This window comes from Candidatus Nitrosotalea sp. TS (assembly GCF_011319465.1).
GTDB lineage: Archaea > Thermoproteota > Nitrososphaeria > Nitrososphaerales > Nitrosopumilaceae > Nitrosotalea.
This window is the reverse complement of record NZ_RCMB01000016.1, coordinates 1-56,042: the sequence shown is the minus strand read 5'-3', so window position 1 is coordinate 56,042 and position 56,042 is coordinate 1. Positions and strand designations below refer to the sequence as shown.

Here is a 56,042-nt window from a genome sequence, read left to right as displayed (position 1 = left end):
TACAGGGAGGAGATCACAATTCCATAAACGGCTCGCGAGATACTTGGGGAATGGGAGATGCTGGATATACAATACCTCCAGAGTTCAGTGACCTGAACTTTACTACATATACGGTTGGCATGGCACGCGGCCAGGATGTCAACAGCGGAAGCTCGCAATTTTTCATTACAGTGGGAGATGCAAGTTTCCTAAATGGCAAGTATACACTATTTGGACAGGTAATTTCAGGACAAGATGTAGTGGACAAAATTGCAGCACTGCCGACAGACTCTAACAGCCAGCCAGTCAATGCAGACGACGCTAGAGTAACAACAATTAAGATTTTAACTAACAGTACAGGCTAATTCTTGTATCTGTCAGATATTCTGTATCTTGCGTACTTGTCATCAGGAGAATATTTTCCTGGATGAACGCTTGCCGTGTTGCTTCCGCACTTGGGGCACTCGTCTTTTAGTGTATATCTTTTGCAGTTGGTGCACTTGCGCATTAGGAATTTCATGTCTAGCCCTCTCGAGTCTTCTTTGACTCTTCTCTTGTAAACTTGAATGTGCCGCCACTTTTCTCAATGGCCTTCTCAATTGCTTCAAGGGTTGGCTTGAGCTCTTTTTCCGCATCCTTGAAATTTTGGGCAGTGATGTTGAGACGATATTTTGGTGCGCCGATGTAAGTTATGGATACTACTACCTTCTTGTTTTCAGTAGCTGCATTCAAGGCTCGCTTTATAATGTCAATCCCGTCGGGCTTGGTACATGTAAGGTCAAGCACTCCCCTAATCTCGACGTGGGGAATTTGCATCTTTGAGCTCAACTCGTTTATTACGGCAACTGTTTTTTCTGCAATGTCAAGGCCGTTCAAAACTGTTGAGCCCTTTGCAGTTACCTCGCTGAAAGCGTTATACACTGAATCAAATTTTTCTACTAGAATATTTTCAATTTTTTCTGCCTCTGCTGCTGACAGGTTGGCTTTTGCCTTGAGGTTTTCAATGAGGGCAGTCTCTTTTTCTCCTCGCTTTATTTCGAGAAGTTTTTTCTTCTTCTGGTCTGTGGAAATTTGTTTTAGCGACAAGTCAATCTCGGATCTTCTTGGATCGACACGCTTTACCAAAAGGACTTTCTTTTCGCCAACCTTGAGAAACTTTTCTACATTTCTAATCCAACCGGTGGCAATCTCTGATACATGCAAGAACCCCTGGATGTTGTTGTATTCATCAAGAGTAACGTAAGCACCTTGAGCCATGATTCTAGTTATTGATGCAATTACAATCTCTCCAACTTCGGGAAATTCTTGTATGGCAGTTGTCATAATTTTCAAGTTTTCTGTGCGTAATTTAATGTTGCTGCTCAGAAATCAATTCCTTTTTTTGCTCTTATGCCAGACTTGAATGGATGTTTTATCTCTCTCATCTCTGTCACTAAATCTGCCAATTCGATTATCTCAGCTTTGACGTGATTTCCTGTAAGTACCACATTGACGTTTGCAGGTTTTGTCTGTATCAGTTTTATCACGTCATCAATCTTTACCAATCCCAAGTTTACTGCATAGTTTATCTCGTCTAGGATAACGATATTGTATTTCTCTGAAGCTATTCTTTCTTGCGCTATGGCAAGAGCTTCGTCTGCAATTTTTTTGTGGTCCTCAATCGGGCTCTTGTCATCCATTATGCCAACAAATCCCTTGCCTACTGCAGTGAGCTCAAACTCTGGCTCTAGCCTTTTTGATGACGTCATCTCGCCGTAGTGCCACGATCCCTTGATGAACTGAATCATGCAAACCTTGTAATCATAACCTACTGCGCGAAGTGCCATCCCAAGTGCAGCTGTTGTCTTTCCCTTTCCCTTGCCTGTGTAAACAATTACCAGCCCGTCTTTTCCCATAAAAGATAGTTTCACTGTGACTAGTAAAAATCTGACGCTTTGGGGATTGCTCTAGAAAAAAGGATTATTATGTTAAATCAAAGACGAAATAGACAATCAATGACAAGAAATTATGAATACGATATTGTTGTGGTAGGCGGTGGACCTGCTGGTCTGTCCGCTGGATGGAGTGCTGCAAAAAAGGGAGCCAAGGTAGCAGTACTTGAAAGAGACGAGGCAATAGGGCAGAGTGTCAGGACAAGCGGAGTCACATGGATAAAGGAGGCCAAGTCATTTGGAATTCCTCCGGAATATTACAACCCGATACAAAATTATGCCTTTTACTCGCCAAATAATGTGATACTAAAAAAAAGCAAGGAACCTGAAGTAGCAGTACTTGATGTTAGAAAGACATACCAGTTTCTTGCATATCAGGCAGCAGGTGCTGGTGCAGACATTTTTTTGCGAACAGGCGTCACCGATGTCATATTAGAAGAGAAAAAATTGCGTGGAGTAAAGGCAACGTCACTAAAAGAAGATCTCGTCTTTCGCTCCAAAATAGTAATTGATGCAAGTGGATTTTATTCTGTTGTGGGAAAATCTACTGGGCTTGTATCACAGTGGAAGAGGTTTGGTGCTGGGGCAGAGTATGAGGCCTATGTGGAAAAGATAGACCAGCAGACATGGTATCTTATGGTTGGGCAAAATTATTCTCCTGCAGGATACGCCTGGATATTTCCGCTTGGAGGAAACAAGGTTCGAATAGGGGTAGGTGTAGGCAAGCCAGAATCGCAGGCAGATGCAACACAGCGACTCTTGGAAATGATCGAGAAAAGACCCAAGCCACTAGACCAACTTGGCAGAATAGTTCCAGTTGAGTTTCATTATGGACTGATTCCAAACGAGGGACTGCGATCCTCTACCGTTGATGACAATCTAATACTTGTGGGGGACTCTGCAGGTCAGGCAAACCCACTTGTTCTTGAGGGAATACGATATGCAATAGAGTATGGAAGAAAGGCAGGAGAAGTTGCTGCAAATGCGGTATCATCTGGGGACACATCCAAAAAATCTTTGAAACCCTATGAGGATTCCATGAAAAAAGCAATTGGCTCCAAGATCGCCTCTGCAATAAAGGTGCAGTATAGATGGCTTGGACTAAGTGACGAGGAATGGGACCGTGAGATTGGAATAATTGACGATCTCTCTGCAGAAGAATTCCTAGACTTTGTAAAAGCAGAGTTTGGGCTTGCAAACATGATAAAGCTTGCAGCAAGCCATCCAAAACTTGCAATACGTCAGCTATTTGGTTTGCTAAAAGATAGCGGTATTCCATCACAAGAAAATTGAATACTGGCATCAATGAAGGCAAGCAGGGAATAGAGATTGAAGATACCTAGAATAGTTCTTTCTGGCACCAGCAGCGGAGTTGGCAAGACATCAATTACTGCAGCAATTATTCATGGAATGAGAAAACGTGGATACTTAGTGCAGCCATTCAAGGTGGGGCCTGACTTTATTGACCCGACATATCTTTCTACAGTAGCAAAGAGGCCTGCACGAAATCTTGACGCATGGCTAATGGGGGAGCGCGGAGTGCTAAAGGATTTTGTGCAAAACTCGCGCAGCGACATATCTGTAATAGAAGGCGTTATGGGGTATTATGATGGGTTTGGCGGCGGCTCTAATTTTGCAAGCACGCACCATGTGAGCAAATATTGTAAAAGCTCCTGTTGTTTTGGTACTTGACGCAAGCAAGGCTGCACGCTCCATTGCGGCAACTGCACTGGGATTTGTGAAATTCCACAAAAATTCTGGGATTGCGGGATTCATACTAAACAAGATTGGAAGCCGCAAGCACGAGGATCTCTGCAGGCAGGCGTTGTCAAAACTTGGGATTCCAATTGTTGGTGTGATTCCACGAGATGCCAGCATGACTATGGAGTCAAGACATCTTGGATTGATTCCGGTAAATGAGATGAAATCGTTACAGCAAAAGATAATCTCCATTGCAAAAACATATTCTGATTATATCGATATTGAAAAAATTATTGAGATTGGCAGCAAAGCACCAAGCTTGCCATCTGTACCAAAAGATGTTACCATCAAACAAAGGGCAAAGATTGCAGTAGCACTAGACGAGTCGTTCAATTTTTACTATCAGGAAAACATTGATTCTCTGCGCAGGGCGGGGGCATCAATTGAGTTTTTCAGCCCAATCCGTGACAAAAAGATTCCATCATGTGACGGACTCTATATCGGAGGGGGATTTCCAGAAGTAAAGGGAGAACTACTTGAGAGAAACAATTCCATGAAAAAAGAGATAAAGGAAAAAGCAGAGGACGGCCTGCCAATATACGCAGAGTGTGGGGGATTGATGTATCTGACAAAATCTATCAGATACAAGGAGAAAAAATTCAAGATGGTTGGGCTATACGAGGCAGACACTGTGATGCAGAAAAAACTAAAGCTAAACTATACGAAGGCAACTGTATCAAATCCCTGTATCGTATCTGGGAGAAACTCTACCCTGAGAGGCCACGAGTTTCATTTCTCTGAACTTGAATCAATATCAAGTGACTCCAAGTTTGCATATGAGATGGACATTGGAATAGGCATTAGAAAAGGCAAGGACGGCATGGTACAATACAATACGCTTGCATCATACATGCACATGCACTTTGCCATGCCGCAAGTTGCAAAGACATTTGTTGAAAATTGTATTATGTCATCAAGAAGATAATTTTTGTTTTAGGACAATATACAGTGCATTTAGGATTGCAGACGCACATGGGCTGCCTCCCTTGCGGCCAAGATTTGTGATGTATACGATATCGGAATTGTACAGCTCTTCTTTTGATTCTGCGGCGCAGACAAACCCAACAGGTATGCCAACAACCAGTGCAGGCCTTGTCACTCCCTCCTTTACCATCTGTATCACTTCTTGGAGTGCTGTGGGTGCATTTCCTATTGCTACTATTCCTCCATCCATCTCTTTTGCAGCCATTCGCATCGCAGTCTGGGCCCGGGTCTTGTTGAGTTTTTTTGCCTCTTCTACCACTGCAGGATCTGATATGCCGCAGATTACCTTGTTTGAAAACTTGCCAAGATTATCCTTGTTTAACAGTCCTACCACTCCATTGACATCTACTATAACATTGCATCCACGCTTGAGTGCGGCAGTTCCATTCTCTATTGCCTGCTTGTGAAAAATTATCTTGTTATCTTTTGCAAAGTCAAAGTCTGCCGTAGAGTGTATGACTCGCTTCACTATTGTCCATTCGTCAGGACTGTAAGGATGTGCCCCAAGCTCAGATTCTATTATTTCCATGCTCTTGTCCTCTATTGACTGGCCCTTTGGCGTGATCATCTCTCTACCTCCTTTGCCCTCTCAAGCACCAAGTCAACCATTTTATCGTCTGTTCCAAGATGATCGGAGAGAAATATTTTTTTTATGCCAGAGCTTGCGATTGCGGGATTGAGGTCTTCGTAAATGTCGCGCTTTACATGTGCTCCCTTGTGCAAAAAGTATGGCACCACGACAAGAACTTCTGGATTGTTTTTTGCACATGTGTCTATTCCCTGCTGTATGTTGGGCTCTTCTATTTCCAGAAAACAATAGTTGACGTTTCTGTACAGTGGCTCTAATCCATCTGCTACATATTTTAGGGACGATCTTGCGTCTGGATCCTTGCTTCCATGTCCAATTATCAGTATGTCTGTGCCATTTCTTGCAGCTGTAACCTTGTTTTTTTCAAGTATGGTCTGTATCTTTTCGTCTACTAGTTTTATCAGTGACTTGTGCAAGCTCATGGGCTTTGATATGGCTAGCTTCACTTTGGTCTTTGATTGGAACTTTATGGCAGTGTCAACAGCTGCCTTCACCTTTCTCCCGGGGTACAGAAAATATGGAACTATGGTAAGCGAATCAATCTCTGTGGACAGGCATGTGTTGATGCCTTCCTCGATATATGGCGGGACCACTTCAAGAAAACAATAATCTGAGAAGTGATAGTTTCCTTTTTGCTTTACTTTATCGCATATGTATTGGAGCTCATGTTTTACATCATCTTCGTGGCTACCCCTGTCAATTATCAGCAGTCCTCGTTTCATTTTGATATCCTCGCAATTGCAATGGTAAGATTTGGGGGAAATTTCTGCTTTTCAACCACCAGTGTGCCGCCTGAGCTCTTGATTGCAGAAGCCTCCGACACGCTTGGGGTTCCCTCAAAGTTTTTGACAACATCTGAAGGGTTTGGTATTGCAATTCCTGCCAGGTCTTGCTTTTCATAATAATCCACTGAAACCTGCATCTCTTCTGCAATCTCGCGCAGCCCTGCTACTTGGGCTTCCTTTTTGATTGATGAAAACCTGGCAACTGACTTGGGGCTGAGGCTGTACTTTGAGAGGCAAAACTCTAGGCCCTCTTTGATAGTATCCTTGCTTGTATCCCAGTGTAGGCCTACACCTACCACCAGAGTCTTTGGTCTGTATATCACTGAGCGCTCTAGTATCTGTGGGTATGGTATTGTCTTGTCTGAGATTATCAAAAATCCCTTGCAGTCTGACTTGGACATATCATCCAAGCTTGCATATTGGTGGACATTTTTTGGAAGCTCTTTTTTTGGCGCCCACCAATCTTTTTCTCCTGGCATCTTGGAAGAGACCGATTTTTTCTTCGTTTACCATAAATGCGCTAATCTTTGTTACCGTTGAATCATCGTCAATCTTCCAGCCAAACTCCTTTCCTACCAAGTCTACTGCAATTGTCTTGTTGACATCAGCAGCCGTTGTAATGACAGGAGTTGCGCCAAGAATTCCTGCAATGTCTTCTGACAACTTGTTTGCCCCTCCAAGATGTCCTGATAACGTGCTTATCACAAACTTGGCCGTATCATCGACTACGACCACTGCAGGATCTGTCTTTTTGTCCTTCATGTGGGGGGCAACCAGGCGTATTACGGCACCAAGCGAGAAGATGCAGACAAGCGCATTATATTTTTTGAACAGCTCTCCTATTTTTTCCGTGGTGGAATCCTCAAACCAGTTGATGTTGGAATCATTGTTTGAAAACTTGGAAGGGACAAAGACCTGCCAGTCTGAAAACTTGCTCTTCAAGTTTTTAGCTATCTCGATTCCATTTTTTGTAATGGCAATAATTGCTACGGTATCCACAAATTGCCTCTTTTCCAAGTGAACATATCTGTTACTATCTTGGATACTTGCCTATTGTGTTTCCGTCAAAGTCAAACATGATTACGTCGATATCGAATTTTTCCTCGGAATGTTTTCGTAGTTGGTTGTACACTTGGGCGCAGACAAGATCGAAATACCCCTTGAGGTCTTTGCCTGACACTATCTCAAAGACATGTCTTGCCGTGTTTGCTTTTTTTATTTCCTGTATGGTATCATCTGATGCATTGCATTTTTGCGCAAGATCTGCAAGAAACTCCATGTCTACCTTAGAGCCCTTGACATGGGTCTGCTTTACGCCCATGCCCATCTTGGTTAATTTTCCAATAAAGCCTGCGACATATGCCTTTTTGATTCCCTTTTTTGCGCATTGCTGTACAGTATATCCTGAAAAGTCTCCCATCTGGACAAAGCAGTGGTCTGGTAAAGTGATTATACTTCTTGCGTAATCTTCGCTTCTACCTCCTGTTGTCAACACTACCGTATCATTTCCCATTGCAATTGTAACGTCGATGCTTTGTCTAATTGATGCTGCAAACGAGGCAGTGGAATATGGAACAACAATTCCGCTTGTGCCAAGAATTGAGATGCCACCCAAGATGCCAAGCCTTGGGTTATCAGTCTTTGGCGCAAGCTCCTTTCCCTTTGGCACTGATATGAGAACCTTGATCCCATTTTTTTTGAGAAGGTCTTGTGCTATTTCGGTAATGTTTTCTGTGATCATTTTTTTCGGTGTTGGGTTTATTGCAGCAGAGCCAACCTCTAGGCCAAGGCCTGGCTTTGTCACCCTGCCCACCCCATCACCCCCGTCTATCTCTATTTTTCCTACATTGGCTGTAAGTGAAACATTGGTGTGTATCTCTGCACCGTGGGTAACATCTGGATCGTCTCCCCCGTCTTTTATCACGTAACAGTGAGCAGACTGGTTGTCAAATTCACATTTTTCAACCTTTATTTGGATCTTGGATTTTTTTGGTAGTGTAATATCGATGAGGCCTATCTTTTCTTGATTTAAAATTGCAAGTACTCCTGCCTTTGCCCCTGCAGTTGCCGAAGTTCCGGTGGTGTATCCTGTTCGCATCTTTCCCTTTGGAACAGAGTCAGATTCCATGTGGGTGATTATTTTTTTCTGTATTAATCCTTATGTGATATCACTTGAATATGGTAGCCATTATTATCCACTAGCGCAATAAGGCCAAGGCCGCCGTAAAGTATGATGTGTGTACTCTTAAAGGAAGATGCCTTTTCCCGAAAATGGCTGTACTCTTCTTGTACGCTTGCACCAAATGGATTTTTGAATCCTGTAAAGTTGGGCCCAAAATTAAAGTTGTCATTCATCTTGCTGCCGTCATACTTTGTCCAAAACTGTGTATAGTTTGCCTCAACGTCTTTCTCAGAGACCTTTGTCTTTGACTTTTCCTCGCGCCGAAGCAACTGATATGCCTCTGTAATCTGCTTGAATTTTTCTCCACTTGCATCTGTCTTGTTCCTGTCTGGGTGGTACTTGAGCGAGAGTTGCCTGTATGCATTCTTGATCTCCTTCTGTGATGCTCCTTTTTGTACGCCCAAAATCTGATAGCAGTCAGACAGGTTCTTCAAGTATCTAGAGATTAGAGCAGCACCAAAATTAATTTGTCGGATGTATTGTGGGTGTATATGGATACAATAGCCATCTCTGGACGCCAATGGGTTTGTGGGAAAAAACGTTGGTAGGTTTCTTGCAAAAAATGGGTTTGAGGTTGTACCAATAGTACGAAAGGGCGGAAAAAAGACAGTTGATTTTGGACAGGTTGTTATATCAGAAAACCTTGCCGAGTCTTCCCTTACGGGTTCCGTCAAGGGATCTGTGGCACTTTTGCATTTTATTGGAAAGGGAAGACAAACAGCAGATTCTAGCTATGATGCTGTAAATGTCAACCTTACAAGAAATGCTGTTGCGTTATGCAAAAAGGCTGGAATCAAAAAAATAATTTATCTAAGCGGTCTTGGTGTTGACAAAAAATCTACGCTTGGATATTTTATATCAAAATTCAAAGCAGAACAAGAGATTGTAAAGTCAGGACTTGATTACACGATATTTCGGCCATCATATATCATGGGCAAAAATGATCCGCTCTCGCAGATACTTGCAGGCCAGATGCGTAAAGGCTCTGTTGTAATAGCAGGATCTGGGAAATATAGGCTGCAACCTGTCTTGGTATCAGACGTGGCACAAGTTGTAACAAAAGCCATATCTGCAAAGCAGTTCTCCAAAAAAATAATTGACCTTGTAGGCCCGCAGGTTGTAACGTACAATAAATTTGTAAAAGACTTGGTAGGTGCCAAGGCACAGATACGGCATGTTGACTTTGAGCAGGCATACCATGATGCGCTTTCCTCAAGTGACTCGCAGTTTGGAGTAGATGATCTTAGCATCTTGGTGGGCGACTATATTGGGAATCACAAAAAACTAGTTGATATTTCAGGAATTGAATTCACAAAATATGGAGATATGCTACAGGCCTGCCGCCTTTCTTAGAGTATCTGCCTTGTCTGTTTTTTCCCAGGTAAACTCTGCCTCGTTTCTTCCAAAGTGTCCATATGCTGCAGTCTTTCTGTAGATTGGGCTTTTTAATTTCAGTTGAGATATGATTGCAGCAGGTCTCATGTCAAAGTGTTTTCTGACTAGGTTCTCAATCTGCTCTTCTGGGATCTTGCTTGTGCCAAATGTGCTGACCATGAGCGAAACTGGTTGTGCCACGCCTATTGCATATGCAACTTGGACCTCGCAGCGCTCTGCAAGTCCTGCAGCTACAATATTTTTTGCAATGTATCTGCACATGTAACATGCTGATCTATCTACCTTTGATGGATCTTTTCCGGAAAATGCTCCTCCGCCATGTCTTCCCATACCGCCATAAGTGTCCACAATTATTTTTCTTCCAGTAAGCCCAGCATCTCCTGGAGGTCCGCCGATTACGAATCTTCCAGTTGGGTTGACGTGAATCTTTATCTTGTCATTCCATAGGTTGCCGCAGACTGGCTTGATCACTTTATCGATAATTTCTTTTTTTATCTCTTCATTTGTAACATCGGGGGAATGCTGTGTTGAAACAACAATTGCCTCTATTCTTTTTGGCTTGCCATCTTCGTACTCTACTGTAACCTGCGATTTTCCGTCAGGCCTTGCCCATGGTAGTTCCTTTTTCTTTCTTGCCTCTGCAAGACGCTGGGTAAGCTTGTGGGCAAGCATTATCGGCATTGGCATAAATTCTGAAGTCTCGTTTGTCGCATATCCGAACATCAATCCCTGGTCTCCTGCTCCCTGCTCCTTGTTGTCATTTGCAGAGATTCCCATTGAGATGTCAGGACTTTGTGAATGAATAGAAACTAGGACACTGCACGAGTCTGCATCAAAACCATACAGGGGATCGTTATACCCTATCTCCTTGATTGTTTTTCTGACCACATCTTGAATGTCAAATCTTGCCTTTGATGTAACCTCTCCTGCAACAACAACGATTCCTGTAGTTGTCATGGTCTCAACTGCAACTCTGGAATCTGGGTCTTGTTTTAGAAACTCGTCTAAAATTGCATCTGAGACTTGATCGCACACCTTGTCTGGATGACCTTCGGTAACCGATTCTGAAGTAAAGAGATAGTTCCTACCTGCTTCTTTCATTGTCAGGGTCATTACAGCTCATTTTCTAGTTTGATAAAAAGTACATTGTTGCCTCTTACGATAACTCTACCATAATTTGCAACCACTTTACCCCCGCTGAGCTCTTCTGCATCTGTCATGATTAAATTCATGTATGAATCAACATTGTTCATCTTTCCTTTGTATTCTATATCGCTTTTCAGTCTGACTGTAACCTTTTTGTTAACACCTTTTTGCAGCGTTGTCAGAGGTCGTTTTTGCGTCGGTGGTTGCGACAATCAATAATTCACTTGTCACCAGTGCTTGAAATCGTAAATAAAAGCCTTCCCGATCATCACTTATACCATTTAATTTCCAGTATTTTCTAGACAATCGATTTGATCTCAACCGGTCTGACAGGACTTGACAGTCTATTGGGTGGGGGAATAGCTGGTGGCATCATAACAGACATCTTTGGACCAGGTGGAAGCGGAAAGACGCAGCTTGCAATGCAGATTTGCACCAACGCAATTCATGAAAAAATAATTTATCAGGATACAACTGGTGGCTTTCAGCCTAAAAGAATGATTGAACTAATGCGAGCAAAAGATCTTGAACACAAACTTTTGGATAACCTGATGATTGCAAGGGTCACACATGTTGCAGATCAGATTGCAAACTTGGAAAAAATATCTGACATGCATCCCTCTCTTGTTGTAATTGATAGCATAAGCGACTTGTTCTCGTTTGAATACTCTAAAGAATCAAAATCACTTGAAAAACATGTAAAATTCATGGAATACATGCACTCGCTTAGCTTGCTTTGCATACAACACAAGATCCCAGTTGTCATAACCAACGTAGTTCGAAGATCAGGCGAGCAGGATGTTGAGAACCTTGACAAGTCAATTAGCATCTTTACCCACAAAAAGATCAAGCTGACAAAGGAGGGCAACAAGTTTTCTGCGCAGGTGTTGCCTGCATTTGGCGCAAAAAAGGAGATATCATATGGTATTACTGAGCAGGGCTTGGTAGAAACACCTTAAGCTATTTATCACTGTGGTTGTAACGTGGTTCATGGCAGGAATTTTCGATCAAATACCGATTATCACAGTTATCTTATTTGGTGCTGGTATAGTTGGTGCAATGGTATACGAACGATCTAGAACAAGACAGGCAAAAGAATCAGAATCATCCGCCTCATCTACCGCTTGAGTTAGAGAACAAGTTTCGCAATCTTGGTTTTGAGCACCTAACTGAGATTCAGAAAAAAGCTGTTCCTGTAATATCTCAAAAGATTGATTCTCTGGTTATTGCGCCGACAGGCTCTGGCAAGACAGAGACTGCGGTAATTCCAATCTTTGACAGAGTTGCCAAGTCAAAAAAACATGGAAAGATTAAGACATTATACATCACTCCGCTTCGTGCACTAAACCGAGATGTCTTTCGTAGAGTAATCGGGTATGCGGAAAACGAGGGACTGACAATTCAGATTCGTCATGGGGACACGTCACAGTCAGTTCGAAAAAAGATTGCACTTGATCCGCCAGATGTATTGATAACAACTCCCGAGACTATCATAATTTTGCTGACGCAACCGGGAATGCTGCAGGCGCTAGACGAGCTAGAGTGGATTGTAATAGATGAAGTGCACGAATTGCTTGGAAACGAGCGCGGCGCACAGCTGTCGCTGAGCCTTGAGCGGCTGCAGGTAAACACAAAATTTTCCGTAACTCGGGTTGGCTTGTCTGCAACAGTAGGAAATACTTCAGAGGCTGCCAAGTTTGTGGTAGGGACAAAAAGAAGATGCAAGATAATTGAGGATCGCTCAATTAGAAAGTATGACGTTGAGGTAAGATACATTGATGGCACCATTACAGATGTTGTTGATTCCATCATAGATTATGTTTCAAAGAACTATGCTGACTCACCAGTACTCTTGTTTACAAATACGCGAGGCGAGTCGGAATATCTCGCATCTGTTCTAAAGGAGAGGTCTAGTCTGCGAATAGACATGCACCACGGATCTCTCTCACAGCAGGTTCGGGAAGAGACAGAAGAGACACTGCGGGAGGGAAAACCCGGAATCGTTGTTTGCACATCGTCGCTTGAGCTGGGACTTGACATTGGGTCTGTGGAGCTTGTGATACACTATGGCTCTCCAAGGCAGGTCTCAAAACTTGTGCAAAGAATTGGAAGAAGCAAGCACAGCAGGGGCATGTCTGCAAAGGGATTGATTGTAACCAACAATGCCGACGACGAGTTTGAGGCGCTTGCAATACTTGAGCGCGTTAGGGAAAAATCAATCGAGGACCAGATAGTCCATGACGGCGCGCTAGATGTTCTTGCACATCACTTGGTTGGCATGACAATGCAGTTTGGAACAGTTCCAGTTGACTTTGCGCTAAAGATGATAAACCAGGCGTACTCGTTCCGGGAAACAACACTTGATGAGCTCTTCGGCGTGCTCGATATATTGCACAATGGTTCCATTGTATTTTTTGACAAAGACGAGATGGTGTTTAAAAAAAGGGGGCGCTCGTTTAGGTACTATTTTGAAAACCTGTCCACAATTCCTGACATTTTAAAATTCAAGGTACACGATACAGTCTCCAAAAAAATAATCGGAAGCCTTGACCAGAGGTTTGTTGGCGACAACGGGGATCCGGGAAACGTCTTTGTGTTGCGCGGGATGCAGTGGAGAATCTTAAACGTTGATGACAGCTCGCTTAAGATAAACGTCGAACCTGTCCAGTCTGCCGGAATAAATGTTCCATACTGGGAGGGGGAGAATATTCCAGTTGATTTTGCCACTGCAAGAAAGGTTGGTTTGTATCGCACCAAGACAAAGCTGGAGCCACTTGCAAACAAGATAATTGAGAGCCTCAAGATGGATGCAATTCCAGACGAGAAAACAATTGTTGTGGAATCGCAGCGTGCAAGAAATACCATAGTAATGCATGCGTGCTTTGGGACTAGGATAAACGCAACAATTGCCACGCTTCTTTCTGCAATGCTTTCTGCAAAGAGCGGATACCTTGTGGACTCAAGGTCTGATGCGTACCGCATCATGATATCGTCAAACGGGAGAATCGGCGAGGAGTCTGTACTTGCTGTACTAAAAGACAAGTATGAGCTGCAATCAATTGTTCGCGCATCGTTATCTGGTACACACAACGTAAACTGGAGAACTTGGTGTGTTGCAAAAAAATTTGGAATCGTGGGAAGAGAGGCGGTATACGACAGAAAGTCTGCAAGGTTTCTCTATGAGAGATATTCTAGCACGGTGCTTGCAAAGGAGGCGCTACGGGAACTCTTCCACGACAAGTATGATCTGGAGGGAACTGCTCGGACACTTGAGAAGATACGGGACGGCAGTATCGCATCACGGTGGTATGAAGTTGACAGTTTCTCAAAACTTGCAGAGCCAATACTTGATCACACCACAAAATACTATTCTTCTCCTGCCAATCTTGACAAGGGGGTGCTTGACTTGGTAAAAGCCAGGCTTGTAAAAACAAAACACAGGCTTGTATGCATGCGCTGCGGCAAGTGGGAAAAACTTGTGGAGACCCATGAGGTAAAGGGGGTGCTTGCGTGTCCGCACTGCAAGTCAAGGCAGATTGCTGCCACGTTCTACTCTGACTATGACCTTCCAAAGATAGTGCAGAAAAAAGCGGCAGGAAAAAAAATTACTGCAGAGGAGAACCACAAGTTCAACCGCGCATGGAAAGTCTCATCGTTGATTGAAAACTTTGGAAGCACTGCACTAGTTGTGCTGTCAGGATATGGCGTCGGTGCAGACACTGGGGCAAGAATACTGCGAAACATGATAGGCGAAGAGGAACTCTATCGGCAGATATACGAGGCAGAAAGGCAGTATGTTACCACGCGGGGGTTCTGGGACTAGTACTGTCATGGCAAGCTGCACAAGTTTCTTTTTTTCTATATTAGTATAATTGCCATTTTTATCTATGAGAATGGCAGCTAGGCAATTAAATGCAGAATCATAACCAAAGTCATGAAAAGATCTGCACAACAGTTTATCCTAGTTGCAACAGTTCTTGCACTTGCAAATAGCGGGATCTATTTTGTTACGGCATATTCTCAAATGCAGGAATCCAATGATGCTGCAAGCCTAATGCAAACAATGCTCTTTGCTACTGCAGGCATTGTATATCTGCCTCTTGGAATATGGATGATAAAAAATAGATTCCATAGCAGGGCGCCATATGTGATAGCAAGCATTATCTCAGTTGCGCTAATTGGGCTGTATGTGTTATCAAGAACAGTCAGCCTTCCAGTAGTAGGAATACAGGGAGATGTTGGGGTAATAGACATCGCGTGCAAAGTCACTCAGGTAGCCATAATAGTGGTGTCTCTGTTGCTTTTGAGAGGCTGGAATAAAACAAAGATTGAGGCAAAGTAGAGGATCTATTTTTCTGAAAACTTTTCCCAGAGTCTTTGTATCTTTTTGTCCATGGTGAACCTTTCAATCTTGCAAAAGACTTTTCCATCCTTGAACTTGACATCGATTCCTGAGACCATGCTTTTGTAGTAGCTTTCGTCTAGACCCTCAAGGGTACGGATAACCTTTGTCTTTTTTACAAGCTCAAGACCTTCCAAGTTTTTTATCTTCCTGTATGTGGTTGAGGCGGGAATGCCGAGGTTTTCTGAGATCTCTTGTGCGTTAAGCTCTTTGTCGGTTAGTATGGACAGTATCTTTCTACTGTACTCATCAGCAAGCACTGAGAGGAGATCATCGTTTGTCATCTCTAGCTTTTCTTTACAGATATGATCAGCACGATGAATCCTGCTATTTCAAATCCTTCTTCAATTATTTTTTGGAGGCCTTCATTTTCAAGAAAGGCAAAGCCATATTCAACTACAGTCTCGCCTAACACCAGCAACGTAAAGCCTATGACTAGGAGCGCCATGGGGGGATACTTTGTTCTCTTAAATGCCTTGGCTGCAAAAAATACCAGCGTAAACCCGACCATCAGATGGGCTGCAAGAAGTATGTAATTAGTAAAAGAAGGGTCTTCCATTTTTTAAATCATCAATAGGTGCGTGGTGGATTGCTTTTAACCCATCTGACCATTCCCATCAGTAAGAATGGCTTGGCAGAAAAAATCTAAACGTCTTTTTCTAATCTAGTTCTTTTTTGTAACAACTGAATATGCTGTAAGGAACATCTCTGTTCTTCCCTCAAGGCCTGGCTTTGCGGTAACTCCTGTAACGCTGATTATCTCGCCTTGGGTGAACTGCTCCAGCAACCTTGCCTGCACACGCCAACCCTTGAGCCATATCTGGCCTGTATCATCTTCTACAAATGTTTCAGAGAGCAGGATGGATTCGCCTGTCTTTGTCTGCACCTCGCGCTTTTGTGGTGCCTTTAAAATTATGGCCTCGATACAATAGATTCCATCTGATGGCTTGACATCTCTTATCTTTGTCCTGACATCTGATAATGTAGGTATTTTTTGATCATCAATTTTTTTAACAGAAGAACTTTGTTCAATTGTTACAGAATTTCCATATATCTTCGATGGTAATAGTTCAATTACATCTCCTGCATGGAGATCTGATGTGATTGATGATGCATCAACAATGTTTACCAATTTTTTGTCTTGTGATGTTGCTACAAGCAACCTGCTTCCAGACTCGCTCTTTGTGTCAGACAGTATTCTCACAGCCATCGGCTCGATCTCTTTTGCGCCTTCTATTTCTAGTACTGTTCCCTCGTCGCCGTGGAGCTCAAGACCCATCTGACCCATCTTTGTGTTAACCCCAATCAATCTTGCCTTTGCGCCAGAAGAGACTACCTTTGGAACTGAATTTTCATCCTTGTTCCACAATACTGCGCGAATTATTGTACCGTCGTTTCCCTTTAGTCGAAGCTGGAGTGCCTTGCTTGGCTCTCCCTTGAAATTGGTAAATTCTGTAGTACGGATGTTTCCATCCAAAATTCCTGATACCACCAAGTTCTGTTGGTTCTCCTTTACGTTTGATACGTTGTCTGTTATTGCATCAAGATTTGGAATCTTACTTTGCATGTTGTTTGGCTCTACAGTGGAACCTGAGCCAACATTGATTATCGGGTTTCCCTTCATATCGGATTTTACATAAGCCTTGATTATCTTGACCAAGTCTCCTGGCTTTAAATTCTCTATGCCTGGGAGGTTTGCCTTTTCATCCCACAGCTTTACCTTTGCTCTAGAGTCTCCGTCATATACTGTCATGTTGCGCAAGAGAAACTGGGTGCCATCCTTTCTTGAAAACTGCCTTGCTGGATAGACGTTCATCACGCGTGTCTCAAGTGTAATCTCCTTTGCGCCAACATAGAGGTCCTTGAGGCCCATCTCGACCTTCAATGGTTCACTCAGTGATACGCCAAGATCTGACGCAATAAGAAAGAGGGCGCCCTGGTCTGTGAGATAACCTGCACCGATCTTTTCCTTCTTTTTTTGGATCATATCTTCAATATCTTTTCTTGAGATCTCTGGCTTTTGCTCAAGAAGTTTATTCATCAATGAATCAAATTCGGACAAATCAAACTCAGTTAAGATCTGTGTATTAATAAGAATTTTTAGTTGATGCGATCAAATTCTGATCGCACAAGATCGCAAATTTTCATTTGCATAGATAGATTAGAGGGAAAAAGAGAAAATCATTCAATGCTTTGCATCGAGGCAAAATCTATTTTCAGATCGTATGGCAATGTAACGGCAGTTGACGGCATTGACTTGTCCGTAGAATCAGGCAAGATATTTGGATTTTTGGGGCCAAACGGTGCCGGAAAGACCACTACAATGAAACTTTTGACCACGCTGATTCCCCCAAGCAGCGGCAGTATCACCATTCTTGGGATTGACGCATCAAAGCATCCGCTTGATGTGCGAAAAAAGATTGGTGTTGTGTTGCAGCAGCCAAGCTACGAGCCTACACTTACGGTAGAAAAATCCCTTGAGAAATATGGTATGATGTGGGACGTTGACACCAATACACGACGCAAAAGAGTGGAGGATCTCCTCACTGCCTTTGACTTGCAGGATATTAGAAAAAAGAAGAACGATGACATCTCAATTGGGCAAAGAAGGCGTGTTCAGGTGGCGCGGGAATTTATGCATGACATGGACTTGTTGTTTTTAGACGAGCCAACGGCAGGACTTGACCCGTCTGCGCGAAGGGGGCTGCTTGATTATATCAAGGGAAAGGTACGCGACGGGCTGACGATATTTTTTACAACACACATACTTGAGGAGGCAGAATATCTCTGCGACGAGATTGCCATCATAAACCACGGAAAAATCATAGCTGTTGATACGCCAGACGAGCTCAAAAACAAGTTTGGAAGGGAAAAGACAATCAAGATTCGTATAGGGGAGACACAGCAAGATCTCTTAGGTATATTGCAAGGGGTTGGAAACTATGATATCTTACACGATGAGGGAACTGTAATCACGATACACTCTGCCGACTCGGAGCAGGTTTTGGTAAAAATATTGCAGGTATTACAATCAAACAATATCACAATAGAGGACTTGAGCGTTGTTCCAACAAGCCTCGAAGAGATATTTCTTACAGTGGTGAAAAATTCAAATGAATCCAATATTTCGTCTGGTAAATAGAAATCTTACCATATCGCTCAACATGGGCTTTGTGATATGGCAAGTGATATTTCCCTGTCATCTATATTTTCGTAGCAGGATTTGCATATACTGCGCTGATTCACAACGTTCCGTTTGGATCAAAGAGTTTGAACTATCCTGCATTTATTGCGTCAGGCATGATTGGGTTCAATATTATGAACAGCACTCTGATCTCTGGTATCATAATATGGAATGACAGAAGACATGGAATGTTCGAGCAGATTCTGGTAGGCCCTTTTACCCGCGCACAATACATCCTGTCAAATGTGTATACCATTGGAATCATTGGATTGGTATCTGCAGGATTGATAACGGCAATTGGGTATCCAATATTTTTCACGTCGGTACAGTTTAGCGTGCTTACCATACCTCTTGTTGTCTTTGCTTCAATGACTGGCGCCATACTGTTTGGATCCATTGCATCCATCATATCTACCAGGTTGAAATCAAGCGAAGGGTTCAACGTGGTGATAAATACTGTATTTTTGTTCTTTGCATTTGTAAGTACGGCATTTTATCCTGCACAGGGCGCCCCTCCAATTCTTGCAACCGCGTTTTATCTCAATCCGCTTACATATCTTGTCGACGTGGTACGCGCTGGAATATTTGGAAACTTTACTGGTACAGTTGGATATGAGATGGTTGTTCTAACTGTTCTTGCCGTGGTGTTTTTTGGCATAGCAACAAAGCTACTGTCAAGACTTGAGATCTAACAAAACCTAGCTCTTGGCTTTGTGTCGCTTCTCGCCTTTAGAGTCCCATGTCTGCAAAAAGTCCTTGACAATATCCACAATTATCTGGTTTCGGCTGGTATAGCCCATCTTGTAGGAATCCTCTGTCTTGAGAAACTCGTCGAGTCTTTCTGCCAGCCCCAAAGGAATGTTTGCGCTGACCCAGTCCTTTCTTGCCATACGGTAAAGTTACCGTATTTGTTCATTTAAGATTAACTTTGGGTATTTGTACAGTAAAGTTACTGTAGATTTTTATATCTGAATATACAGTAACGTTACTGTATGGGTAAGAAGGCCAAGGGATTCACAACTGCCACGCTCAAGGAAGCAGTATTTAAGAAATTAAGGCAGCTGTCTAATCTTGAAAAAAGAACAATCTCAAATGAACTTGATATTATCGTTGATTTCTACGTATCAAAAAATAATCTAAAGCTGGCGGAGGTTTCACTTGTATAATCTTGCAAGCTGGAAACTGGTAACACTGGCTGCTCTGTCTGCCATGATTTTGTTTTCTGCAAGTACGTATGTCATGCCACCAATTACTGCTCATGCACAGGTGTCACAAAAGACGATCTGTGTCCTGCAACCAATAGACCAATCAATTCCATCAAAAGTGGTAAACATGACAGAGAAGGTACTGACACAACACAATGATACATTCACATACATTGGTCTTGTGCAGGAACTAACTGACAAGAACAACACTGGATGCAACTATGTGATACAATTCCAAAGAGCTGTCAATAGCAATTACGTCTGGGTAGACAAGAATGCACATTATACAATATCGGGAACTACATTGACGCTTTATACAGACAAGACTCCAGTAGAACTACCTGACAGTATATCAGTCTGCCATGAGCTCGCCGGTGCCTTGAATGCTGGGGACCTCAGGAAGTAAAGCTACTAGTGGAGGAGATGTCATTGCTCCAGTAATGACAAATCTCAGTTGCTTTGCAGAAGCAATAGCTACATTCCATCTAAGACTCAACGGATTTACCGGATATGAAACATGCAATCCATATTCTGGAACACAGACTGAAAGTGACAAGATACCATTCTATGTGACTACACAAGTCACTAGAGCATGCATTAACAAAGATGCATCTCTAAATTAAACAGGCTGCAGAATATAGTTTAAATGTAAAAAATGCGTTATGATACTGTGCAGATTAGAAGAAGAAGCAGCCTGTGGTTCCTGCTACCTGTCGTGTTTAACGTACTGGGAGGAATAGTTGCATATTTTGTTATTCGTGATGATGATCCTAGAAAAGCCCGGAGCTGTCTCTTGCTTGGAATAATTCTTGCTGCAATACCTATACTCTTGTTTGCTGTATACCAATTCTGGTTGGCATTACCATACTGCCTCACTTTATGCCTCCAGTCAATGTGCCTCACATGAACTACATGTGATGGTATAGGTATGCCAAAGAAGAACTAGGCAATTTTTTTACAAATGAAAGTTTGCACCCTTCCAATCTTGGAAATGCCAATCTGGAGTGGCCATCTCCCTGTAAAGTCTATTCTGCGGTGTTTGTTAATTATTTTTAGCATAATGTTTATTGCCTTAAAGTGAAAATGAGTACTGGATGGAGAAGAAGGCATACCTAGTTGTGCTAATAGCCGTATCAGTACTTGCAAGTGGACTTGCGGGTTATCTCGTAATATCTGGTCATCAAGGACAGCAAACTGCATCCACTACACTTGCAACTGGTGGACTAGTTGATGCTCCAGTTCCAAAAGATGTTGTTACAGTAATGATTCATGACAAGGAAGGAAACTTGATTGTCAAACAGACAACAAATAACATAATTACAACAGCGGGTGCTGCATACTTTTGCATTCAGGCAGGTTTTTGCGCAGGAAGTGCTACTGGCGCAATAGAAAACCCAACGATAGCTATTGTAGCAGCAACTCCAACATATTGGGTTCAATTTGTAAACGGCTCTGCAGCAAATGCAAATGAACCAACTCCTGCAGACTGTTCTGTATCAAGTAGCAATCAATTGGTTGGGCAAACATTAGGATCTGGTGCTGCAACTAAATGTGTAATTAACTTTGGCTCTGCACCAGCGCAGTATCCGTCTGGTGGAGCAAATAATGCTGTTGCATCACTTTGTGTCAGTGCGACAACTTGCAGCGGAGATCTTAGAGCTTCTTCTGGAATAGTAGATAGTAGTGTTACAAGCACATATGCATTGGCTACACAATTGTTTGCAGGCTGCAGTCCAAACAGCAATGGAACATCCTCTGTATCTGGAACATGTCTTAATTCGCAACAGACAAGTGTGTTTTCAAATAACAGCAACGGAAAAATGGTCATTACAGGATTGGGACTGTATGGTGGAAATAACAAAGCCGTTGTAACAGGTCCTGCAGGCCCTATACTTGTTGCAGAAGCAAGCTTGTCACCTGTGGTGACACTCAACCCCGGTGACACGATTCAGGTCACCTGGCAGATCACAATCTAGTCATTTTTTGCCCATACCAGTGTGGAAATCCATACCATAGTATTTTCCAGTCTGGATCGGTGTTTGTACCGTTTTTTCCGCTCCCCTAATGATTTGTTCGCCCTAAACCATACATATGAAGAAATGGGCAAAAATTTGCCTTGTCGCAATGTTGGTTTTAGCTATTCCCCCATTGGCAAATCTTGGCGTTTCTTTGCCCAGCCATTCTGACTTGTCAAGCAAGCCACATGATGTCAACACATATTCCAAGGGTGATAGCATCCAGGTTTCTGAAAGTGTATCAGTTGCTGTAAATGGAAAACCATATGAAACGCCGAGCAGCTCAAGCAATCCTCCGCCTGGAAATTTTGATCAGCTAAACACCATCACTGTAAAAGAAAATTCTAACTCTGTTACAACAATGGATAAAATATTCAACTCTGAAAGACTTCGATTCAACGGCAGAACTTTGGTAAAATATAATCCAGTGCAGGACTATACTTATGGCGAAAAATTATCTGCGATAGGAAACATCATGGTACAAGAATCTGACAAAAATTCTGGACTTGCCAACGGAAAAATTTCTGACATGTCGCCTGTCATATTTTCTGATCTGCATTCTGGGATGATCTTTTCTGGACAAGGAGAAGACTTGCCTGAACAATTGCTAAAACTTGTACAAGATCAAGATTATACAAAATATTCTGCACTTTTGGTAATCATACCCATCACGGGTTCTGTTTTGATCTGTGCTACAAATCCAAAAATAGCTGCAAGATCAAAATCCATCTGCTCTTTTGTTTTTATGATAATACTTGTATCATCTATCGTTACAACGCCAATGTCGATATCTGGAAATTATGTAAGACAGGCGTTTGCAGAACAAGAAAACAATACAAATGGATCCAACAGTACACAACCACTCAGCTTCAACAACTTTTCAAACTCGACACAGCCAAACTTTGCAGGATTTTCAAACTCGACACAACCACTCAGCTTCAACACTTTTCAAACTCGACACAATCGCACAATCTTGAACAGCTCTTCAAACTCTACGTCATACCTGAATCTTCAACCAACTTTTCAAACTCGACACAGCCAAACTTTGCAGGATTTTCAAACTCTACACAAGTGGCAACAATTCCAAATGCCACCAAGTCTTGGGACTTTGGCTCTGCCAACAACGGCACCACATCTGTCGGTGAGGTTGGCCTACAAAATGTTGCAAACAGTTCTGCGTTATCATTGCAAGGAAATGGATATCTGACCGAAAATGTAAGTTCCACAAAATCTCTGAACCAGCTCACGCTATTGGCATGGGTCAAGCCAGACTATACTCAAGGGTCTCCGCAATTTACCATAATGAGCGCAGAAAAGCAGTTTGTACTCTCAATTAACAACCTAGATCCTCCTGCAAAACTTGCTACATTTTCAATATTTGATGGAATAAAGTGGGATACGGTAAACTCGACTGTTCCAATAGGGGGCAACTGGACAAACATTGCTGCAACCTTCAACGGCTCATCGATGAGTCTCTATGTCAATGGCACACTCCAGTCGTCCCTTGAGCCTCAACAATGTCTTGACAATACAGGTGGATGGCAAGATTGGGACAAAGACAGTAGGAAACGTAACCTCAAACGGCAACATAGTCATAGGTGCGTACTATGACACCACAAGGCAAGAGAGCATAAACAAGTTCTCAGGCCTTATCAGCGGTGTTAATCTCTATGATTATCTATTGACACCGGCTCAAATCTCACAGCTATACAGCCAGAGCATGCCTTCATTCTATCCAGCACTTGCAAGTGCATCCAATTCTACATCACTTAACATGACATCAATGATAAACCCGTCAATAGACCAGAACCAGAGCAGCTATTTGATAACACAGGCCCGCAGTTCCAGTTCCAGTATATCTCAGATGGCAACTTTACAAGAATGGCTCATCACTTCAGGCACGGCAACATGACACAATACAACGGATGGCATGATTCCAATACCACAATCAACGTGCAGGTAATGGGTCCAGATGGTACTCCTTTGTGACAAAATCTACATTCAAGGAAATAAGGGAAGGAAAGTTTGACATACATGCTCTCTCCAGCAAAGGCTGCCAAACCAGGATTGTACAAGGTAAAGCTTACCATGGTAAAAAACGGTAAGACGTACACCACTCAGGAGCAGTACCAGTGGGGCCTGGTCTCTGTCAACACGCAAAAAAGCATCTACAGGCCAGGTGAGACTGCCAACTTTATCATAGCAGTGCTAGATAACGGAGGACAATCTGTATGCAACGCAAACATTGTCATGAGGATAACAGACCCTCTTGGAATCTCCACCAAGCTAACATCTGGAAGAGGCATAACGCCAGAATTGCAGTGCGGACTGTATGATGCCCAGTATACGACAGACTCGGCAGGAAACTATACTGTAAACATTAAAGCACAAAACCCGTCAGGTGTAGCATACTTTGACACGTCATTTGTTGCACAAAATTCCTATCCATTTGACATCACAAGGACTGCAGCAAGCAAGATAGACCCAATTGACAATCCAAACTCGTTTAACGTACAACTTGACTTTGGCTCTTACACCAATGCAACACAGGTATCAATCCAGGAGTCTGTGCCATCATCATTTAACGTAACAACTAATGGAGCAGTGCAGACTGTAGGAGATTCTAAGATATTGACATGGAACAAGGACCTGATTGAAAACAAGACCTCAGTCCAGTATACTTATTCTGTGCCGTTGCAGTATCCTCAACTCTATGCATTAGGTCCTGCGCAGATAACATATGGAAATGGCCAGACCTTCACTGAGGCAAGGCCGTGGTTTGTGGCAGTAGATCCATCACGGGAGATATCAGTCAATTCCGGTACTGCCACAACAAGTCCGCTCAATTTTGCAATAACTGTGCCTTCTTCTGCAACCACACACGGTGGGAGTGGTAAGCGTGATAGTAGACAGTGTCAATTCAATTTCTGGAATTAGTGTAGCAGCAGGAACCAACTCTGCTTGTTCAACAGGCACACAAACATTCACGTTAATATCTGGTTCTCAGGCAACACGAGACAGTAATCAGATTGGATTGTGGAGCTTTACTGCACCGTCCACAAGCGATACCAACATCTGTGTATCATGGACTGGCACTGCAACTCGTGTTGATGCGGGCTTTATAGCAGTAAACGGTACTACTCTTGCAGGAACTATCAGACAAGCCAACGCCGCCAGTGGCACAGGCACTGCAATAACAACAGTAACACTACCATCAAGCGTTTCTGGTGGAGACCTAATCATTGATGCTGCAGCAAATCTTAACAGACACAAGTGCAATCAGTCCTTCTGATACAGGTCACACAAAACTATGGGGCCAGACCACGACTTTTTCAGCCGGAGGGAGGAAGCAAGAACGCAACAGGTGCAGATGTTCTGCAATGGTCTGGTAACATTGTAATGCTACAGACGTATGGCTTGCATCTGCAGTAGCAATTGAAAGAGCCACTTAGCAGCAGTACCCCAAGTGATACCATTACAGTAAGTGACAAACCATCTACTGGACAAAACTCAAAGGATACCATATCACATAAGTGACAAACCATCTACTGGACAAAATCCAAAGGATACCATATCCATAACTGATAATCCTGTTGTAACTACTGGTTCATTTTATCCATTAACAATCCACGACTCGCTTGCATCCCAGCTATCCGACAAGGTAGAATCTGGAAATCTGGTACAGGATACAGTCACAGTAACTGATTCACCATTAGCGTCTGCAAGTATATTTTATCCATAACAATCCACGACTCGCTTGCATCCCAGCTATCCGACAAGGTAGAATCTGGAAATCTGGTACAGGATACAGTCACAGTAACTGATTCACCATTAGCGTCTGCAAGTATATTTTATCCATTAACAATCCACGACTCGCTTGCATCCCAGCTATCCGACAAGGTAGAATCTGGAAATCTGGTACAGGATACCGTAGCTGTAACCGACTCGGCATCGTCACTTATTGGCATATTTCATTCATCAATAATCCACGACTCGCTTGCATCCCAGCTATCCGACAAGGTAGAATCTGGAAATCTGGTACAGGATACCGTAGCTGTAACCGACTCGGCATCGTCACTTATTGGCATATTTCATTCATCAATAATCCACGACTCGCTTGCATCCCAGCTATCCGACAAGGTAGAATCTGGAAATCTGGTACAGGATACCGTAGCTGTAACCGACTCGGCATCTGCGCCAGCATCAAAGTTTGCTCAACTATCTGAGTCAATGTCATTATCTGATTCCATGTCAGCAACTGCAGCAAAAACATCTCTCTCACAGATGCGTTGACATCCTCTGATTCCATAATGTATACTGGTAGAATAAACATCGAAGCAAGAGATCAAAACAACAACCTGATCTCGGGTGCAACATATGCCATATCTCCAAACCCCAACGGTGGTAATACACCTCTTACTGTAATTGATGGGGGAACAAACGACAATGATGGAATAAACAACGGAAGATCAGTTGTTGCATCGGTACCGTTTGGATCGTACACTGTTACCATGACTGGAACTCCATCAGGTTATAACGTGCTTGGCAACTCTACGAGCTATACAGTGGGTAATACCCAGATTGATGGCACTGCCGTCTTCAGGCTAATCTCGACTAGTACATCTCTGAGTACATTGGGCACAACGGTAATAACTACGCAACCAAGCCTCAACTCTACAACACTTGATACATGGCAGTCATCATTTAACGCAATCAAGATCAATGGCACAAACTCTAATGCAATAAGCACTTTCCAGTCATTACCGCCTATCATATCTGCAGGAATTAACAATGCTAGTGCAGTAAATACTGCAGTATCAAGCCAGGCAACGGTTCAACTGCAGACATCTTTTGCATCAGCAACCAATGGCACGACTGTCATCAATACCATTGGGGCACCGGTATACCACATGCCACAATCATCTGACGTGGTAGCGGTTGTACCAAGCATTGTAGCTACGACAAACCCTGCAACTGTATCCTCTGAGACAGTAAGCACGCCTCCACTTGACAGTATAGTCCCAGGCCAGAAAATGATAATACCTGTATCACAATTAGCAATACCTGCAACGGGTGGAATCAAGCAACTCAATGTACAATCTGCATCATCTGTCTCCTCTGTGGGCAATCCAACCAACTGGTTTGTGATACATGTTGACAATACCCTGTCAACATCGCTGCCAGCACTGCCACAAAGCGACAAGCTTGCACTATACATACAGGTAATGTATCCATATGAGGAGACAGGACAGGGCTTTAACTGGGGTAATCCAAGCAACTTTGCAACACCACCACACATGACATTACAGTTACCAAAGAATCCTCCAGGGGTGACTGTAGATTCTAACGGATGTCCATCATCTAACATATACATATTTGATACTGTACACAACAGCTGGACCACAAGCGGTGTAACAGTTCTATCTGCGGTACCAACTGTAGGCAACAGCAATGCCTGTGATGTAACAGTACAGATGCCGCACTTTTCACAGTTTGCGTTGGGCGGACGCAGCACAAGCTTGGGCGGAGGCTCCAGTTCAGTATCATCTAGTCCAGGTGGTAGTGGAGGAGGCGCGGTAGGTACAGGGCCTGGAGGCATAGGAGCAGGTGAGGGAGCAGGCTCTGGAGGATCAGAAGGATTTGGAGGAATATTGCTTCCACAGTTAAAGATTGAAGAAGTATCGTATGACATATGCAAAAACAATACTGCAGACCATAGTTGTTGGAACCGACTCTGACCAGATACCGTCAGTCATATTGCGTTCGTCAATATCTGGTGTTGTATCGGCACAGCTTGCACAAAACCAACAATTCTTGGCTCAAAATGACAACGCCACAATCAAAAAGTATGTGTATATAGTATCACTCAGTCCACAGGAAAAATCATTTGAGGTAGTTGCATTGCTTGCAGAAAACAACAATGTCAATACAGTTCGGCCAGACAATAGATGTTACCACATGCAAGGCAGACATTTCATTTGAGCCATCCGGCGCAGAGACTGAGCAGCACCAGTAGATCTTAGTGCGCCGCAATTATTTGATACCAAGTTCCAGATAGCAAACGGCACCAAGGTGTCATCAACAGATACCACAAGTCAGTATGTAGACAATCAGCCGCTCACAATATACTCTATCGTCAGTAGCCCAACACCAATTACCAAATCGGAGATTAGATATGTGCAGGCAGGTCAGGACTTGACACAATACTCTACAGTTGAGATGAATGTGGCACCACTGCAGGTATCCAACACGACATATATCGTATCAGGGACAATTCCTGCAGAAACTATGCATGCACCTGCTGTGAGCTACTGGGTTGACGTGCAAAACACTGCAGGCAAGACAAGCGACTCTGATGTATATTCGGTCGGGGTATCACAGGACCAACTGTTGCAAGCAAAACTAGAGCTTGATACAAGGTTTGCAAAAGCTGAGGGCAGCTTGCGTCACCCGCAGGCATACTTTACAAACAACGGCACAAGCCCAGTCTATGGCTACATTGCACTGATTGTCAACGGCACCCAGATCTTTGCGTCCCAGCCGCAGGTGTTTGGTCTTGGCCAGACACAGGTAAGCTTGGAATGGCACATGCCATCAATGGGTTCCGTGGAACAATATGTCTTACAAGCAAGAGCTGAAATTTATGGGCAGACAGTTGCAACCCAATCCATGCCAGTTGTTGCATTCCCGGGAACCGTTACTACATCTCTATCAAAACTTGGTCACCATAGGTCCAATGTTGATTGGGAACCAGACAATTGCAGATGCTTACATTATCCACTCTTCATTCAAGCATGACAGTACAGTGCGATACAAGGTTGTCTCACCTGACGGCACATGTGTGATAGGCGCAGACTCGGGATGCCTTGTGACAAACTCTACTACCACGCTTCCAATGGGATCGCAGACTGTCACGGTAAACGAACAGCTATATCAGGTAAGATACTCTGGTGCAAACTCTCACTTGAACGATTCTCCATCAAGTCCGTAGATCCAATTTTAGGGCAGTGGAAAGTTGAGGTAGAATCAAACAACTCTACATTGCAGGCCCAGCTGATGAACAGTGTGCTCGTACAAGTAAAGTACAGTGCTCAGAACTCGCCAGTAATTACACTGAGCTCAAAATGATTTTTTGGCATAACTTTTCAGGCAATCTTTTTTGGTGGGCTTGTCATGTTCTCTCCCCCACCTTGATCATCTCGTTTACCTTTACCTCGTAGTGGTGGACAGTAGGTGTTGTCTGTGTCTGTGTTTAACGGTGTGGCCTGTGTTGCATTTGGTGGAACTGAAAGCGGAACACTGGAATTGTTGGTACTGCTTGGTGTATAGAAAAATACTGCAACTATAATCACTGCAGCAAGCCCTATTCCAATTCCAATCAATGACTTTGATGTGGCCACTGATGCATTGTGTTGTACGTGTTACTTATCTTTTTTATGTATCATCCAAGCTATTCAAGAAAAGTAGCCCGGCCCAGATTCGAACTGGGGTCAAGGGCTCCAAAGGCCCCTATGCTTGACCGCTACACTACCGGGCTTCGTTGGAATCTTTACTCCTGTTCCTTTAATATGTTAGGCAGGGGTAGTTTTTGGCAGAAAGTCACAAAATAGGAATTGGAATCATTCCTGCAACGTTTTGGTAATTTGTAATCCAAGCAAAGATTCACAAAGAAGACCCTTTGTCAAGCCGCGTTTTCTTGAATCGCTAAACTAATGTTTTACCTGTCTCTTGAATTTACATCCCTCTTTTGTTTAGTTATATGCGTTTCAAGTGGAACTTGATCTGAGTGGAACGAAAAACTAGATCGCAGGTGCAGAGCAAAAATTTTTGCACAGAGACAAGACACAAAAAATAGGAAAAAACTTCTGCATATGTATACATATGAAGAAGATCTTTGTCCATATGTAGATCTTGGAACAAAAAATAATTTTTGTCCGATCGCCAACTTTTTTATGCAAATTGTTTGTCTATTTTATTCGCTAAATATTTGACCAGAATTTTCTGCAAAAAAACATGAATCAAGAAATTCAAAATTTAATTTTGCAACTAGAAAAAAAAGATGCCATATTCAAGAACAAAAAATTACTTGACGCATTATATGTTCCTGAAAAAATTATTGGGCGAGAAAAGCAGAAAATGGAATTACTGAAATTTTCTGATAGGGTATAAAGACCAGAATTATGTTGTGCCGTTTATTTCCATATACGGCAGAAGCGGCTCTGGAAAATCTGTCATTACAAAGTATGTGTGCGACAATTTGGATGGAATATCTTATGCCATCGTAAACATCAGGCAGGCCAGAACCATATTTGGGGCGACAAATGTGATTCTATCAGGACTTGGGCAGCAAAGCGTAAGAAGCGCCCAAGGGATGCATTATGCAATAGAGTCTATTGGGAGTGCAATCGAGGCAAGTGTTGCAAAAAGATGGCAAGCGATGCTTTGTTCTTGTACTTGACGAGATGGACGTCTTGTTCTATGACCAAAGGAATAGGCCGTCTGATTTTCTGTATCGACTTGTAACGCTAGAAGAGCGCATGCGCCAAAAAGGGCTCATGCTTTGCATCATAGGTATAATGAACAACGGCTTGGCTGAATACGAACTAGATGATCGAGTGCGCTCTAGAATTGGCTCGTCTGAAATATTTTTTGAGCCATATATTGAAAATCGCATACTTGATATCTTGAAAGAAAGGGCAAGCGAAGCATTTGCAAGTCCAATTGACTCTTCAATACTGGAGTACTGTGCAGAGATCTCGTCCACAGAACACGGTGATGCTAGGCGAGCCATAGATCTTTTGCGCGTTGCAGCTGAGATTGCAGGGGAACAAAATGAGCCCCTCTCAAAAAATCATGTCAACCTGGCAAAAGAAGAACTACAAAAAGATCGTGTCTTGTCCATTCTTTCTAACGGGTCTTACCATTTCCGTGTAATTTGTTTGGCCTTGGCACAGCTGACCTATGTGCAAAAAAAGGACTGGCATTCGACATCGACCATTTATGCCTATTATGCTGGCCTAGTCAAAAACGTCAAGCCGTTAGGGGAACGACAGGTTTCAAATATTTTGACAGAAATTAAAAACTCTGGTCTTGTCGTGTCAAGTACTGCCTCGCATGGGAGGCAAGGATATGGCACGCAGTTTAAGATGACTGTGACTCCCAATGTCATGGGCAATGGTGTGAGCCCTGAATGGTGGAAATCTATAGTCCTCGAAGAGATCGAGATGCAAAAATTTCGTGCATCCTACATGCAGAGAAAAAAGAGCGGCGGGTTCGGGGAATATCTTTTACAGCAAATGCAGCAACTCGACGACGAAACTGATGCTCTTGAAGAAGAGATTGCAAAGTATAGCTCCTCTGGTAAAATAGATGATGACAAATGACCTGTCTAAATAATACTTATAAGGTATTACCAAGAAAGTAATACTATGACCACGGTAGTTTCGGCAAAAATACCAGACGAGTTGAGAAAAAAGGCAAGGATGTATCACATAAAGATAAGCCGGGTTGTAAGAGAGGCCCTTGAGGATGAGGTAAGAAAGCTCGAAGAGAAAAATCTCTCACAAGACCTTGATAAGTTAGGTCGTATATTACGGAAAAATGTTAGCAGCAGCGAGATTGTCAAGGCAGTAAGATCATCAAGAGATGAAAGATAGGCTTTTTGATGCAAGTTCCTTGCTAAATGTTGTAAGAACTCAGGACTCGCGTTCGATAGGAATTCTAAGCAAGCAGTATGTCTTGGACCTGACTGTTTATGAGGTATTAAATGCCATCTGGAAGCTTTCATATCGTGAGAAAAAGATTACACAGGAACAATCATCTGCCTTGCTTGACTCCATATTGCTCTTGATGCAACGCATGAATACCGTTGGCATAAATGGACTGGAAAAACGTATGCATGAGCTTGCCACAAAGGAAGGGCTGACGGCCTATGACTCATCTTATCTTACAGTTGCAGAAAAGTTAGATCTGGTACTTGTAACAGACGACCGACGAACTTGAGAGGGCTGCAAGGAAATATGTCAAGGTCATGAAAACTAGCGATCTTTGATCTTGCCTAATTTTTCGAGAACCTTATTTACCCAAAACCGTTCTAAAAAAACATGAGACCATTGTTTTTAGCTTTGACAATTAGCTCTCTTCTGCTCTTGTCAACTGGGATATCATTTGCCCAGACAGTAGGACAGTCACAGCAAACTGTAGGTCCGCAGCCACAGACAGCAGGACCTCAGCAGACAGCGGTATCGCAGAAGATAGTTGGAGTCTATGCGCAGGTAGAGGTACAGGACTCGTCAGGAAACTTGGTATCATATCTTGAGACTTCCCGTGTTACCGTGATAGACCCTGTCCGGTTCAACCAGCTAATAGACCAGAACATGAATCTCTTCAAGAATACGATGATCAATGTGGGAGGACAGAACATCGAGATACTCAAGGTAAACGATACTGTAGTACATCACTCACCTACCATCGTATCTCAAAATCTCATATCTGTTAATACATCAAATGGAGGGGAGGTACTTGTTACTGCAAACCATGATGGATATCCTGTGGTGACAGGAGACAAGGTAACTACGTACTGGACGATAATTCGGACTGCTTCCTAGTCTTGCTGGAAAATAGTATTCCAACACCTATTGCAAAAAAGACAGAAAGCGAGACAAACCTATAGGGCTGGTTTGTCTGCTGGGTAAATCCTGTAAGAAACGGAGATGTCAGCAATATGACTAGTATGAAAATCAATATGGAATCTGCATGCAGTATTCCCTTTCTTGATGCAAAAAAGAGCATCACTGTTAGTGGCAAGAGAAAGAGCACCACAATATAGTCAAACCTCATCTGCATTGCCATGGAAGAAAATCCCTGCCAGAACTGTGAGGCATCAAATGCAATGGCAGTTCCTACCAAGTTTGACTGGTATGCAGATGCGGCAACAGCTACTATGATTCCAACTATGCCATATGATGCAAGGGAGTAGATCTTAGATCTTTTTGACAATGTTGATCTTGCTATAAAATAAAGACTCATCGGGAAAAATGCCAAGGTAAGAGGCTTTGAGAAGAGCGAGAGAAGATATGGTGCAGGAGATGGCGGCCAGAACTTGGTTATCATGTATAGCGAAAACAGGTAGAGGAGTATCCAGGAATTTTCATAGCTTGCAGTTGTACTGTATGAGACAAATATGTCACTTTGAAGCAAAAGTACCATGGAGACAATCCCTGCAAATCTTTTTCCTGTTATTTTTTTTGTAAAAAAATATGTCTGGAGCAAGAGCGCCATGCTGACTAGAAATGGAAGTATCCTTATGTTTCCAAATGTGTGCAATGAGACTGAAAGCAGTAGGTACTTGAAATGCGGCTCAAAACTCTTGCCAAACTGGGAGATATCCCAGGACTGGACTCTGCTTTTTACATTTGCATAGTCTACCCATGTCTCTTCCTTTGCCAGCGTGCCTGCTGTAAGTGCTCCAAAGATTGCAAGTATTATGATTACGCCAATTAACGCCTGCTTTTTTGATATCTCAAAATTGGCAATCTTTCTGATGCGGACCTCGCACTTTGATTTTTTGTAGTATGCTGTACCAATTACAAGTATGATTATAGATATTATGACAAGCGGTGCTGCAAGCACTCCTGGCTGGAATGGGTTGATTACATTGGGTGAAAATACGTCTGCATGGAGCTGACCTGTAGTTCTAGATATCAGGGCTGGAAATACTACTGGAATTATACTGATGAAAAACTATGACAACGGTTGGAATGAAGACTACCCAGGAAAGAAGATGAGGCTTGATTCGAGAACTCTCTTTTTTGCGCTATCCTATCCGTCTTTTTTGGTTGAGGATCCGGCCTCTTGCTCTTGTCTGTCAAATGATTCTTCTTAAATTACTGGGTTTAAAAGCTGAACGGCGTTTTTTTGGATTGTCTATCCTTTTTTTATCTTGTAGAACACTTTGGCCTATTCTTGGCATTTCTTGCTTTTAATCTGTTAAAAGGCAATATTTTTCATGTTATCTTTTATCAAGACAGAACAGAATTTTCTATTACATGTGATTTAAATGTATTATACATATACGTATTATAGTGTTACATATATACATGGAAGTGCATTTTAAACCATATGAGCAAGGTAATATTAAAAAATAAAAAACTCAAAGCAAATGTATCCAATCCCACGCTTGATACTATCAAAATGGTGGAACAAACTCTTTCTAAAAGTTCGCAATATCCTTCCAAAAACAGCCTCTGGAGGGCACTGCCAAGACAGATGCAATATCCCACCTTCAAGGCAGTCTTAGATTATCTGGAAGAATCAAACAAAATAATATACGACAAGGATGGGTCTATAGTCTGGATATTTGCAGACAATTCAAAACTAAAAAAGCTCCTAAAAACTTCCAAGTCATTACTCTAGTAGCCAAACCTCTTTTCGTATTCTTGATGTGAAAAGACCTCAAGAATGCAAACAACAAAACTCTCTTTTTGGCTTAATATTGTGTACACTATTCTCCAGCCTGATCTCATGGGATATCTCCAGAGATTCTTTATTCCATATTTTCTGATATATGTAAGGGGCCAACGATTGTGTGGTATCTTGTTACCTCGCAAACAATCTTCTTTTAGAATTTTAAACACATCAAGAAGTTCTTTCTTTCTGGGATCGTCTTGGACAATACTGTCATAGAATTTTCTAAACTCGGTGCTACCGATTACATCATTTGCCTTCTTCATCATTGGCATGTAAATCTGCTCATGTCGTCAAGATAAGACTAGCTGAACAACAGAAGGATCAACTTGGTCAATGATCGACAAAAATTAATCTGGTTTTATCCTTTTTTTATTTTGTAGAACACTTTGGCCCATTCTTGGTTTTCCTGTCTAGCTTGTGCCTGTGCATTTTCATACAGCAATTGATATATCCATGATATTATTTCAGACCAGATTGCCTGGAGCGATACCTCGTCGGAGAAGAGCACGCCTGTTCTTACTGCAATCATTGCAGGAATGTTTCTTGCATTAGGTACGGGATCTTGCTGCCATTTTTTTAATACATGATCGCAGAACTGCAAGATGTCATTTTTTGATAGCGCAAGCCTGTCAGGATCCGTTTCTTTTCTTGCGCTCTTGTTTCTAGGTGCCGTGTTTTTTTTAGTGCTGTTTTTTGTACCTACATTTTTTGTATTCTTTGGTCTCTTGGCACGGGTCTTCTTTTTTATCATCTGTTGTACACCTCTAGTATTCTCTAGTTATTTTGATTTGCGTCTTAGGATAAAAGCAAAATTTAGGCATTACAGATCGAACAAATCTGTCTCCAGACAACCCGAACGTACTCAAAGAGGAATAGCCGTGTCAAATTGCTTGTTTAGCTTTCTATTTCCTTCTGTATCGATCCACGTTAAGGAATGATCATCATTTACAACTATCTTATTCTCTAGTACTAGGCGAGCAATTATTGTATTGAGCACAGCTGCCTTCATACTTCCTTCTAGTTTACGTAAAAGCTGACTTCTAGAGTCAAATTCAATATAGTCTTTGAAGAGATCCTCAACCTTCATTATGCTAAGTAATTTGGGGTTGTTCTTCTTCGCAAGTTTCTCTACAATCTTACCAAGTTTGTTTTTCCTTCTCTGAATTAGAATTTTTAGAAACTCATCACTATTCTGGGTTTTGTCAATAGTATTACGTAACATAACTTACTTATGTACTTGTAAGTATATAACTCTGGCGTACTGTATTCTAGTGGGATCTCTTCTTGAAATATCCAAATCTTTTGTTATATTCATTGTGAGTTATGAGTTCTAAAAACAAGGCCTCTTTTCCTCCTCCTGCGAGTGATTTTCTTATTGTATACATTAGTCTATGATCTTCGGGCATCTCAAAATGATACAACACCTGTAGCTCATATCGTTTTTTGTAATATTCTGGAATGTTCGCATTTTTATGGTGTATTCCTAATGGTTGATCAGATCTTTCCAGTTGCTGTTTTACGCTATCTATTGCATCTAACATGGTCTTGTTTTTATGTCGTTGAGCCTCAAGTTGTTTGTAAAATGGAAAAAAGTACTTTGGATGAGCTAATACTAACAATTGTCCTTTTTGTAAAACATGACCCTATTACGTTACCGGGTCATAATGATATTACCAGCCACCATATGATTTCAAGAAACTTATCATTTCATAGTCTGGTATTTTATTTTGTAACTGTGCTCTGCACCTGTATTTCCTTTCTTCTTACTAGAAGCGTTACAATTCCAATTATTACAACGGCTGTCACTTCGAAATAGATCCAGTCTATATTTTGGAATATAATTTGGTGGTTGTAAAATGGTGTAAACATCGGAAACCTGCCGTCGCTGCCTGCAAACGTGTCAAAGGAGAGGTGTGAAAGTACCCCTGCAAACGCTGCCGCGCCAAGCCTATAGTCTTTTCTTCCAAAGACAGTCATCAATACAACCACTGCTATTGCGCCAAACGCAAAAGAGTGAGACATTCTTGTCAGTGCATCGACATGCAACAGTGCAATAAGGTGGTCTGAATCAATGAGCACTGCAAAGAGACCTGTAATGATTGCATATCTTGCGCTAAGAAAAGCCGCACCTGCCACTAATCCCCACAGTATGTGGCCTCCAATCTCATGTATGTTCAGCCCGCCGCTTGGGTTTGAGAGAGGGCCTTTCTCTGGCAAGAGCATTCCAACAAGGGAGAAAGCTGCCGAGAGTGCGCAAAATACAAGCACTGTCTTTACTATGAAAACTACATCTTTTTTCAAGTATTGTTCAGGTGATGTCTTTTGATTATAACGATTCTGTTACGTTGCCAGATGATAATAATATTACCCGTATTTTTTACAAAATTTAAGTAAAAAGATTTTGGCGAGGTCGCATATCTTGGCCATTGCGTGGAACTGAAGGCTCTATGACCAGTCGGTTTCGTGGGTTCAAATTCCACCCTCACCGCTGGTTATGGTATATGTTCTAGTTTTATTATAGTTTTGTAGCTTGCTGTGAAACTATTTTTGTTGTAGCACTTGTTTGTACATCTCTGCAAGCTTTTTTGCTATTACACTGAAGACATACTCTCCTCCTCCCCTTGTGGTTGAGAAGAACTGGGAGAGCAAAAGGATGTTCATGAGGCACTGTCAAGTTGTCGGGACATAAATCCCATCCTGCGGGTTTAACGCTTCCCTGCAGTCCACTATTATTTGCTAGATTGTTTTTGCGACCTTACTTGCCTTCAAGCATCTTTTCTCTAAATGGTCCTGCAGTATCCCAGCAATGTGTAAAGTAGTCAAGGCACCACTCGTGAAACCCTGTGTCCTTTGAGTAAAATCCCTCGCTCACGTCTGGATTATCGTCAGATGCGGGAAACATCACGCAAGCCTCTTTTTCGTTTAGTATTACGATAGTCTTTACGTCTTCTTTCATCCTGCGTTCTACCTTTCCGTCCTCGATGAATTTTTTGAATCCTTGTTTTTCAAAGACTTGTTTTCTGTCATTTGGAACTATGGCAGAATTTGAAAATACGGAACGCAACTTTATTCCCTGGCCTATTTTTTTTACGATGGGTTCTATGAAATCAGCGGTATATGGCACCTCAAAGAGAACATTGTAGATGTAGCTTTCTGCATTGTCATAGATCTCCTTCCACTTTTCAAGTACCTTGACAACACCTTTGAGGTGTTGGCCTCCCTCCAGTGATCCTATTCTCTGTAGAAACTTGTCTGATACATCGGAAAACATATGCGTTTGCAGATATTTTTTGTTCTCAGAGAGAAATCTGACAAGCGATACCTGGTTGTACATCAATCTTCCAGCAGTGCTAATTGAGTAGCTGCCGTCTGATTCCTTTGATATGAGACCTGCCTTTACAAGTCTTTCAAAGTTTCTAAATACCTCTGGTACCGTTGCCTCTATCTCCTTTGCCACTGTGGATACCTTCAGGTTTTGTTCGTACAGCCTTGACAGAATTTCAAGCCTCTGCTCGCTTGCAAGCTCCAAAAACTCTGCAGCGGCAACATCCAACCCCTTTTTCACAACCTGTATACCGCATGTCATCAATCTAAAGATTGTTCCGTATCATATGAGATCAGTTTGTATGACAAGCTAACTAGTTGTCATCCAAGCTAAGTTGCAATTATCAAGTTATGACACCAATGATACGTGTGATGATGCATAGAGACCGGCCTGCATCCCTTCGCAGTGACGAGCTGGCAAGGCTCATCAAGGAGCGCATAAAGCGCGAGTCTGTCTTTTCAGGCATATCGAAGAGCTACTGCATTGGGCTTGTAGATGTAGTAAATTCAACTGTAAACACGGCACGCATCTCAAACTCAAAGATGGGCGAGTACTATGGGACGTTTTTAAATGCCATGTCTACTATAGTGCAAGAATTTGGCGCAAAGGTTGTAAAAAACATAGGCGACAGCCTGCTTTACTATTTTCCAAGGACTGACTATGATTCTGACAAGGACTCGTTTCTTGATGTACTGGAAGTGCAGTCTCTCAATTATCGACTCTCATGGTGCCATAAATGAGATCATGTCTGAAAGATCCCTTCCACAAACCGACTTTAGGGTGAGCGCAGACTATGGCACCATTGCAAAATCACTGACTCCTGTAGAAGATATCTTTGGACCAACAGTGAATCTGTGCTCCAAGATAAACGGCACCGCATCTCCAAACGGGGTTGTAATAGGGGGAGACCTGTATCAGATTGTAAAATCATTGAAGAGCTATGAATTTGGCTTGCTTGGGTCATATAGCTTGGGTTTAAAGTTCAGCTATCCAGTGTATACCGTAACCCGACGTCCTTCCAAGCTTAGCTTAAAGTGCAAGTGATTAGCTTGAAAAGCAAACTAGTGTAATATCCCACGAGTTCTAATAGTTATCATGAGTTACCAAGACAAAATAATTTGCGTACAAGGCGGTGGGGGAGGAAACCTTGTTGCTGTTCTGTGCGAAGAGATTGACGCATGGGATTTGGCCCTCCGATACTGAATATAGAAGAATCTTCTAGAGCAATATTCCTTATTAGAAACGTGAACGCAAAATAGATGTTTGCTTAGATCAAGTAAGAACAAGATCGAAAAGATTGCCGAGGTCTTGGGACTGTTGGAGGAGAAGGGCAAGGGAAGGGACTGGCTGCTAGAAGAACTAAAGCGCCACAAGATAAAACTTGGAGTGATTCCTACAAACGCATACGACATTTTGCGCGCAGCACCAAATGACTTTGTATCTCACATATCTCGTCTGCTAAGAAATGACGAGTTTTTGATTGAAGACGTGCGTACCTTGACCAAGACATACCATTGGTTCTTCACTGATATAGTAGGCAGCTCCGATCCCTCTATATCTACAAAGGAGCAGGCCCGCAAGATTCTTGTCTTGACTGACTTGATTCGAAAGTCAGACGCATTTTTACATGGCGGTGCAAACTCTGCTACGGTTCTAACGACAGGTGATGGCATGGTGATTGGATTCTCCGACAGCTCCGAGCAACCGCTGCGCCTTGCAATCGAACTTCACAAGGCAATTTCAAGATACAACCAACTCAGGACGACAAAGGAGAAGCTCTATGTTAGAATTGGGATTGACACGGGACCTGTATATTCAATCAAAGATATCAACGGGAATAAGACTTTCTGGGGTCCTGGTATTATAATGGCAAGGCGTGTGATGGACTTGGGTGGCACGATGCAGATCTTTGCGTCATCAAGAATAGCAGACGACATTCGCAAACTTTCTCCAGAATACAAGGTAATCATGCATCCTGTGGGGGACTATATGATAAAACACGGTGAGCAACTCTTGATCTATAACATCTGTGGGGATGGATTTGGAAACAAGAACACTCCGACAAAAGGCAAGGTGCAAAAGAGCAAGGCAGTAGAGCAGGATTTCAAAAACAGCAGTACATTTTATTTTTCACGCGTAGATCTCAGAATTGAGGTTACCGATCCTAAAACAATGATGACCCACCACAGCTGGACATGGGACATAAAAAACATCTCAGGAGAACCAAAAGACCAGATTTTTTATTATCTTGACGGTGATGTCCCAAGGGACTTTCCTGACATGAATGTAATAGTGACTGGCAGCAATGGGGAAGAGCTCGATATAGTATCCTTGAATGTAAACAAGCCATACCACAAGGAGTTTATTGTAAAACTAAACAAGCCCCTCAAGCCAAACCAAAAGGGGCAAAAGATTACGTTAGAGTATGACTGGGAGGAACCAGAGCGCAACTTTTTCTACAAGGTCTCATCTGACTGTAATCTATTGCGGTACCACTGCACAACACCAAAGGGAGTTGAGGTAAAAAATAGGGTTCTCAAGGTAGACCCTGAGACTGGATCCAAGACCCATGCATCTCCTGCTGCCAAGGCACGATATCTTTCTGACAGAACTGAGATAACCTGGGAAAAGTCAAAACTTTCAGCATATGAAGCGTACAGGTTTGAGTGGTAAGACAACCTTCTATCAAATCAAGTCTAAAGCATCATTAGACACAAACATCATTTAAAAATAAACCCAGCCGGGTGGATTTGAACCCACGAGCTAGGGTACAGCAAAGTGTTTTTCAGGCACTCGGCATCACGTGCTTGCCAACCCTACCGGCATTCTTTATACAAAATTTTCATAAAAAAATGATCTTTGATTTTCAGTTGACTTCAGCTCAACTGTTAAAAATTATTTTTGATTTCATGACTCTGGCCAGTCGCCGCCACAATCTGGACAGCGGCCCCTAAAGCCGTGGTATCTCGACTCTGGTACCACAACTGCATTGTTGCATCCGCATGACTGGCACTGGGTTTTTTCGTATATCATTTTTTTATGCTCTAGACTCTGTGCATACAAGTGTTGTAGTACAGCTAATCTGTGGGATCTTTCTTATCTTCATTGCTATGATGTCCCTCAGCTCGTCTGGCGAGTCTGCCTGAATTAATGCCAAGATGTCATGTCTTCCAATTGTCATCTCTGCTTTCTTAATTTCAGGAAATGTTTTTAGCTCATCGAAGACATGTGTCTCGCTACCATCCTCGCAGTTTATCATCAAGTATGCTCTTGTTACGGTCTCTATCTTGTCAAGTTGAAATGTCTCTGACATGATATCAATATTGGAATTATACCATGTAATCTCTGCTTGCAAGATTAGCTAAGAATTTGCAAGAACAGCTAAACACGTGATATCAATCAGTGGTTCCAAGGTACCAAGTATGGCTTCAAAAAACAACGTAAGGGAGGCGATTGTATCCTATGCAATAGAAAAAGCCCTGATTGAGTATGGTAACTCTGCACTTGAAGAGGTATACTACAAACTATATCAGGAATACGCATTATACTTTGTGGACTGCTACCACAACCCAGAAATACTAAGAAGAGCCTTGCTTGAAACATTTGGGGATTCATACATTAAGATTGTGGAGCTTGTAAAGACACATCTTGGAGAGTATGCAATGCAGGAACACATCCGCAAGTTCCTCAAGACACTAGAGTGACTTTCTGTTTTAGTTCTCCTAATTAGGTGATGACTTGCTGAAAGACACCGATAGAAAAATTTGCTAACATTTGATCACTTTTGTAACTCTTGACACCCAAAGACCGAGCCCTCTCCAAACCTTGGAGCATAAATTACGACATGATGGTTCTCGCACAGCTTCTCCATCCACTCTTTTTTTCTTGTGTGCTCTATCTTGGAGATATCATAGGGACAGATGAGCGACCCCCCAAAGGCCTCAAATGCCTGGTGGGTTATCCGCTCAAGCTCGAGCTCAACTGCCATTCTAGTCATCGTGCTTACATCGGCAACAATTCTTGAAACCATCCTAAATGGCATGCTGAGGCCTGAGAGTAGAATTCCAATATTTCTTTTGCAGTCGTCCATTATCTCTTCTGTATTGCCGATAACCTTTTGTATCTGATGAATCTTGAGCCTTCCCGTTTGAAAATATTTTAGCGGAATACCGTATGTGAGCATCCGAAGCATTACAGAACCAGAGTCTTCGTCTGTAGCATACACACACTGCTCGTCAAGTGCAAGCCCATTTCTTATGAACCTAAACTCTATCATCCTTGCATACTCTGGTTCTTCGTAAAAGAGACAGATATGCTTTCTTTCCATGATGGAATCAATATACCTGAACGGATCTAAATCTAGATTGAATCCAGTCTTACCTAATGGTAATCCGTCTTCCAAACCCACCAATCCCGCTTTACTGGATGGTACCAGAATATTAAAGGAATCCTGTGTGTTGATTTGCTGCGTTAGACTGTACGATAATTCCTCTCTATTCTGCAGTTACCGAGATCTTGTCTTATGATTTTTATGCAGTGACTAATTCTATCAAAACATCATTTCATTGGAATCTCAATTGACTTTGTAATGCTGCCTTCATCGACGCCATTGACAAATGCCTCAATATTATCACCCCCAAGCTGCACTGCTGTGAGCGAGTTTACCTTTGTACTGTCGTGGCTTATCTGGAGAAAGACATTTAGATTTCCGTTGCTGCTATTCAAGCCATACTCGTCTTCAAATGCGATGGTCGTTACATTCTGGTTCATTATTCCTTTACATAGACGAGCATAGTTATCTGGTACCGTTTGCAAAAAGTAATAGTGAGTTAGATAATTTCCTGTTTTCAAGTTTTCAAGGTCAAGTGACCCGTTAAGAAAGTTACGGACTGGTTCTGGCACCTGTTCAACGTCTGCACTGGCATTTAGTGGAACCCTGAATTTTTGCATAACCCTTGCATTACCAGACGGTATATTGATTTCGGCTGAATTTGCAAGCGTAGTGTTGTGCCCCATGCTGGCAAGTCCGACTAAAATCTGGTCGCCTCCAAGCTCTATTCCTCTCATTGAACTTATTGTATCTTTTTTGTGGCTTATCTGCAAAAATGCGTTAAGGTTGTTGTTTGACTCTGGTCTTCCATATCTGTCCTCAAATGCAACGGTAGTCACGTTCTGGCCAGTTACACTGTAATGGATTACGGCATATTTGTCTGGGACATTCTGCAGAGTAACATAGTTTGAAAGATGTGAATTTGTACTGTTGTTTGTTACCTTGATTGATTTGCCTGCAAAGAAATTAGCTATTAGGTTGGGGGTCTTGGTAAAAGACTGGAGAGCTTTTACAGGAATTATTTCGACTGTTGCTAAATTTGATTTGCAAGCAGTTGAAGATTGGTTGGTATTGTTGTTTGAATTTGATATGTTAGGAATGATGAGTTTGGCATGAACGAGATCACCCGTGTAGTTTGCTGTTATGGGAATGTTGCCTTGGCTATTTGGGGTATAGTTTACAAGGCATACTAGGCTGCCATTTTGTGTGTAACAATTTGGTGTGGAAAATGAACCTCCGCTATTTCCATCGCCAAAGGTAACACTTCCAGAGACTGGCAAGGAAGTACCAGTATCATTATCCGATATTGTTGCATTGATGGTAACTGGGTTCTGACCAGTTACGGTCTGAGGCGTTAAGCTCATGCTTATACTTCGCTTCACAGCATTTGAGATTATCAGGGTAAAATACTGTGAGGTGTTAGGAAAGACACGCGAACCGTCTACTACGGCCTGCCATGTGCCTGGTATTCCGTTGCCAACTGCAACCTTGACGTTGTTTACAGTGTCATTTCCTGTAGTAGCCGGCTTGTTAGGTTGCGAGGAGTTTAGCAGATAAGGTTCTATGTGGTTTCCGCTAGGATCTATTAACGTGAGATTCAATTGGTTAACAAGTGTGCTTGCTGCAAAGGGAGCAGCTGGCGGGTCGTCCCAGACAAGTGTTGCCTTTACGTCGTCGGTTGTATTGGAGGTAAAATTGAACGTGATCTCTTTGCCACTACTGACATTTGCAACGTTTATCAGATGACCTGAACTTTGAAGTGCATTCCTGTCGATAAGCTCAACTGCGGACTTTGCGTTTATGGCTCCCCAACCATACTTGTAGCTTGGACCGGGACTGCCAAGATCAAGTGCAGTGTGAACCAGAATGGCCTTGACAGTGCTTGGTAATAGGCCAGGCGAGTTCGGATGTAGCTGATTCCACTTTTCAACCATCAACGACCCAATTCCAGCTGCCAGGGGCGTTGCATAGCTTGTTCCGCAGGGCGCAGTTTCATAATTTGATTCGTTTAAGTTAAAGTTAACACCAGTTGTGATTAGATAGTCATTAGGAGTTTCTCCATAACAACCTGGGGCAACAATGTCTGGCTTGATACGTCCATCAGAAGTTGGCCCAAATCCCGAGGTGTCAGATATACTATAATCCTTTGAGTAAATCTCTCCTACCGAAATGCTGTTCTTGGCAGTGGCAGGGGGGTCTACGGTCGTAAAATTTTCAGTAGGATCGCGATTGCCTACAGCTTCAAAGATGGTAAGACTCTGATTGGCAATTGCTCCAGTAGTAATATTGTCAATAGCTATGGAGGTGGGAGTATATTGGCCAAGACAACAGGCTCCGCTAACTGCTGAAGATATGGACATTGTGGCAAGATCTATATGTCTTGTTGATATGATGTTATAATCTTGTGAAAATTGCTTGTCATCGTTATAATCTACACTGGGAGGACCACCGTTAGTATTACAAATATCTGGATTTGTAACTTTTGCATAACCGATGGATGTTATGTTTACATGAGGGGCTATTCCGGACCACTGGTTTTCAGTACCAGTCCAACATACTTGCGTTCCATAGCACACATGATAGTTATTGCTCATGCTACCATCTCCACCAAGAATTCCTGCAACGTTTGTAGCATGGTCCTCATTGCATGATCCTGTCTGGTCCCAGAGGCGACTGCCAAAATCAGGATGATAGGGAAATACTGTTCCGCCATCATAGACGAAGACTGTAACATTATCGCCAAGCAAGCCTACGCCATTTTTAGATGGCTCCTCTCTGGTTTACATAATCCGCATTTGCCGTAATCGTTCCATTGTCACTTTGTGCCACAAGGGGCGGTTCTACAACATCAATGAATTGTACGTCATCTATCTGTGCAATCTTTGTTATTGTAGAATACAGATTGGTAAGAGGCAATACTGCCGTAACCGAAGGAACCAAGGGAACCTCTGCCTCTACCATTCCGCCATAGCTTGTTATGGTCTGGGCTACATTGGTCATGTTTGCATCTATGTTAAGATCTGCTGTTATCACTGCATAGCTTGGTAGACTGGTACCAGGAGCATTCTCAAGTGCCCACGACGGAATCTTGCTTGTATCATTTGCAGCCAAGATTGGGGATATCTTATATGACGAAAGGAACTGCCCGGTCCATCTTACATCTGGTGGTATGGAAAGTATACTAAAAGGACTTGCGATGCCAGATGCGACAAATGTGTTGCCGCTTACATATTGGAGCAACGTGATTCCTTGACTTGCAAGCTCTGCTTGATCTGAAGATGTAGGTGGACTGTTAAACTGGATCAAAAAATGATACTTTTGACCAGCCTTGAGACCATTCTGGAAACTCATGATGGAAAATGGGTTTGGTGTTGGTTCAAACGCGGTGCTCTTAAGTAAAACTGTGTCTCCGCCCCACTGGGCAACAATGCTTCCTGCGATGTTGTTATAGCTGAATGTCGCTTGCAGTCCTTTAATGTTCAAACTGTTTGTCACTGCAAGATCTGGTTTCTTCTTCCCGTCCCAGTTTCCAAAGACGCCGGTGTTTACTCCACCCATCTCTATGAAAGTTATTGGCTCGGACCCAGGACCAATTGAAGCAGTTGTTTGCTTTGTTGGGTCACCTCTTGTGAAAGATGATCCGTTTAGGATCTGTCTGCCATTTGATTGAAAGTCTAGAATCCTTGTACCATTTGGAGAGGGGTCTATGGTAAGCCTACCGTTGTGGTCAAACATGAAGGACGTGAGATTACCAATTAGATTCTGCATCGCAGGAACTGTTCCTGAACTGCACGCTGTCTGAATATAAGTCCAGCCCGGGATTGCTGGCAAGATGTAGGTCTTGGCAGAATTACTGATGGCAAAGATCTCGTCCTTTGCCGAATCGTATGCTGCGCCAGATAGAACATCTCTTACAGGAATTGTTGCCACCACAGAGTTAGACAAGTCGTTGATTACCGAGACTGTCTGTGAAAAATAATTGGTAACAAAGATGTCATTTCTTGTCGGGTCATACACGACTCCAGTGGGGCTATTGCCAACTGGTATAGTGGCTATCACAGAGTCTGACGAGTCGCTTATTACAGAAGTTGAGTTGGCATACGAGAGCCCAACAAATACCTCGCCCCTTGCTGGGTCATAAGCAATGCTTGAAGGATAGTCGGTTAGGGAAATGGTAGATCTAATAGACCCAGTATCAGGAGATACTATCGACACTGATTTGACGCCACTGTCTTGGCTTACGGCAAAGATCTCTTCCTTGAAAGAGTCATAAGCCATTGCCCATGTACCGCCACTTAGAGGAATCGTTGTGTTAACAGAGTTTGACGCGTCATTGATTACAGATATTTTATCCTGTCCGTCATCTCCTACAAAGATCTCGCCCAGAGACTGGTCATATGTTATTGCTGTAGTGTTACTGCCTACGGGAATTGTTGCCACCACAGAATTTGTTACGTCACTAATCACGCTGATGTTTCCTCCGCCATCATTTGTAACAAAGAGCTCGCCCTTTGCCGAGTCATATGCGATACCGCGAGGAGCATTTTTTACAGGAATTGTTGCCACCACAGAATTTGTTACGTCACTAATTACAGAGACTGTTCTTGAATAATAGTTTGTAACAAAGAGCTCGCCCTTTGCCGAGTCGTATGTAATGCCAGTGGGGCCGTTTCCCACCGCCACCTGAGTTTTGGCAGTTGTAACGCAATAGCCGTCTGCATCTGACCTGCCGTTTCTGTCAAATGCTTCATAGAAGAGAGTATTATTGTTGGCATTTGCTCCCCATGTCCAAGAGTCTTCCTCGGTTGGGTCGATGCCAAGCTGTGGATCATTTATTGTCATCAAGACAGGGGCGCTGGCAATATACGCTGGCTTGTCTGTAGCAACGGAAATAAGATTTGATGGAATTTTGTCAAAAGTAAGATTGACAACTTGGTCACCACCTGCTGCTTGGTAATCTACTGTAACTGCAGTTGGGATTGCTGAAAAGTCATAGAGCTGAATTACTGGCCATGCTGACTCTAGTTTGGCAGATGCTCCATAGCCTGCGGAATTTGTGTTCAAAGTCTTGTTCTCTCTGACTACATGTTCCAGAACCATTCCATTGCCAAATCCGGTACACGTATTGCTAAGAGGACCTATCGGGATCTTTGAACCTGTAACAGATAGACCTATGGCGCCGTCAAATCCGTTTTCTGCAACAGTAAACCCTTTGGTCTGCGAGCCAAAATCGACACCTCCAATCGTGCCACTTTTGCAGAACGCTCCAAAGTTCAGACCTTTTGCAGGAACAGGTGCAGTGTTGCTTGCAGTAATTGCTTGATTCCTGTCGGCAAAATATCCGTACCAATTGCCGTCTGTTGCCTGTGCCATTCTCAACTTCTTTCCATTAACTGTAACTACGGGCTCGCCATAGGGTTGGTCCAATCTGTTTATGTTAGGATCAGATACTATTACCTGGACCACTTGGGGCCTGCAAAGTAATTGTTGTACTGTGAATTTTCTGCAGAGACAAACAAGTTTGGATTTGAAGCGACCAGTGCATGAACTTGCTGTAAAAACCCTGTGACAAGTGGTCCTGAAAAATAATTTTGTGTAGGAATTATTCCTATCGTTAACACAAGGAGGAAAAATATTCCAACAAATCTCATTTTAGATTTTTCCGGTAAATCCGTTCTAGCTTCTGCGTCTTACTGCTATCCATATTCCTATGCCTGACATTATGGCAGCTATTGCTAGCCCTGCAGCCCATCCTATGGCTTGCATTGGATCTTGCTGATTATTGTTTGTAGTACCGGAGGCTGTGCTAGAGGAAGCACCCGTCCCAACTGAATTTATTGCATACACTTGGTATGTGTACTGTGTGCCAGAAGAAAGACCAGTATCAGAATATGTGGTTGCTGTGGAGCCTGTGTTGGCTTGAATGGTAGACCATGTATTGCCATTATCGGTAGACCTCTTTATTTCATAACCTGTAATTGGAGAGTTGCTGTTGTTTGATGGTGAGGTCCACGATAGATCTATCTGAGATGATGAAACAACATTGGTTGCAAGTCCTGTTGGGGAACTAGGCGCAGTATTGACATTATTTTGGTGAATTACACCTGCTAGCAAAAGTGGCATATCGGAGTGATTGAGTGTATTCTGTGTGATGACATCAGAGTCAAGGTTGCTTGCAGGTAACACTGTCTGGTAAAAGTTTGAGCTTGGTCTGAAATCCATGGGTTCAGGATTATTTGAATTGCCATTTAAGATGAAATTCCAGTCATTAAACCCAGTAAGAGTTGTAGGCGAGCCCGTGTATTGTGTGCCTATATTGTTCAGGATTTGTGAGTATGTGTTGGTGTCAACGCCGTTGTTGTCCCAGTCATCTGTAACTCCAGTTGTACTGCTTATGATACCACCAGATGGCGTAGACCAGAAGATTGCGCGTTGTTGGCCTGCACATGAGGAGCCTGAAGGATACGCGTAGCTTCCTATGTTAGAATCTGTAAGGGAATTTTCATTAAGGTTTGCAAGAGCCGTATTGGAATAGTCAAGAGGCCTGCAAGAGTCTGCGTTCTCTTTGAATTGATATAGATAGTTCATTACACTAAGATAGTTGGGCTTGTAATTATTTATGTCAGAACCGCCGTGGTTCAAGCCTAGGTTGTGGCCAAGCTCGTGCATGATTGATCCTTCCTGCTCATCCAAACTTCCAACACCATTTGTAAAACCGCCAAGAGATATGATAAAGTCATTGCCATATACCTCTGACCAGCCAGATGATGTGGGAGCTCCCCACTGGTAGTTTACAAACATGGCATAATGGAAGACCTGTCTTTTTGCAGTGAGGCAGTTAAACGCATTTGCATTAGAGGGACTGTACCCAGGAGGAACTCCATTGAGTGGACAGTAGGACGTGTTGCCTGACCTCTCTGCAGCAGTTCCAAAGAAATTTTGTTTTAGAAACGGATAACTCTGATAATATCCAGACGAGCTAGTACATGCGGCATTTGCCGAGTCGTAATTTTTAACCACATTTTTTACGTTGCAATAGTGAAGCCCAATATCGGCAATGCCTGATGTTGGTACAGTTGCTGGATTCTGACCCATGCCGACATGAAGAACTATACCTTGTTGGGCAAATGCACTTACAACATCGTAGATTGCTTGTGGTTGGGGACACTGTCCAGTCATGCAATCAATTTGTAGATAAATGTCTTTTTGGTTAGTGGATGGACACACTGTATAACCTGATGGATCGCTTTGCAAAGTGGCACCTGGGGTGCATGGTAGATCGTATCTGTACTGGACCTGCACACCCCCGATTGAGCTATCAGTGAAGACTACATGCAGACCTGATCCATAAGTTCCGTCTTTCCAATGTGCACAGATGCCATCATTGTCGGGGTCTCCTCCATAATTTGCACAGCCACCATCATTTAGATCTAAACTTACTGGAGTTGCTGCATATGTGTTGGCACCAATTGGCACACTATCTGGATTGTTAGTAGCATATGCAGAGTTGAATACTAGTAAGACTGTGAAAGATGCCAGAACCAATATTGCCTTGAACCCAACCCCGGTCATTCCGATCTCGGTTTGTTTTAATTCTATTAAGCATTTCTGCGAGAGATTGGAATAGATTAAAATTTTTTCCGTGGAGAGTTTATTTTCTCAAAAGATTTCACAATTATCATTTTAATTTGAAAATTTTTCAAAACTTGTAGAACCACAGAAATAAAGAAGAAATAGTTCTTTATTGCAGATTCTATGTTGGGGTTAGAGGGAGTCTATAGGATATTGGGAGTAGCTATGGCAGCCGTGCTTTTTGGCGTCTTGGTTTTCTCAATTCCATCTGCCTATGCTGTTACAACTGTCACATGGGACTCTGCAAGCCATAGCATCTTTGATGGTGGAATTAACACATTTACGGCAATCCCTCAGTTCACTGTTACTGACTCTAGGTTTGTCGGTGTCTTGCCAGCTGGTCAGCAGATAAATGTACTTGTAAACTCTACCTCAGATCCGACAGGCATTACACTAACACTTACCGAGAGCGGTACCACTGGATCTTTCACAGGTCATGTCATTTTTTCAAATGGAACTGGATTGTTTAGTACCTCAAGCTCGCAAACAATTGGCGTAAACCAACCAGCTGCAAATGTAAATCCAAATGCTGTGGACACCATCATAAGCGGACCTGTCAGCTTTTACGGAATACAGGTCTTTTCCACAACCGACAGTGTAACTGGTACTTTCATGAACCTTACAGAGACTGGAAAAAATACTGGCATATTTGAGAACACATTGCACTTTACAACTGGACCATCAGTCAATGGTAGCTCAATTAGTGTAAACGGGGGAGACATTGTTACGATAACAGACATTAGCAATCAAGATGTTACAAATGAGATTGCTACTCCAAATCCAAATGCCGCGCTAGGTGCAGTGCCTTCGCAGTATCTTGACAAGGTTGATGTAGTATACAACGGAGTCAAGGGACAGACAATTCTCAACTCTGGCGGCATACCGGGAGGAGGGGGAGGTGGACTCATACGCCCAGGCACTGTACTCCTGGGAGTTTTGGGTGGAAGCTTGTTTACAGGCGTATTTCACCCACCAAGCATTGGCAACGACTACCTTTACCCATATGATAACGGGATAACAATTAACGGAAAATCGTTTGACATTGAGAACTATTCTACTACAATTCCGCAGCAGGTGCTAAAGATTGGCACTTCTGCAAACTTTGGCTTTAAGATACTTGACGAGAGGGGTGCATATACCATATCGGATGTGGTGATGTACTTTCACTTCAAGGGAGACCCATCTGCTGCAAATGCTGACACTTGGATAAGCTGGGACAAGTACAGGGGTACAATAACTCATGACCCTAACAAAATCTTTAGCAGCACGTCTGTGAACACTACACTAAATGGCAAATTTATGCATGCCAACTTTATGATGATTCCGCAAAAGACCATGCCTGATTCTAGCCTGATAATGAGAATGTGGGACGAAAAGCTTGCAATGGGCGACGTACCAATTTGGGGTGCGATAGTGATTGTTGACCCAAACTCCCCAGTGTATGTGAAAAAGATTCCAACAGACCAGTATGGTGATTACGTAACACTTGAAAATTTGCTACAAAGAGATGGATATGACGTTCCGCTCTTACTCAACAAGATGCATACCATGCATGACATCTACACATCAATTGACATAAACTGGGTTTACGACAAGGGGGTCGACAAGCTTTCAATGGTAGAATCAGACAAGTCAGGAAATCTGCTTGGAACACTAGTGTGCAACCTCACCAAGGCTCAGATGCAGCCAACAGTAACAGACCACAACTACTTCCTCTTTACCACTACGCAACTTAACAGACAAGATGTATCAGGGGAGGAGGAGGCAAAACTAGTCGAGGCGCAAAAGGCAGTCAAATTGGCAGAGGAGATGGGACTAGTGCGCCAAAGCAACTTTGATAAACTGTACCCCTAAATGATTGCCAGTACTGTGAGCTGACTTAGTTCTGCATATTGATTTGAATCTACAAACCTATAACATGTTTGCAATTCTTGTACGAATTCTATATTGGGAAATTGTTAGGAGCGTGTTACATTAAAGGTCGCACTAGCTAGGGTCTTTGTGAATGTGGATATTGGACATAGATGTTTTTCAAGCCGCTTAGAATTCCGGATGGAATTGGATAATTTATGGAAAAGGTGCCATTTTTTACCGTCACAGTAAAAGTGGGATTGTTCACCAATAGCAAACTGCTTCCTATTTTGCCAGTATAATTTCCGTCCGGAAACTGGGACCCATTGATAGTAATATTTGTTCCAATGGGGCCGTGGGTAGGAAATATGCTCAAAGTTGGTTTTATTATTACTACAGTCTTTGACATGGTAAGATATCCTCTCGAGTCAGTTACATTGACTTTCACCAAATAGGTTCCATTCTTATCATACATGTGGGTGGATACCGCCAAATGTGATACTGGACTCTTGTCACCAAAATTCCATGAATATTCTGGAACTGAAGTAATTTGTATGCCGGGCGCTGGAACTAAGATTGCCATAAATGACAGATTATCTTTTGGAAGGCCCATTGATGGGTATGTGGAAAACAATGGATCGGTTACATTTATCTGGCCAGTTATGTTCTTCATGTTTGAGATTACCATTACGCAAAAATCTTTCTCTTCATTTAGGGAAGGAGATGTGATATCAACATAACCGTGGAATTTCCCAATGTTTGAGTACCTGTGACCTGGATTGGAGTTGTCTAGACTAGTATAGTCATAGTCGGAGGGATTGGTCTTGTCCCAATACCACGTATACCACGCATATGGAGTTGAGGAAGAAACAGAAAAGCCAGCATAATCGTCTTGAATTATTACTCCCTCAAACTGATCATAGTTTGCTTTTAGGTTTGTATTGTTTACCGTGACCGTGAAATATTCCCTATCTCGTATCTTTGTGGGATTGTAATAATCCCATTCTGTCACGTTTCCGTTGAACTTATGACTGGTATCATTATTCTTCAATCTATAATCGTGGTTCATTACAATACTAGTGGTTGTCTCGGCCGGCGTATCGTCTCCCCAATTCCATGTCTTCAAAGCACCAGGCTGAGCTCCTTGCAGATAAAATCCCTCCATGAATGGTGTTGTACCCCGAAGATCGCACAATGTAAGATTGTTCAAACCTGTGGGAACTTGGGCTATGTAGAATCGCTGGCCAACGTTTACAGTTGGTTGACCTTGTTGGAAATAGAAGAAAAGAAAGAGCCCTAGGGCTACAGCTACACCGATATAGGCATAGATATGGCGCCCCATCACTTCAAATATCTTGTTCTTATTCTTAAGAATGACTTGAGTGCTGCAAACAGACGACTAAAAATTTTGGAAAATTTTTGTTTATTTAAAATAATTTTAATGTAATGCGGTATATGCTAAAAATATGCTTTGGCTATAGGATCTTGTTACAGAAGATTTTTCTACATGATGATGCCGCTTTATCTGATTGGCTGAAACCCAGTTATCCTCATCATTACAAAACAATTCGGAGGACTGGATAGCATTTCTTGCTTCAATATTGAGCGGCGCGTCATCTGCAATGGGAAGCAATCCAAATCCTTCGGTCATGATGTTTGGGCTAATCATTGCTTCAGTTGGCAAAGCCCTTCCGTCACTAGGGCAAAACTTGCAGATCTTACCAAGTCTGAAAGATCCTAAAGACTTGCAAACCCGAAGAAAAATCCAGAAAGAGATATTAGAAGATAGTATTCTTTTTGTGGGGGCAATTGCAGGTTATTTGGCAACTGCCCTATCAAACACCCATGATGAAAAATGGACAGTATTGGGAGTAGTTTTGGGGATGATTGGAAAGGTCATTCCCTCGTTAGCTGATGCTGAAGTTCGCAAGAATGACTTGTTTGAAGATGCAATATCTATAATCATAGTAACAATTGGTGGTATCATGTACTTTTTACAGAGCGATCCTTCTTATGGAACTTTTGTGTTGGCATTAGGAATCTTAGCAAAAGCCCTGCCTTCGTTGCGAGGGAAAAAGAACGTAGAATCTCCACCCGCAGCTATATGATCTTGTCCTCTGATAATCAGTTTCTATTGGGTACAAACTTGGCTGGGTATTTGAAAAATTTGAGGGACTACTCTTTGACAATCAAGGGTTTGTAACAGGAGTAGATCAGACACTTGATCATGGTACGGCTAGTCGGCTATATGCCGAAGACAATGAAGAGATAAGATATTTTGTAAAGCGGTGGCATGACATGGTACCACCAGAGTACTGGTTGATTTTTTAGATTTCTCAAGAAAAAGGGATTATAAGAGTAGAAGAATCTATTCTATTCAAAATATCATTTGTACCCAATCTCAGTTTGTGTATGTTGAATTTTATTTTTTGATATAAAATTATTATAAATCATTATATTGGATGCAAGTGACGAAATTTTGTCTTGATTACTCGACACGATTTAGTAAAATATGACAAAAGCGGAATGTGCAAAGTTTATGACAATTGGCCAAAACTTGCAGAAAAATTCTATGGCATAGATTATGATAAGATTGATTTCAAGGGAATCAACCACATTGTTTTTGTTGGAATGGGAGGCTCTGGCATAATTGGAGATACGCTATCATCCATTCTATCAAAAACTAGAATACATGTCTGCGTGGTAAAGGGGTATCACCTTCCAAACACCGTGGACTCGAGAACCCTTGTGGTTGCAACAAGCGTATCAGGCAATACTCAAGAAACACTGACGGTAGTAGACAAGGCAAGAAAAACAGGCTGCAAGCTTGCAGCATTTTCTTCTGGAGGAAAGCTGGAAGAATACTGCAAAAAAAACAGAGTAGAGCACAGAAACATTCCAATGCTGAATTCGCCACGTGCCTCCTTTCCTGTTTATTTGTATTCCATTCTCAATGTCTTGGGTCCAGTAATACCCACAAAGAGATCAGATATCATGGAATCAATTTCATCTTTGAAGAAAACCCATGCGCAGATCTCCTCTTCCAACCTGAACAAAAATAATCCATCAATTGGCCTTGCCCTGTGGCTGGCTGGACCACCACTGATTTACTATCCAATAGGGCTGCAGGCAGTAGCCATTAGATTCAAGAATTCTTTGCAGGAAAATTCAAAGATGCATGCATTTGCCGAAGATGTCATAGAAGCATGTCATAATGGTATAGTTTCATGGGAGCGGCCTTCTAAGATAAGACCAGTCTTGATACAAGGAAAGGATGATTATATCAAAACAAAAGAGCTATGGAAAGTAGTAAAAGAATATTTCAAGACAAATAAAATTGATTACAAAGAAATTCATTCTATGGAAGGAAGCATACTCTCCAAAATAATGAGTCTTGCCTATTTGCTCGATTATGCCTCGATTTATCGTGCAGTTATGGAAGGAGTAGACCCTACTCCGGTAAAATCTATTGACTTTGTAAAAAAAAGACTAGCTAGTTAACTACTTGTAAAACTATAATTCAAGCTAGCTAAAAGAACAATTGGATTTGAATTCTGGTGATCTGGTTTCTGTGGTAATGCCTATTTATAATTCGGAAAAGTTTTTGGCAGAATCTGTCGAATCTGTTCTGCAACAGTCATACAAAAACATCGAAGTCATTGCAGTAGACGATGGCTCTACTGACAACTCACTTGAAATTTTAAAAAAGCATGAAGGAAAAATTACCGTCATCTCTCAGAAGAACAAGGGCTTGGCAGGCGCAATAAATTCTGGAATAAAGGAGATGAGAGGTAAATGGCTCAAATGGTTCTCAGGAGATGACATTCTGTATCCTGATGCAGTTGAGATCCTTGTAAATGAAGCAAGAAATCTGCCAGACAACATAGTATACTCAAATTGGGATGTAATTGATGAAAAAGGGAAGAAGCTTCGCACTTTTTTGGAATCAAACTATAATGACTTGGCAAACTTTGACTTTAATGTAAGGCTTCTTGACGGCCAGCAGATCAATGTAAACACATGCCTAATACCTTTTTCTTTGCTTGAGCGAGGGTGCTCAATTGAGAACCTCGACGATCCTGTAGCCATTGATTACGACTTTTTTATAAGATCTGGAATCTTGTTTGGTACAAAATTTCATCTTGTGTCAAAACCGCTTGTCGGATATCGGGTCCATGGCAAACAGCTTTCGCACAAAAAGATACTGGAGACGCTTTCATACCTGTCTCAAGTTAGGAGCTCTGTACTATCTAGGCTTGACAAATCAAAAAGGGAAGAATATCTGGTAGCCTTGGAGGAATTTAGCAAAAAGAAACCAATTCAAAGAAAGACTGCTGAACTTGGCTTGAAAATAATGACACGAACACTACCCCGCTGGGCAACCGATCAGATACTGGTATTTTACCTAAACAAGATAAGAACAACTCGATAACTGATTAGTTTGATTCCTTTGTTTACAATACTTCTTATGCAATGTTTTGATGTAATGTGGAAGAGACAAATAAAATGAGTAATGGCCTGCCACTGGTATCTGTCATAATAGTAAATTACAATCGGTAAGACTCATTTGGAAAAATGCTTGCCTTGTCTTTGATGCAAAATGACTATGAAAATTATGAGGTAATTCTAGTTGATAACAATTCAGTTGATTCCAGTGTTGAATTTGTACAAAAGAACTATCCATCAATCAAGGTGGTCACACTTGAGAAAAATCTGGGATTTGCAGAACCAAACAACTTGGGTGCCAAGGAGTCAAAGGGTGATTTTCTACTCTTTCTCAATAACGACACAATCCCAAATCCGAACTTTATCAGCAGAACTAGTAAAGGTAGCAAAAGAAGACTCTGAGATTGCAATATGTCAAAGCCTTTTACTCAA

71 protein-coding genes and 2 tRNA genes (1 of these 73 running past the window's edge) are annotated in these 56,042 nt (G+C 42.4%); 42 read left to right on the top strand and 31 right to left on the bottom strand.

From position 1 onward, the window contains the following. Window positions 1-344, top strand: the 3' end of a protein-coding gene (locus tag DYY67_RS07675) for a peptidylprolyl isomerase (protein WP_255493014.1). 2,446 nt of this gene lie to the left of the window's left edge; 344 of the gene's 2,790 nt are visible here — the last part of the coding sequence; the start codon falls outside the window, past its left edge; the stop codon is at window positions 342-344. Here the strand turns inward: DYY67_RS07675 and DYY67_RS07665 are convergent. From DYY67_RS07665 to cobO, 3 genes are read right to left on the bottom strand one after another with little or no spacing between them, the layout of a single operon-like run. Next, on the bottom strand, window positions 341-499 hold the full coding sequence (locus tag DYY67_RS07665; protein ID WP_166392191.1) for an RNA-protein complex protein Nop10: 159 nt from the start codon (window positions 497-499) through the stop codon (window positions 341-343). The two genes, DYY67_RS07675 and DYY67_RS07665, sit on opposite strands and share 4 nt — an antisense overlap. Window positions 500-501: 2 nt before the next feature. After that, window positions 502-1,302, bottom strand: coding sequence for a translation initiation factor IF-2 subunit alpha (locus tag DYY67_RS07660; RefSeq protein WP_166392189.1), 801 nt, complete (start codon window positions 1,300-1,302; stop codon window positions 502-504). Between the two features lie 38 nt (window positions 1,303-1,340). Next, window positions 1,341-1,874 (bottom strand): cob(I)yrinic acid a,c-diamide adenosyltransferase, encoded by a 534-nt coding sequence (gene cobO / locus DYY67_RS07655; protein WP_166392187.1) that lies wholly within the window; start codon window positions 1,872-1,874, stop codon window positions 1,341-1,343. 69 nt (window positions 1,875-1,943) lie between these two features. On the opposite strand from cobO, the gene DYY67_RS07650 reads away from it, so the two are divergent. From DYY67_RS07650 to DYY67_RS07645, 3 genes are read left to right on the top strand one after another with little or no spacing between them, the layout of a single operon-like run. Next, entirely contained in the window at window positions 1,944-3,203 is a 1,260-nt protein-coding gene (locus DYY67_RS07650) for a geranylgeranyl reductase family protein (RefSeq protein ID WP_255493012.1), read from the top strand. A gap of 36 nt (window positions 3,204-3,239) precedes the next feature. Then, window positions 3,240-3,602, top strand: coding sequence for a nucleotide-binding protein (locus DYY67_RS11635; RefSeq protein ID WP_320416006.1), 363 nt, complete (start codon window positions 3,240-3,242; stop codon window positions 3,600-3,602). Next, complete coding sequence (locus DYY67_RS07645) at window positions 3,592-4,596, top strand: cobyrinate a,c-diamide synthase (RefSeq protein ID WP_320416005.1); 1,005 nt, start codon at window positions 3,592-3,594, stop codon at window positions 4,594-4,596. Before DYY67_RS11635 ends, DYY67_RS07645 begins: the two co-directional genes overlap by 11 nt. Here DYY67_RS07645 and DYY67_RS07640 read toward each other — a convergent pair. The 6 genes from DYY67_RS07640 to DYY67_RS07620 are packed head-to-tail and all read right to left on the bottom strand — an operon-like array spanning window position 4,585 to window position 8,645. Beyond that, entirely contained in the window at window positions 4,585-5,223 is a 639-nt protein-coding gene (locus tag DYY67_RS07640; protein WP_166392183.1) for a precorrin-8X methylmutase, read from the bottom strand. The two genes, DYY67_RS07645 and DYY67_RS07640, sit on opposite strands and share 12 nt — an antisense overlap. Continuing rightward, window positions 5,220-5,966, bottom strand: a complete 747-nt coding sequence (locus tag DYY67_RS07635) for a sirohydrochlorin chelatase (RefSeq protein WP_166392181.1) — start codon at window positions 5,964-5,966, stop codon at window positions 5,220-5,222. The genes DYY67_RS07640 and DYY67_RS07635 overlap by 4 nt, the downstream gene beginning before the upstream one ends. Then, the gene (locus DYY67_RS11630) at window positions 5,963-6,430 is read right to left on the bottom strand and encodes a cobalamin biosynthesis protein (RefSeq protein ID WP_320416004.1); all 468 of its coding nucleotides are present in this window, start codon (window positions 6,428-6,430) and stop codon (window positions 5,963-5,965) included. Before DYY67_RS11630 ends, DYY67_RS07635 begins: the two co-directional genes overlap by 4 nt. A 1-nt stretch (window position 6,431) precedes the next feature. Then, on the bottom strand, window positions 6,432-7,046 hold the full coding sequence (locus tag DYY67_RS11625) for a cobalt-precorrin 5A hydrolase (RefSeq protein ID WP_320416003.1): 615 nt from the start codon (window positions 7,044-7,046) through the stop codon (window positions 6,432-6,434). A gap of 16 nt (window positions 7,047-7,062) precedes the next feature. Then, window positions 7,063-8,157 carry a cobalt-precorrin-5B (C(1))-methyltransferase gene (locus DYY67_RS07625; protein ID WP_166392179.1) on the bottom strand — a complete coding sequence of 365 codons (1,095 nt, stop codon included), beginning with the start codon at window positions 8,155-8,157 and terminating at the stop codon, window positions 7,063-7,065. A 23-nt stretch (window positions 8,158-8,180) separates the two neighbouring features. After that, the gene (locus tag DYY67_RS07620) at window positions 8,181-8,645 is read right to left on the bottom strand and encodes a J domain-containing protein (protein ID WP_255493011.1); all 465 of its coding nucleotides are present in this window, start codon (window positions 8,643-8,645) and stop codon (window positions 8,181-8,183) included. Window positions 8,646-8,739: 94 nt separating this feature from the next. On the opposite strand from DYY67_RS07620, the gene DYY67_RS07615 reads away from it, so the two are divergent. Continuing rightward, window positions 8,740-9,564 carry an NAD(P)H-binding protein gene (locus tag DYY67_RS07615; protein WP_166392177.1) on the top strand — a complete coding sequence of 275 codons (825 nt, stop codon included), beginning with the start codon at window positions 8,740-8,742 and terminating at the stop codon, window positions 9,562-9,564. Here the strand turns inward: DYY67_RS07615 and metK are convergent. After that, a complete protein-coding gene (metK, locus tag DYY67_RS07610; protein WP_255493010.1) occupies window positions 9,541-10,719 on the bottom strand; it encodes a methionine adenosyltransferase in 1,179 nt (392 codons plus the stop codon). The two genes, DYY67_RS07615 and metK, sit on opposite strands and share 24 nt — an antisense overlap. Beyond that, window positions 10,719-10,964: a U6 snRNA-associated Sm-like protein LSm6 gene (locus tag DYY67_RS07605; RefSeq protein WP_166392175.1), complete on the bottom strand. Its 246-nt coding sequence runs from the start codon at window positions 10,962-10,964 to the stop codon at window positions 10,719-10,721. Before DYY67_RS07605 ends, metK begins: the two co-directional genes overlap by 1 nt. Before the next feature lie 99 nt (window positions 10,965-11,063). Here DYY67_RS07605 and DYY67_RS07600 point away from each other — a divergent pair, with 99 nt between their 5' ends. The 3 genes from DYY67_RS07600 (at window position 11,064) to DYY67_RS07590 (ending at window position 15,094) form a co-directional block, all read left to right on the top strand. Beyond that, window positions 11,064-11,711: a recombinase RecA gene (locus DYY67_RS07600; protein ID WP_166392173.1), complete on the top strand. Its 648-nt coding sequence runs from the start codon at window positions 11,064-11,066 to the stop codon at window positions 11,709-11,711. A 95-nt stretch (window positions 11,712-11,806) separates the two neighbouring features. After that, a complete protein-coding gene (locus DYY67_RS07595) occupies window positions 11,807-14,575 on the top strand; it encodes a DEAD/DEAH box helicase (protein ID WP_166392171.1) in 2,769 nt (922 codons plus the stop codon). A 111-nt stretch (window positions 14,576-14,686) separates the two neighbouring features. Beyond that, window positions 14,687-15,094: a hypothetical protein gene (locus tag DYY67_RS07590; protein ID WP_166392169.1), complete on the top strand. Its 408-nt coding sequence runs from the start codon at window positions 14,687-14,689 to the stop codon at window positions 15,092-15,094. A gap of 5 nt (window positions 15,095-15,099) precedes the next feature. Here DYY67_RS07590 and DYY67_RS07585 read toward each other — a convergent pair whose 3' ends face one another. From DYY67_RS07585 to DYY67_RS07575, 3 genes are all read right to left on the bottom strand, one after another. After that, window positions 15,100-15,438: an ArsR/SmtB family transcription factor gene (locus tag DYY67_RS07585; RefSeq protein ID WP_166392167.1), complete on the bottom strand. Its 339-nt coding sequence runs from the start codon at window positions 15,436-15,438 to the stop codon at window positions 15,100-15,102. Window positions 15,439-15,440: 2 nt separating this feature from the next. Beyond that, window positions 15,441-15,713, bottom strand: a complete 273-nt coding sequence (locus DYY67_RS07580; RefSeq protein ID WP_166392165.1) for a DUF7521 family protein — start codon at window positions 15,711-15,713, stop codon at window positions 15,441-15,443. Window positions 15,714-15,818: 105 nt separating this feature from the next. Beyond that, entirely contained in the window at window positions 15,819-17,195 is a 1,377-nt protein-coding gene (locus DYY67_RS07575) for a single-stranded DNA-binding protein (RefSeq protein WP_255493001.1), read from the bottom strand. A gap of 147 nt (window positions 17,196-17,342) precedes the next feature. Between DYY67_RS07575 and DYY67_RS07570 the strand changes: the two genes are divergently transcribed. Both DYY67_RS07570 and DYY67_RS07565 read left to right on the top strand, forming a co-directional pair. Continuing rightward, the gene (locus DYY67_RS07570; protein WP_166392161.1) at window positions 17,343-18,296 is read left to right on the top strand and encodes an ABC transporter ATP-binding protein; all 954 of its coding nucleotides are present in this window, start codon (window positions 17,343-17,345) and stop codon (window positions 18,294-18,296) included. 59 nt (window positions 18,297-18,355) lie between these two features. Continuing rightward, window positions 18,356-19,030 carry an ABC transporter permease gene (locus tag DYY67_RS07565; RefSeq protein ID WP_320416015.1) on the top strand — a complete coding sequence of 225 codons (675 nt, stop codon included), beginning with the start codon at window positions 18,356-18,358 and terminating at the stop codon, window positions 19,028-19,030. 6 nt (window positions 19,031-19,036) lie between these two features. On the opposite strand, the gene DYY67_RS07560 is transcribed toward DYY67_RS07565, so the two are convergent. Next, complete coding sequence (locus tag DYY67_RS07560) at window positions 19,037-19,228, bottom strand: hypothetical protein (protein ID WP_166392159.1); 192 nt, start codon at window positions 19,226-19,228, stop codon at window positions 19,037-19,039. A gap of 102 nt (window positions 19,229-19,330) precedes the next feature. Between DYY67_RS07560 and DYY67_RS07555 the strand changes: the two genes are divergently transcribed. The 15 genes from DYY67_RS07555 (at window position 19,331) to DYY67_RS07485 (ending at window position 28,549) form a co-directional block, all read left to right on the top strand. Further along, a complete protein-coding gene (locus tag DYY67_RS07555) occupies window positions 19,331-19,504 on the top strand; it encodes a hypothetical protein (protein WP_166392157.1) in 174 nt (57 codons plus the stop codon). Beyond that, entirely contained in the window at window positions 19,497-19,949 is a 453-nt protein-coding gene (locus DYY67_RS07550) for a hypothetical protein (protein ID WP_166392155.1), read from the top strand. Before DYY67_RS07555 ends, DYY67_RS07550 begins: the two co-directional genes overlap by 8 nt. After that, the gene (locus tag DYY67_RS07545) at window positions 19,927-20,166 is read left to right on the top strand and encodes a hypothetical protein (protein ID WP_166392153.1); all 240 of its coding nucleotides are present in this window, start codon (window positions 19,927-19,929) and stop codon (window positions 20,164-20,166) included. Before DYY67_RS07550 ends, DYY67_RS07545 begins: the two co-directional genes overlap by 23 nt. A 32-nt stretch (window positions 20,167-20,198) precedes the next feature. After that, window positions 20,199-20,450, top strand: a complete 252-nt coding sequence (locus tag DYY67_RS10145) for a hypothetical protein (RefSeq protein ID WP_218584710.1) — start codon at window positions 20,199-20,201, stop codon at window positions 20,448-20,450. A gap of 187 nt (window positions 20,451-20,637) precedes the next feature. Then, window positions 20,638-21,519 (top strand): hypothetical protein, encoded by an 882-nt coding sequence (locus DYY67_RS07535; RefSeq protein WP_166392151.1) that lies wholly within the window; start codon window positions 20,638-20,640, stop codon window positions 21,517-21,519. A 172-nt stretch (window positions 21,520-21,691) separates the two neighbouring features. Further along, window positions 21,692-22,765, top strand: a complete 1,074-nt coding sequence (locus tag DYY67_RS07530) for a hypothetical protein (RefSeq protein ID WP_218584705.1) — start codon at window positions 21,692-21,694, stop codon at window positions 22,763-22,765. 44 nt (window positions 22,766-22,809) lie between these two features. After that, on the top strand, window positions 22,810-23,169 hold the full coding sequence (locus DYY67_RS07525; RefSeq protein ID WP_255492999.1) for a LamG domain-containing protein: 360 nt from the start codon (window positions 22,810-22,812) through the stop codon (window positions 23,167-23,169). Further along, a complete protein-coding gene (locus DYY67_RS07520) occupies window positions 23,093-23,470 on the top strand; it encodes a hypothetical protein (RefSeq protein WP_166392145.1) in 378 nt (125 codons plus the stop codon). Before DYY67_RS07525 ends, DYY67_RS07520 begins: the two co-directional genes overlap by 77 nt. 122 nt (window positions 23,471-23,592) lie before the next feature. Further along, window positions 23,593-24,495 carry a hypothetical protein gene (locus DYY67_RS07515; protein ID WP_166392143.1) on the top strand — a complete coding sequence of 301 codons (903 nt, stop codon included), beginning with the start codon at window positions 23,593-23,595 and terminating at the stop codon, window positions 24,493-24,495. Then, window positions 24,458-24,850 (top strand): hypothetical protein, encoded by a 393-nt coding sequence (locus DYY67_RS07510; protein WP_166392141.1) that lies wholly within the window; start codon window positions 24,458-24,460, stop codon window positions 24,848-24,850. Before DYY67_RS07515 ends, DYY67_RS07510 begins: the two co-directional genes overlap by 38 nt. 192 nt (window positions 24,851-25,042) lie before the next feature. Next, on the top strand, window positions 25,043-25,300 hold the full coding sequence (locus DYY67_RS07505) for a hypothetical protein (RefSeq protein WP_166392138.1): 258 nt from the start codon (window positions 25,043-25,045) through the stop codon (window positions 25,298-25,300). A gap of 547 nt (window positions 25,301-25,847) precedes the next feature. Then, window positions 25,848-27,296: a prealbumin-like fold domain-containing protein gene (locus DYY67_RS07500; protein ID WP_166392136.1), complete on the top strand. Its 1,449-nt coding sequence runs from the start codon at window positions 25,848-25,850 to the stop codon at window positions 27,294-27,296. Beyond that, window positions 27,244-27,540 carry a hypothetical protein gene (locus tag DYY67_RS07495; RefSeq protein WP_166392134.1) on the top strand — a complete coding sequence of 99 codons (297 nt, stop codon included), beginning with the start codon at window positions 27,244-27,246 and terminating at the stop codon, window positions 27,538-27,540. Before DYY67_RS07500 ends, DYY67_RS07495 begins: the two co-directional genes overlap by 53 nt. A gap of 90 nt (window positions 27,541-27,630) precedes the next feature. Next, window positions 27,631-28,356, top strand: coding sequence for a hypothetical protein (locus tag DYY67_RS07490; protein ID WP_166392132.1), 726 nt, complete (start codon window positions 27,631-27,633; stop codon window positions 28,354-28,356). 7 nt (window positions 28,357-28,363) lie between these two features. Then, window positions 28,364-28,549 carry a hypothetical protein gene (locus DYY67_RS07485; protein WP_166392130.1) on the top strand — a complete coding sequence of 62 codons (186 nt, stop codon included), beginning with the start codon at window positions 28,364-28,366 and terminating at the stop codon, window positions 28,547-28,549. A gap of 154 nt (window positions 28,550-28,703) precedes the next feature. On the opposite strand, the gene DYY67_RS07480 is transcribed toward DYY67_RS07485, so the two are convergent. Further along, entirely contained in the window at window positions 28,704-28,958 is a 255-nt protein-coding gene (locus DYY67_RS07480; RefSeq protein WP_166392128.1) for a hypothetical protein, read from the bottom strand. A 64-nt stretch (window positions 28,959-29,022) separates the two neighbouring features. Next, window positions 29,023-29,095 (bottom strand) — tRNA-Gln (locus DYY67_RS07475). Between the two features lie 476 nt (window positions 29,096-29,571). Here DYY67_RS07475 and DYY67_RS07470 point away from each other — a divergent pair. The 6 genes from DYY67_RS07470 to DYY67_RS07445 all read left to right on the top strand — a co-directional run bounded on the left by DYY67_RS07470 (window position 29,572) and on the right by DYY67_RS07445 (window position 32,165). Then, entirely contained in the window at window positions 29,572-29,727 is a 156-nt protein-coding gene (locus tag DYY67_RS07470) for a hypothetical protein (protein WP_166392126.1), read from the top strand. Between the two features lie 16 nt (window positions 29,728-29,743). Further along, window positions 29,744-30,016 (top strand): hypothetical protein, encoded by a 273-nt coding sequence (locus DYY67_RS07465; protein ID WP_166392124.1) that lies wholly within the window; start codon window positions 29,744-29,746, stop codon window positions 30,014-30,016. Beyond that, entirely contained in the window at window positions 29,976-30,941 is a 966-nt protein-coding gene (locus DYY67_RS07460; RefSeq protein ID WP_166392122.1) for a Cdc6/Cdc18 family protein, read from the top strand. The genes DYY67_RS07465 and DYY67_RS07460 overlap by 41 nt, the downstream gene beginning before the upstream one ends. A gap of 45 nt (window positions 30,942-30,986) precedes the next feature. Beyond that, window positions 30,987-31,214 carry a hypothetical protein gene (locus DYY67_RS07455; RefSeq protein ID WP_166392120.1) on the top strand — a complete coding sequence of 76 codons (228 nt, stop codon included), beginning with the start codon at window positions 30,987-30,989 and terminating at the stop codon, window positions 31,212-31,214. Then, entirely contained in the window at window positions 31,204-31,560 is a 357-nt protein-coding gene (locus DYY67_RS07450; protein ID WP_166392118.1) for a type II toxin-antitoxin system VapC family toxin, read from the top strand. The genes DYY67_RS07455 and DYY67_RS07450 overlap by 11 nt, the downstream gene beginning before the upstream one ends. Before the next feature lie 101 nt (window positions 31,561-31,661). Beyond that, entirely contained in the window at window positions 31,662-32,165 is a 504-nt protein-coding gene (locus DYY67_RS07445) for a hypothetical protein (RefSeq protein WP_166392116.1), read from the top strand. Here DYY67_RS07445 and DYY67_RS07440 read toward each other — a convergent pair. Then, on the bottom strand, window positions 32,131-33,189 hold the full coding sequence (locus DYY67_RS07440) for a hypothetical protein (protein WP_166392115.1): 1,059 nt from the start codon (window positions 33,187-33,189) through the stop codon (window positions 32,131-32,133). The genes DYY67_RS07445 and DYY67_RS07440 overlap by 35 nt on opposite strands. Before the next feature lie 489 nt (window positions 33,190-33,678). Between DYY67_RS07440 and DYY67_RS07435 the strand changes: the two genes are divergently transcribed. Next, window positions 33,679-33,972 (top strand): hypothetical protein, encoded by a 294-nt coding sequence (locus DYY67_RS07435; protein WP_255492998.1) that lies wholly within the window; start codon window positions 33,679-33,681, stop codon window positions 33,970-33,972. Here the strand turns inward: DYY67_RS07435 and DYY67_RS07430 are convergent. From DYY67_RS07430 to DYY67_RS07410, 5 genes are all read right to left on the bottom strand, one after another. Then, window positions 33,969-34,292: a type II toxin-antitoxin system RelE/ParE family toxin gene (locus DYY67_RS07430; RefSeq protein ID WP_166392113.1), complete on the bottom strand. Its 324-nt coding sequence runs from the start codon at window positions 34,290-34,292 to the stop codon at window positions 33,969-33,971. The two genes, DYY67_RS07435 and DYY67_RS07430, sit on opposite strands and share 4 nt — an antisense overlap. Window positions 34,293-34,384: 92 nt before the next feature. Further along, the gene (locus tag DYY67_RS11050; protein WP_255492997.1) at window positions 34,385-34,777 is read right to left on the bottom strand and encodes a hypothetical protein; all 393 of its coding nucleotides are present in this window, start codon (window positions 34,775-34,777) and stop codon (window positions 34,385-34,387) included. A gap of 111 nt (window positions 34,778-34,888) precedes the next feature. Beyond that, the gene (locus DYY67_RS07420) at window positions 34,889-35,248 is read right to left on the bottom strand and encodes a hypothetical protein (RefSeq protein WP_166392111.1); all 360 of its coding nucleotides are present in this window, start codon (window positions 35,246-35,248) and stop codon (window positions 34,889-34,891) included. A 46-nt stretch (window positions 35,249-35,294) separates the two neighbouring features. After that, entirely contained in the window at window positions 35,295-35,567 is a 273-nt protein-coding gene (locus tag DYY67_RS07415) for a hypothetical protein (RefSeq protein WP_166392109.1), read from the bottom strand. Window positions 35,568-35,748: 181 nt separating this feature from the next. Then, window positions 35,749-36,327 (bottom strand): metal-dependent hydrolase, encoded by a 579-nt coding sequence (locus DYY67_RS07410; RefSeq protein WP_166392107.1) that lies wholly within the window; start codon window positions 36,325-36,327, stop codon window positions 35,749-35,751. A 102-nt stretch (window positions 36,328-36,429) separates the two neighbouring features. On the opposite strand from DYY67_RS07410, the gene DYY67_RS07405 reads away from it, so the two are divergent. Next, window positions 36,430-36,514, top strand: a tRNA-Phe gene (locus tag DYY67_RS07405). A gap of 267 nt (window positions 36,515-36,781) precedes the next feature. On the opposite strand, the gene DYY67_RS07400 is transcribed toward DYY67_RS07405, so the two are convergent. Then, entirely contained in the window at window positions 36,782-37,591 is an 810-nt protein-coding gene (locus DYY67_RS07400; protein WP_320416002.1) for a helix-turn-helix transcriptional regulator, read from the bottom strand. 131 nt (window positions 37,592-37,722) lie between these two features. On the opposite strand from DYY67_RS07400, the gene DYY67_RS11045 reads away from it, so the two are divergent. The 3 genes from DYY67_RS11045 (at window position 37,723) to DYY67_RS07390 (ending at window position 40,024) form a co-directional block, all read left to right on the top strand. Then, window positions 37,723-38,091 carry a hypothetical protein gene (locus DYY67_RS11045; protein WP_255492995.1) on the top strand — a complete coding sequence of 123 codons (369 nt, stop codon included), beginning with the start codon at window positions 37,723-37,725 and terminating at the stop codon, window positions 38,089-38,091. 4 nt (window positions 38,092-38,095) lie between these two features. After that, window positions 38,096-38,395: a hypothetical protein gene (locus DYY67_RS11040; RefSeq protein ID WP_255492994.1), complete on the top strand. Its 300-nt coding sequence runs from the start codon at window positions 38,096-38,098 to the stop codon at window positions 38,393-38,395. 219 nt (window positions 38,396-38,614) lie between these two features. Beyond that, window positions 38,615-40,024: an adenylate/guanylate cyclase domain-containing protein gene (locus tag DYY67_RS07390; protein WP_166392103.1), complete on the top strand. Its 1,410-nt coding sequence runs from the start codon at window positions 38,615-38,617 to the stop codon at window positions 40,022-40,024. 364 nt (window positions 40,025-40,388) lie between these two features. Here the strand turns inward: DYY67_RS07390 and DYY67_RS07385 are convergent, their stop codons facing one another. Continuing rightward, a complete protein-coding gene (locus DYY67_RS07385; protein WP_166392101.1) occupies window positions 40,389-40,664 on the bottom strand; it encodes an Lrp/AsnC ligand binding domain-containing protein in 276 nt (91 codons plus the stop codon). A 76-nt stretch (window positions 40,665-40,740) separates the two neighbouring features. Between DYY67_RS07385 and DYY67_RS07380 the strand changes: the two genes are divergently transcribed. Next, window positions 40,741-41,055 (top strand): hypothetical protein, encoded by a 315-nt coding sequence (locus DYY67_RS07380; protein ID WP_166392099.1) that lies wholly within the window; start codon window positions 40,741-40,743, stop codon window positions 41,053-41,055. 74 nt (window positions 41,056-41,129) lie between these two features. On the opposite strand, the gene DYY67_RS07375 is transcribed toward DYY67_RS07380, so the two are convergent. The 5 genes from DYY67_RS07375 to DYY67_RS07355 all read right to left on the bottom strand — a co-directional run bounded on the left by DYY67_RS07375 (window position 41,130) and on the right by DYY67_RS07355 (window position 49,253). Then, on the bottom strand, window positions 41,130-41,678 hold the full coding sequence (locus DYY67_RS07375; RefSeq protein WP_166392097.1) for an MEDS domain-containing protein: 549 nt from the start codon (window positions 41,676-41,678) through the stop codon (window positions 41,130-41,132). Between the two features lie 230 nt (window positions 41,679-41,908). Further along, on the bottom strand, window positions 41,909-44,428 hold the full coding sequence (locus DYY67_RS07370) for a S8 family serine peptidase (RefSeq protein WP_166392095.1): 2,520 nt from the start codon (window positions 44,426-44,428) through the stop codon (window positions 41,909-41,911). A 13-nt stretch (window positions 44,429-44,441) separates the two neighbouring features. Then, window positions 44,442-47,147: a YncE family protein gene (locus DYY67_RS07365; protein ID WP_166392093.1), complete on the bottom strand. Its 2,706-nt coding sequence runs from the start codon at window positions 47,145-47,147 to the stop codon at window positions 44,442-44,444. Next, the gene (locus tag DYY67_RS07360) at window positions 47,135-47,332 is read right to left on the bottom strand and encodes a hypothetical protein (protein WP_166392090.1); all 198 of its coding nucleotides are present in this window, start codon (window positions 47,330-47,332) and stop codon (window positions 47,135-47,137) included. The genes DYY67_RS07365 and DYY67_RS07360 overlap by 13 nt, the downstream gene beginning before the upstream one ends. A 25-nt stretch (window positions 47,333-47,357) precedes the next feature. Continuing rightward, window positions 47,358-49,253: a fibronectin type III domain-containing protein gene (locus DYY67_RS07355; RefSeq protein ID WP_166392088.1), complete on the bottom strand. Its 1,896-nt coding sequence runs from the start codon at window positions 49,251-49,253 to the stop codon at window positions 47,358-47,360. A gap of 183 nt (window positions 49,254-49,436) precedes the next feature. On the opposite strand from DYY67_RS07355, the gene DYY67_RS07350 reads away from it, so the two are divergent. Further along, entirely contained in the window at window positions 49,437-51,167 is a 1,731-nt protein-coding gene (locus DYY67_RS07350) for a hypothetical protein (protein ID WP_166392086.1), read from the top strand. Between the two features lie 136 nt (window positions 51,168-51,303). On the opposite strand, the gene DYY67_RS07345 is transcribed toward DYY67_RS07350, so the two are convergent. After that, on the bottom strand, window positions 51,304-52,506 hold the full coding sequence (locus DYY67_RS07345; RefSeq protein ID WP_166392084.1) for a PKD domain-containing protein: 1,203 nt from the start codon (window positions 52,504-52,506) through the stop codon (window positions 51,304-51,306). Between the two features lie 187 nt (window positions 52,507-52,693). Between DYY67_RS07345 and DYY67_RS07340 the strand changes: the two genes are divergently transcribed. From DYY67_RS07340 to DYY67_RS07325, 4 genes are all read left to right on the top strand, one after another. Next, window positions 52,694-53,272, top strand: a complete 579-nt coding sequence (locus tag DYY67_RS07340) for a hypothetical protein (protein WP_166392082.1) — start codon at window positions 52,694-52,696, stop codon at window positions 53,270-53,272. 376 nt (window positions 53,273-53,648) lie between these two features. Further along, complete coding sequence (locus tag DYY67_RS07335; protein ID WP_255492987.1) at window positions 53,649-54,665, top strand: SIS domain-containing protein; 1,017 nt, start codon at window positions 53,649-53,651, stop codon at window positions 54,663-54,665. 76 nt (window positions 54,666-54,741) lie between these two features. Then, complete coding sequence (locus DYY67_RS07330; RefSeq protein ID WP_166392080.1) at window positions 54,742-55,596, top strand: glycosyltransferase; 855 nt, start codon at window positions 54,742-54,744, stop codon at window positions 55,594-55,596. Window positions 55,597-55,739: 143 nt separating this feature from the next. Further along, window positions 55,740-56,012 carry a glycosyltransferase gene (locus DYY67_RS07325; RefSeq protein WP_166392078.1) on the top strand — a complete coding sequence of 91 codons (273 nt, stop codon included), beginning with the start codon at window positions 55,740-55,742 and terminating at the stop codon, window positions 56,010-56,012. Window positions 56,013-56,042 lie beyond the last annotated feature (30 nt).

Excerpts from the sequence above, each read along its gene's own strand:
- DYY67_RS07665 (WP_166392191.1), bottom strand. The coding sequence starts at position 499 with ATGAAATTCCTAATGCGCAAGTGCACCAACTGCAAAAGATATACACTA.
- DYY67_RS07660 (WP_166392189.1), bottom strand. The coding sequence starts at position 1,302 with ATGACAACTGCCATACAAGAATTTCCCGAAGTTGGAGAGATTGTAATT.
- cobO (WP_166392187.1), bottom strand. The coding sequence starts at position 1,874 with ATGGGAAAAGACGGGCTGGTAATTGTTTACACAGGCAAGGGAAAGGGA.
- DYY67_RS07650 (WP_255493012.1), top strand. The coding sequence starts at position 1,944 with ATGTTAAATCAAAGACGAAATAGACAATCAATGACAAGAAATTATGAA.
- DYY67_RS07640 (WP_166392183.1), bottom strand. The coding sequence starts at position 5,223 with ATGATCACGCCAAAGGGCCAGTCAATAGAGGACAAGAGCATGGAAATA.
- DYY67_RS07635 (WP_166392181.1), bottom strand. The coding sequence starts at position 5,966 with ATGAAACGAGGACTGCTGATAATTGACAGGGGTAGCCACGAAGATGAT.
- DYY67_RS11630 (WP_320416004.1), bottom strand. The coding sequence starts at position 6,430 with ATGTCCAAGTCAGACTGCAAGGGATTTTTGATAATCTCAGACAAGACA.
- DYY67_RS07625 (WP_166392179.1), bottom strand. The coding sequence starts at position 8,157 with ATGGAATCTGACTCTGTTCCAAAGGGAAAGATGCGAACAGGATACACC.
- metK (WP_255493010.1), bottom strand. The coding sequence starts at position 10,719 with ATGACCCTGACAATGAAAGAAGCAGGTAGGAACTATCTCTTTACTTCA.
- DYY67_RS07590 (WP_166392169.1), top strand. The coding sequence starts at position 14,687 with ATGAAAAGATCTGCACAACAGTTTATCCTAGTTGCAACAGTTCTTGCA.
- DYY67_RS07585 (WP_166392167.1), bottom strand. The coding sequence starts at position 15,438 with ATGACAAACGATGATCTCCTCTCAGTGCTTGCTGATGAGTACAGTAGA.
- DYY67_RS07580 (WP_166392165.1), bottom strand. The coding sequence starts at position 15,713 with ATGGAAGACCCTTCTTTTACTAATTACATACTTCTTGCAGCCCATCTG.
- DYY67_RS07575 (WP_255493001.1), bottom strand. The coding sequence starts at position 17,195 with ATGAATAAACTTCTTGAGCAAAAGCCAGAGATCTCAAGAAAAGATATT.
- DYY67_RS07570 (WP_166392161.1), top strand. The coding sequence starts at position 17,343 with ATGCTTTGCATCGAGGCAAAATCTATTTTCAGATCGTATGGCAATGTA.
- DYY67_RS07560 (WP_166392159.1), bottom strand. The coding sequence starts at position 19,228 with ATGGCAAGAAAGGACTGGGTCAGCGCAAACATTCCTTTGGGGCTGGCA.
- DYY67_RS07555 (WP_166392157.1), top strand. The coding sequence starts at position 19,331 with ATGGGTAAGAAGGCCAAGGGATTCACAACTGCCACGCTCAAGGAAGCA.
- DYY67_RS07545 (WP_166392153.1), top strand. The coding sequence starts at position 19,927 with ATGCTGGGGACCTCAGGAAGTAAAGCTACTAGTGGAGGAGATGTCATT.
- DYY67_RS10145 (WP_218584710.1), top strand. The coding sequence starts at position 20,199 with ATGCGTTATGATACTGTGCAGATTAGAAGAAGAAGCAGCCTGTGGTTC.
- DYY67_RS07535 (WP_166392151.1), top strand. The coding sequence starts at position 20,638 with ATGGAGAAGAAGGCATACCTAGTTGTGCTAATAGCCGTATCAGTACTT.
- DYY67_RS07515 (WP_166392143.1), top strand. The coding sequence starts at position 23,593 with ATGCTCTCTCCAGCAAAGGCTGCCAAACCAGGATTGTACAAGGTAAAG.
- DYY67_RS07495 (WP_166392134.1), top strand. The coding sequence starts at position 27,244 with ATGACATATGCAAAAACAATACTGCAGACCATAGTTGTTGGAACCGAC.
- DYY67_RS07470 (WP_166392126.1), top strand. The coding sequence starts at position 29,572 with ATGAATCAAGAAATTCAAAATTTAATTTTGCAACTAGAAAAAAAAGAT.
- DYY67_RS07455 (WP_166392120.1), top strand. The coding sequence starts at position 30,987 with ATGACCACGGTAGTTTCGGCAAAAATACCAGACGAGTTGAGAAAAAAG.
- DYY67_RS07450 (WP_166392118.1), top strand. The coding sequence starts at position 31,204 with ATGAAAGATAGGCTTTTTGATGCAAGTTCCTTGCTAAATGTTGTAAGA.
- DYY67_RS07445 (WP_166392116.1), top strand. The coding sequence starts at position 31,662 with ATGAGACCATTGTTTTTAGCTTTGACAATTAGCTCTCTTCTGCTCTTG.
- DYY67_RS07435 (WP_255492998.1), top strand. The coding sequence starts at position 33,679 with ATGAGCAAGGTAATATTAAAAAATAAAAAACTCAAAGCAAATGTATCC.
- DYY67_RS07430 (WP_166392113.1), bottom strand. The coding sequence starts at position 34,292 with ATGATGAAGAAGGCAAATGATGTAATCGGTAGCACCGAGTTTAGAAAA.
- DYY67_RS11050 (WP_255492997.1), bottom strand. The coding sequence starts at position 34,777 with ATGATAAAAAAGAAGACCCGTGCCAAGAGACCAAAGAATACAAAAAAT.
- DYY67_RS07420 (WP_166392111.1), bottom strand. The coding sequence starts at position 35,248 with ATGTTACGTAATACTATTGACAAAACCCAGAATAGTGATGAGTTTCTA.
- DYY67_RS07415 (WP_166392109.1), bottom strand. The coding sequence starts at position 35,567 with ATGTTAGATGCAATAGATAGCGTAAAACAGCAACTGGAAAGATCTGAT.
- DYY67_RS11045 (WP_255492995.1), top strand. The coding sequence starts at position 37,723 with ATGATGCATAGAGACCGGCCTGCATCCCTTCGCAGTGACGAGCTGGCA.
- DYY67_RS11040 (WP_255492994.1), top strand. The coding sequence starts at position 38,096 with ATGTCTGAAAGATCCCTTCCACAAACCGACTTTAGGGTGAGCGCAGAC.
- DYY67_RS07385 (WP_166392101.1), bottom strand. The coding sequence starts at position 40,664 with ATGTCAGAGACATTTCAACTTGACAAGATAGAGACCGTAACAAGAGCA.
- DYY67_RS07375 (WP_166392097.1), bottom strand. The coding sequence starts at position 41,678 with ATGGAAAGAAAGCATATCTGTCTCTTTTACGAAGAACCAGAGTATGCA.
- DYY67_RS07360 (WP_166392090.1), bottom strand. The coding sequence starts at position 47,332 with ATGAGATTTGTTGGAATATTTTTCCTCCTTGTGTTAACGATAGGAATA.
- DYY67_RS07355 (WP_166392088.1), bottom strand. The coding sequence starts at position 49,253 with ATGACCGGGGTTGGGTTCAAGGCAATATTGGTTCTGGCATCTTTCACA.
- DYY67_RS07350 (WP_166392086.1), top strand. The coding sequence starts at position 49,437 with ATGTTGGGGTTAGAGGGAGTCTATAGGATATTGGGAGTAGCTATGGCA.
- DYY67_RS07345 (WP_166392084.1), bottom strand. The coding sequence starts at position 52,506 with ATGGGGCGCCATATCTATGCCTATATCGGTGTAGCTGTAGCCCTAGGG.
- DYY67_RS07330 (WP_166392080.1), top strand. The coding sequence starts at position 54,742 with ATGCCTATTTATAATTCGGAAAAGTTTTTGGCAGAATCTGTCGAATCT.
- DYY67_RS07325 (WP_166392078.1), top strand. The coding sequence starts at position 55,740 with ATGCTTGCCTTGTCTTTGATGCAAAATGACTATGAAAATTATGAGGTA.